Annotated in this window: 42 protein-coding genes and 1 pseudogene (1 of these 43 running past the window's edge); 25 read left to right on the top strand and 18 right to left on the bottom strand. The window is 72.5% G+C overall.

The window, feature by feature from the left end; genetic code table 11:
- Positions 1 to 495, top strand: the 3' portion of a protein-coding gene (locus ACGFSC_RS23215; protein WP_359901457.1) for a hypothetical protein. It extends 201 nt beyond the left edge of the window; the window shows 495 of its 696 coding nt (coding positions 202-696); its start codon lies beyond the left edge, outside the window; it ends in the stop codon at positions 493 to 495.
- A 94-nt stretch (positions 496 to 589) separates the two neighbouring features.
- Complete coding sequence (locus ACGFSC_RS23210; RefSeq protein ID WP_359901454.1) at positions 590 to 763, top strand: hypothetical protein; 174 nt, start codon at positions 590 to 592, stop codon at positions 761 to 763.
- Positions 764 to 828: 65 nt separating this feature from the next.
- Here ACGFSC_RS23210 and ACGFSC_RS23205 read toward each other — a convergent pair whose 3' ends face one another.
- Positions 829 to 1,359 (bottom strand): GNAT family N-acetyltransferase, encoded by a 531-nt coding sequence (locus ACGFSC_RS23205; RefSeq protein WP_359901451.1) that lies wholly within the window; start codon positions 1,357 to 1,359, stop codon positions 829 to 831.
- A 98-nt stretch (positions 1,360 to 1,457) separates the two neighbouring features.
- A complete protein-coding gene (locus ACGFSC_RS23200) occupies positions 1,458 to 1,892 on the bottom strand; it encodes an ATP-binding protein (RefSeq protein WP_359901449.1) in 435 nt (144 codons plus the stop codon).
- Between the two features lie 164 nt (positions 1,893 to 2,056).
- Between ACGFSC_RS23200 and ACGFSC_RS23195 the strand changes: the two genes are divergently transcribed.
- The 3 genes from ACGFSC_RS23195 to ACGFSC_RS23185 all read left to right on the top strand — a co-directional run bounded on the left by ACGFSC_RS23195 (position 2,057) and on the right by ACGFSC_RS23185 (position 4,122).
- A complete protein-coding gene (locus tag ACGFSC_RS23195) occupies positions 2,057 to 2,869 on the top strand; it encodes a helix-turn-helix transcriptional regulator (protein WP_359901446.1) in 813 nt (270 codons plus the stop codon).
- Positions 2,866 to 3,063: a DUF397 domain-containing protein gene (locus ACGFSC_RS23190; RefSeq protein WP_359901443.1), complete on the top strand. Its 198-nt coding sequence runs from the start codon at positions 2,866 to 2,868 to the stop codon at positions 3,061 to 3,063. The genes ACGFSC_RS23195 and ACGFSC_RS23190 overlap by 4 nt, the downstream gene beginning before the upstream one ends.
- 210 nt (positions 3,064 to 3,273) lie before the next feature.
- Positions 3,274 to 4,122 (top strand): hypothetical protein, encoded by an 849-nt coding sequence (locus tag ACGFSC_RS23185; protein ID WP_359901440.1) that lies wholly within the window; start codon positions 3,274 to 3,276, stop codon positions 4,120 to 4,122.
- 371 nt (positions 4,123 to 4,493) lie between these two features.
- Here ACGFSC_RS23185 and ACGFSC_RS23180 read toward each other — a convergent pair whose 3' ends face one another.
- The 4 genes from ACGFSC_RS23180 to ACGFSC_RS23165 all read right to left on the bottom strand — a co-directional run bounded on the left by ACGFSC_RS23180 (position 4,494) and on the right by ACGFSC_RS23165 (position 9,509).
- Positions 4,494 to 4,991: an ATP-binding protein gene (locus ACGFSC_RS23180; protein WP_359901437.1), complete on the bottom strand. Its 498-nt coding sequence runs from the start codon at positions 4,989 to 4,991 to the stop codon at positions 4,494 to 4,496.
- Between the two features lie 199 nt (positions 4,992 to 5,190).
- Entirely contained in the window at positions 5,191 to 6,432 is a 1,242-nt protein-coding gene (locus tag ACGFSC_RS23175; protein ID WP_359901434.1) for an Ig-like domain-containing protein, read from the bottom strand.
- A gap of 214 nt (positions 6,433 to 6,646) precedes the next feature.
- Positions 6,647 to 7,906 carry an Ig-like domain-containing protein gene (locus ACGFSC_RS23170; protein WP_359901431.1) on the bottom strand — a complete coding sequence of 420 codons (1,260 nt, stop codon included), beginning with the start codon at positions 7,904 to 7,906 and terminating at the stop codon, positions 6,647 to 6,649.
- Between the two features lie 217 nt (positions 7,907 to 8,123).
- Complete coding sequence (locus ACGFSC_RS23165) at positions 8,124 to 9,509, bottom strand: Ig-like domain-containing protein (protein ID WP_359901429.1); 1,386 nt, start codon at positions 9,507 to 9,509, stop codon at positions 8,124 to 8,126.
- Positions 9,510 to 9,725: 216 nt separating this feature from the next.
- On the opposite strand from ACGFSC_RS23165, the gene glgX reads away from it, so the two are divergent.
- Positions 9,726 to 11,996 (top strand): glycogen debranching protein GlgX, encoded by a 2,271-nt coding sequence (gene glgX / locus ACGFSC_RS23160; protein ID WP_359901426.1) that lies wholly within the window; start codon positions 9,726 to 9,728, stop codon positions 11,994 to 11,996.
- A gap of 10 nt (positions 11,997 to 12,006) precedes the next feature.
- Here the strand turns inward: glgX and ACGFSC_RS23155 are convergent, their stop codons facing one another.
- A complete protein-coding gene (locus ACGFSC_RS23155) occupies positions 12,007 to 13,434 on the bottom strand; it encodes a family 2B encapsulin nanocompartment shell protein (protein ID WP_359901423.1) in 1,428 nt (475 codons plus the stop codon).
- Positions 13,435 to 13,670: 236 nt separating this feature from the next.
- Here ACGFSC_RS23155 and ACGFSC_RS23150 point away from each other — a divergent pair, with 236 nt between their 5' ends.
- Together ACGFSC_RS23150 and ACGFSC_RS23145 are read left to right on the top strand one after the other, a co-directional pair.
- A complete protein-coding gene (locus ACGFSC_RS23150; RefSeq protein ID WP_359901421.1) occupies positions 13,671 to 15,566 on the top strand; it encodes an ABC transporter ATP-binding protein in 1,896 nt (631 codons plus the stop codon).
- On the top strand, positions 15,563 to 17,410 hold the full coding sequence (locus tag ACGFSC_RS23145; RefSeq protein WP_359901418.1) for an ABC transporter ATP-binding protein: 1,848 nt from the start codon (positions 15,563 to 15,565) through the stop codon (positions 17,408 to 17,410). Before ACGFSC_RS23150 ends, ACGFSC_RS23145 begins: the two co-directional genes overlap by 4 nt.
- Before the next feature lie 167 nt (positions 17,411 to 17,577).
- Here ACGFSC_RS23145 and glgP read toward each other — a convergent pair whose 3' ends face one another.
- Positions 17,578 to 20,256, bottom strand: coding sequence for an alpha-glucan family phosphorylase (gene glgP / locus ACGFSC_RS23140; RefSeq protein ID WP_359901415.1), 2,679 nt, complete (start codon positions 20,254 to 20,256; stop codon positions 17,578 to 17,580).
- Between the two features lie 1,115 nt (positions 20,257 to 21,371).
- On the opposite strand from glgP, the gene ACGFSC_RS23135 reads away from it, so the two are divergent.
- From ACGFSC_RS23135 to pyk, 7 genes are all read left to right on the top strand, one after another.
- A complete protein-coding gene (locus ACGFSC_RS23135) occupies positions 21,372 to 23,327 on the top strand; it encodes an alpha-1,4-glucan--maltose-1-phosphate maltosyltransferase (RefSeq protein ID WP_359901567.1) in 1,956 nt (651 codons plus the stop codon).
- On the top strand, positions 23,324 to 25,048 hold the full coding sequence (gene treS / locus ACGFSC_RS23130; RefSeq protein ID WP_359901412.1) for a maltose alpha-D-glucosyltransferase: 1,725 nt from the start codon (positions 23,324 to 23,326) through the stop codon (positions 25,046 to 25,048). Before ACGFSC_RS23135 ends, treS begins: the two co-directional genes overlap by 4 nt.
- A 250-nt stretch (positions 25,049 to 25,298) precedes the next feature.
- A complete protein-coding gene (locus ACGFSC_RS23125; RefSeq protein WP_359901409.1) occupies positions 25,299 to 26,789 on the top strand; it encodes a maltokinase in 1,491 nt (496 codons plus the stop codon).
- Positions 26,790 to 26,850: 61 nt separating this feature from the next.
- Complete coding sequence (glgB, locus tag ACGFSC_RS23120; protein WP_392863835.1) at positions 26,851 to 29,289, top strand: 1,4-alpha-glucan branching protein GlgB; 2,439 nt, start codon at positions 26,851 to 26,853, stop codon at positions 29,287 to 29,289.
- 182 nt (positions 29,290 to 29,471) lie between these two features.
- On the top strand, positions 29,472 to 31,631 hold the full coding sequence (gene pta, locus ACGFSC_RS23115) for a phosphate acetyltransferase (protein WP_359899888.1): 2,160 nt from the start codon (positions 29,472 to 29,474) through the stop codon (positions 31,629 to 31,631).
- Between the two features lie 73 nt (positions 31,632 to 31,704).
- Positions 31,705 to 32,928, top strand: coding sequence for an acetate kinase (locus ACGFSC_RS23110; RefSeq protein WP_359899890.1), 1,224 nt, complete (start codon positions 31,705 to 31,707; stop codon positions 32,926 to 32,928).
- 94 nt (positions 32,929 to 33,022) lie between these two features.
- On the top strand, positions 33,023 to 34,450 hold the full coding sequence (gene pyk / locus ACGFSC_RS23105; RefSeq protein WP_359899892.1) for a pyruvate kinase: 1,428 nt from the start codon (positions 33,023 to 33,025) through the stop codon (positions 34,448 to 34,450).
- A gap of 103 nt (positions 34,451 to 34,553) precedes the next feature.
- On the opposite strand, the gene ACGFSC_RS23100 is transcribed toward pyk, so the two are convergent.
- The 4 genes from ACGFSC_RS23100 to ACGFSC_RS23085 all read right to left on the bottom strand — a co-directional run bounded on the left by ACGFSC_RS23100 (position 34,554) and on the right by ACGFSC_RS23085 (position 39,162).
- The gene (locus ACGFSC_RS23100) at positions 34,554 to 35,990 is read right to left on the bottom strand and encodes a hypothetical protein (RefSeq protein ID WP_359899894.1); all 1,437 of its coding nucleotides are present in this window, start codon (positions 35,988 to 35,990) and stop codon (positions 34,554 to 34,556) included.
- Positions 35,987 to 36,676, bottom strand: coding sequence for a DUF6114 domain-containing protein (locus tag ACGFSC_RS23095; protein WP_359899895.1), 690 nt, complete (start codon positions 36,674 to 36,676; stop codon positions 35,987 to 35,989). Before ACGFSC_RS23095 ends, ACGFSC_RS23100 begins: the two co-directional genes overlap by 4 nt.
- Positions 36,677 to 36,806: 130 nt before the next feature.
- Complete coding sequence (locus tag ACGFSC_RS23090; protein ID WP_359899897.1) at positions 36,807 to 37,469, bottom strand: DUF6230 family protein; 663 nt, start codon at positions 37,467 to 37,469, stop codon at positions 36,807 to 36,809.
- A 700-nt stretch (positions 37,470 to 38,169) separates the two neighbouring features.
- Entirely contained in the window at positions 38,170 to 39,162 is a 993-nt protein-coding gene (locus ACGFSC_RS23085; protein ID WP_359899899.1) for a tetratricopeptide repeat protein, read from the bottom strand.
- Between the two features lie 539 nt (positions 39,163 to 39,701).
- Here ACGFSC_RS23085 and ACGFSC_RS23080 point away from each other — a divergent pair.
- Positions 39,702 to 40,253: a TetR/AcrR family transcriptional regulator gene (locus tag ACGFSC_RS23080; protein WP_359900018.1), complete on the top strand. Its 552-nt coding sequence runs from the start codon at positions 39,702 to 39,704 to the stop codon at positions 40,251 to 40,253.
- Positions 40,254 to 40,323: 70 nt separating this feature from the next.
- Here ACGFSC_RS23080 and ACGFSC_RS23075 read toward each other — a convergent pair whose 3' ends face one another.
- From ACGFSC_RS23075 to ACGFSC_RS23065, 3 genes are all read right to left on the bottom strand, one after another.
- Positions 40,324 to 42,009 carry a methylmalonyl-CoA mutase family protein gene (locus ACGFSC_RS23075; protein WP_359899901.1) on the bottom strand — a complete coding sequence of 562 codons (1,686 nt, stop codon included), beginning with the start codon at positions 42,007 to 42,009 and terminating at the stop codon, positions 40,324 to 40,326.
- Positions 42,010 to 42,216: 207 nt separating this feature from the next.
- Complete coding sequence (locus tag ACGFSC_RS23070; protein ID WP_359899903.1) at positions 42,217 to 42,558, bottom strand: DUF3817 domain-containing protein; 342 nt, start codon at positions 42,556 to 42,558, stop codon at positions 42,217 to 42,219.
- Positions 42,559 to 42,634: 76 nt separating this feature from the next.
- Complete coding sequence (locus ACGFSC_RS23065; protein ID WP_359899905.1) at positions 42,635 to 43,171, bottom strand: MarR family transcriptional regulator; 537 nt, start codon at positions 43,169 to 43,171, stop codon at positions 42,635 to 42,637.
- 498 nt (positions 43,172 to 43,669) lie between these two features.
- Here ACGFSC_RS23065 and ACGFSC_RS23060 point away from each other — a divergent pair, with 498 nt between their 5' ends.
- Both ACGFSC_RS23060 and ACGFSC_RS23055 read left to right on the top strand, forming a co-directional pair.
- Positions 43,670 to 45,301 (top strand): M4 family metallopeptidase, encoded by a 1,632-nt coding sequence (locus ACGFSC_RS23060; RefSeq protein ID WP_359899907.1) that lies wholly within the window; start codon positions 43,670 to 43,672, stop codon positions 45,299 to 45,301.
- Between the two features lie 398 nt (positions 45,302 to 45,699).
- A complete protein-coding gene (locus tag ACGFSC_RS23055) occupies positions 45,700 to 47,325 on the top strand; it encodes a M4 family metallopeptidase (protein ID WP_359899909.1) in 1,626 nt (541 codons plus the stop codon).
- A 151-nt stretch (positions 47,326 to 47,476) separates the two neighbouring features.
- On the opposite strand, the gene ACGFSC_RS23050 is transcribed toward ACGFSC_RS23055, so the two are convergent.
- Positions 47,477 to 47,788 (bottom strand): DUF3817 domain-containing protein, encoded by a 312-nt coding sequence (locus tag ACGFSC_RS23050; RefSeq protein ID WP_380348672.1) that lies wholly within the window; start codon positions 47,786 to 47,788, stop codon positions 47,477 to 47,479.
- A gap of 266 nt (positions 47,789 to 48,054) precedes the next feature.
- Between ACGFSC_RS23050 and ACGFSC_RS23045 the strand changes: the two genes are divergently transcribed.
- The 5 genes from ACGFSC_RS23045 (at position 48,055) to ACGFSC_RS23025 (ending at position 51,852) form a co-directional block, all read left to right on the top strand.
- Positions 48,055 to 48,852, top strand: a complete 798-nt coding sequence (locus ACGFSC_RS23045; RefSeq protein WP_359899911.1) for a DUF2127 domain-containing protein — start codon at positions 48,055 to 48,057, stop codon at positions 48,850 to 48,852.
- Between the two features lie 103 nt (positions 48,853 to 48,955).
- Complete coding sequence (locus ACGFSC_RS23040) at positions 48,956 to 49,594, top strand: AIM24 family protein (RefSeq protein WP_359899913.1); 639 nt, start codon at positions 48,956 to 48,958, stop codon at positions 49,592 to 49,594.
- Entirely contained in the window at positions 49,594 to 50,244 is a 651-nt protein-coding gene (locus ACGFSC_RS23035) for an AIM24 family protein (protein ID WP_359899915.1), read from the top strand. Before ACGFSC_RS23040 ends, ACGFSC_RS23035 begins: the two co-directional genes overlap by 1 nt.
- A gap of 242 nt (positions 50,245 to 50,486) precedes the next feature.
- Positions 50,487 to 51,296 (top strand): AIM24 family protein, encoded by an 810-nt coding sequence (locus ACGFSC_RS23030; protein WP_359900022.1) that lies wholly within the window; start codon positions 50,487 to 50,489, stop codon positions 51,294 to 51,296.
- Between the two features lie 40 nt (positions 51,297 to 51,336).
- Positions 51,337 to 51,852, top strand: a complete 516-nt coding sequence (locus ACGFSC_RS23025) for a MarR family transcriptional regulator (protein ID WP_359899917.1) — start codon at positions 51,337 to 51,339, stop codon at positions 51,850 to 51,852.
- 59 nt (positions 51,853 to 51,911) lie between these two features.
- Here the strand turns inward: ACGFSC_RS23025 and meaB are convergent, their stop codons facing one another.
- Both meaB and ACGFSC_RS23015 read right to left on the bottom strand, forming a co-directional pair.
- Positions 51,912 to 52,868, bottom strand: coding sequence for a methylmalonyl Co-A mutase-associated GTPase MeaB (gene meaB, locus ACGFSC_RS23020; protein ID WP_359899919.1), 957 nt, complete (start codon positions 52,866 to 52,868; stop codon positions 51,912 to 51,914).
- An 86-nt stretch (positions 52,869 to 52,954) separates the two neighbouring features.
- Positions 52,955 to 54,148: an acetyl-CoA C-acetyltransferase gene (locus tag ACGFSC_RS23015; protein WP_359899921.1), complete on the bottom strand. Its 1,194-nt coding sequence runs from the start codon at positions 54,146 to 54,148 to the stop codon at positions 52,955 to 52,957.
- 251 nt (positions 54,149 to 54,399) lie between these two features.
- Here ACGFSC_RS23015 and mce point away from each other — a divergent pair, with 251 nt between their 5' ends.
- Positions 54,400 to 54,840, top strand: coding sequence for a methylmalonyl-CoA epimerase (gene mce / locus ACGFSC_RS23010; RefSeq protein WP_316526247.1), 441 nt, complete (start codon positions 54,400 to 54,402; stop codon positions 54,838 to 54,840).
- 509 nt (positions 54,841 to 55,349) lie between these two features.
- Positions 55,350 to 57,671 (top strand): annotated as a pseudogene (locus tag ACGFSC_RS23005) (hypothetical protein); the annotation flags it as partial.

Raw genomic sequence — 57,671 nt, 5'->3', positions numbered from 1 at the left:
GGCGCCCCGACACGGCACCGGATCGTGCTCGCGGACCGGATCGGCGACCAGGTGCGGCTCCCGGACGAGGGCAGCACCCTGGCCCTGCGCGCCGACTACGAGCGGCGGATGACGGCCCTGCGGCCGTACCGGGAGCTGACGGTGGCCGGCTACGGCGCCGCCGGGTCGACCAGGACCACGCTGATCGTGATCGGGCTGACCGGCAGCTACCCGGACGTCCGGCGGGAGCTGGACAAGTACTTCGGCAGGCTGACGATGAGCGACCCGTCGGGTGAGACGGTGGTCGACCGCCAGGACTACCCGGTCGGCCCTCTCGGCGGCGCGCTGGACTGCGCGGTGCTCGACCTCCCGGCCGCGTTCCAGACCACCTGCGCCTGGGCGGACGGCAACACCGTCGGCATCGTCGTCGACGAGACGGGCGCCAGTGAGCCCGAGGAACTGGCCCGGCGCACGCTGGACATCCGGGCCGCCGTCGAGGTCGAGGCGAAGAAATGACCGACGGCCCGGCCGGAACTGTCGGACACGCCTTGGGGTCGCCGGAATGAAACCCGACCTTGTGGACCCGGCAACGGTCACCACGGAGATGGCCGTGCAGATTCGCACGTGGCGAGTCGACGAGGAGTTCAGCTGGCGCGCCGTGGCCCGGGCCGCCACCGACCTGTGGGGCTCCGAGTACGGCAGCAACCAGATCTACGGCAGGGACCTCTGCGCGGCCGCCGCGAAGGTGCTGGGCGAAGACCCCGACGGGGAACCGTGGAACTGACCCGGGGGGGGTGAGCACAGAAAGTCGGGCGGGCCGACTTCCTGTGCGGGCGGCGAACCTTGTGGTCAGTCCCGGGCCGGCGGCGGGGACCACAGGCCCAACCACTGGTCGGCGCCGAAGGCCTCGAAGCGCTCCACCTCGGTGAAGCCCAGCTTCGCCGCGAGGCGCATCGAGGGGAGGTTCGCGGTCTGGGTGGCGAGCACCACCGGCTCGCCGGGGAGCACGCCGGCGAACCAGTCGAGTGCCGCCGCACATGCCTCGGCAGCGTAGCCGCGCCCCCACGCCCGCGGCAGGAACAGGTAGCCGAGTTCGGCCCTCTCGCCGACCCGGCCGACGCGCCCCGCCTCCTTGCGCAGCAGGACCTGGCCGATCGTCTCCCCGTCGAGATCGACCGCGAGGACGCCGGGGCTCCTGCTGGGAACCCCGGGCATCTCGCGCTCGATCTCGTCACGCGGCCGGGCCCCACCGAGGTAGGTGTTCACCTCCGGCGAGGCCAGCAGCTCGATGAACGCCGCACGGTCCCGGACCTCGGGCTCGCGGAGCACGAGCCGCTCGGTCCTGATCGGGGCGGACGGCGGCCAGGGAAGGGGGCGCACGGTGGTCTCCTGATCCTCTCGGGCGGCGACTTCCGGCGCCGTCGAAGATCAGGACGCGCTCCGGCGCGACGCCAGTTGCGTGCGCCCGGAGGACGGGCTCAGCCGTGCGGGTTGGCCGGGGTGGGGAGGGCCAGTTCGCACCAGACGGTCTTGCCGATGTAGCCCTCACCGCGCAGGTGGGCACCCCAGGAGGTGGAGAGGGAGGCGACGAGTCCGAGGCCACGGCCCGACTCGTCGTCGAGGGTCGCGTGGCGCAGGGTCGGGAGGTTGGCGTTCGCATCGGAGACCTCGATGCGGAGGAGGGAGTCGGTGGGGAGGAGGACGCGGACGCCGATCATCCGGTCGCGCTGGGAGCGGGCGTGACGGCAGGCGTTGGTGACGAGTTCGCTGAGGAGGACGAGCCCGGTCTCGGCGGAGTCGACGGGCACCTCCCACTCGAAGGCCTGCCGGATGAAACGGATCCGGGCACGGCCGGCGCTGCGAGGGAGGCGGGGGAACATCCACTCGACGACATCGACGGGGTGAGTGAGCATCAGAGTCCTTGGGGGGGCGTACGGACGGCTTCACTCGGGAGAGCTGAGTTCGGCCATTTCACCCTTCAAGCGTCGGCAGCCGGGCATAGCCTCAGCAGTAACGCGATATGTACAGCGACAGCTTGAACCGCCCTGTGACCAGGGCAGGAAGGAGCACGGGGGCCGTGAGCACGCCGAAGGAGAACCCGATGTCGTGGAAGTACTGCGGCGATCAGCTCAAGCGGTGGCGTGCGAAGGCGGGCGTGACCCGGGAGCAGCTGAGCAAGGCGGCCTGCTACGACATCGAGAGCGTGCGGTCGATGGAAGCGGGGAGGCGGCGGCCGTCGCTCAAGCTGCTTCAGGCGGCGGATGAACTCTGCGACGCGAAGGGGATGCTGCTGGGAGCGGCGGACTATCTGGCGCCGGAGAAGTTCCCCTCCTACTCGCAGGGCTACACGGATGCAGAGAGCGTGGCGATCGCGATCCAGTGGTTCGAAGGGCTACTCATCCCCGGACTGCTCCAGACCGAAGAGTACGCCCGAGAGCTACTGAGCCACAGTTGCCCTCCCCTGGACGACGAAACCGTCGATGCACGAGTGGCGGCGCGACTCCAGCGCCAGGAAAGGCTGAATCGCTCGATGACTGTGATGTTCAGCTTCGTCGTCTACGAAGCCGCACTACGGTCAATGGTCGGCGGACGAGCATGCATGAAGCGGCAGCTCCATCACCTGCTGGAGGTCGGCAAGTTGCGTAATGTGTCAGTACAGGTGCTTCCTGTCGGACGCGGCGCTTACCAGGGACTCGGCGGCTCTCTGATCCTGCTGGAGTCCCCCGAGCACGAACACTTCGCTTACATCGAGGGGCAAGAAACCGGGGTTCTGTACGCGGACCCGGACAAGGTAAGCGTCCTGAACCGCCGCCATGGCATGATCAGCCAGCAGGCACTCGGTGCCGAGGACTCAGCGGACTTCATCAGAAAGGTAGCGGAGGAGCTTTGAGCGACCACGAGTGGTTCAAGTCCAGCTACAGCAACGATCAAGGCGGCGCATGCGTCGAAGTCGCCCCCTCCCCCACCACCATCCACGTCCGCGACTCCAAGGACAAGGCCGGTCCGACCCTCGCCTTCTCCCCCGCCGCCTGGTCCGCCTTCGTTGCCTTCGCGGCCGAAGCTCAAGCGGCACGAGCCGAGTGACCCTTTAATGGAACGGTGAGGTAATAACCTCCCCAACCACCGTCGCACACAGCACATATGACTTATCGTCATCGCTTCGCCACAGCCGGTTCCCCCGTGTAGCGTGCGCACCAACGAAACAACCCCCGCCGGTGTTACCAGCACCGAACGGGGGTCTGACCGGCACGATCGATCGGACTCGATCCTGTGGCTACCCACGACTGTACCGCCATGGCCGCACCCGGGTACGGCAAGCAGTCCGCCCCCGAGCAACTTCCCCGCTCCGCGCGCGACTTCGCCGACCTTCCGGCGCGCGAGGCGTACCTCGCCTCGCTCATCGACCACCTCCCCGACGGCGCCGCCATGGACGCGAAGACCCTCGCCGTCCTCCAGCCCCACTACGGGCAGATGGCCTGCCGTTCGGCCCTCACCAGGCTCTCCGCCGCAGGTCACCTGCGTCGCGTCCGCGAGCGGGTCGGCGACCGGCAGTGCCGCTGGGTGTTCCGCACCTACTTCTCCCGCACTCCCCGCTCGGACGGCTGGTGGGCGCGCTTCCTCGCCACCGGGGAGACGTCAATGCCCGCCGCGCCCGATCCCCCTGTCGAGCGAACGCGCAACCGCACCTCCCCCGCCTCGGCCGCGTACGCCGCCCTCGCCGGCCTCGGCCTGGTCGACCACCGCCTCGCCCTCTCCGCCGCCGACTGCGCCGCGCTCGAACCGCTGGCCGCCGAGTGGCTGGACCGAGGGGCCACCATCCCGCTCTTCACCGCCGCGCTCACCGCGAGCCTGCCGCCGGACATCCACAGTCCGGCGGGCTTCACCCGGCGCCGCCTGATCGACAAGCTGCCCCCGGACCGCCAACCCGAGGAGCGGCCCCGCCAACCGGTCCGCGTCTCCGAGTGCACCGACTGCCGGACCCCCTGCCGACCGCAGGTCCTCCTCGGCGGCCTCTGCCGCGCCTGCCGCAGCGGCAGTGGAACCGCGACCCCACCGCCCCGCTCCGGCGGCCTCTCCCCGACCGCCGTCCGCGCGCACGCCGCGCGAGCCCGCCAAGCCATGGTCACATCGCCGCGATCGTGAATATTCACAGGCAATGGCGTTAACCTATGCAAAATCCAAAGGTGAACTAGGTAACAAGCCTTGCATTCCAAGACGCCTGGTTTGCCCGCATGCTGAGATCCGTGCGATAGTCGAAGCAGCCCAACGGCGGGCGACACCGCACGCCGCCCTGGGCCGATGACTTCGGCGGGCCCGACCTGGCACTGCCGACGCCCATCGCGCGGCACGCACCCCCTTGGCCGGCGCGATGACCTGCAAGGGCCCCCGCCCGCCGGACCACGGCGAATCCGGGGGCCTTGCGTGTTTTCCGGGGAAGCCATTCGCGCCACCCGGACCCCAGAGCCGCGCGGACCCCAGAGCCACCCGGGCCCCTGAGCGGCCCGCCCCGACCCTCAGGGCCGCTCGCGCACCTTCAGCTCGAACCAGACGCCCTTGCCCCGCGGCAGCAGGTCCGCCCCCCAGCGGTCGGCGAGGTCGTCGACGATCTTCAGCCCCCGCCCCCGCTCGTTCACCGGCCTGGCCTCGGCGAGGATCATGCAGGGCAGCGCCCGGGAGGAGTCCCGGACCTCGATCCGGAGCCAGCCGGGCTTGCGGCTGACGTGCAGGCCGATGGTGCGCCCGGCCGCGTGCCGCACCGCGTTGGCGACCAGCTCGCTGGTGAGCAACTCCCCGGCCTCCAGGTGCTGGTGGAGCTCCCAGGACTCCAGGACGGAGAGCACCAGTCTGCGGGCCACCGGGCCGGACTCCGGCCGGGACGGCAGCCGCACCTCGTTGGGCGCCGACTGGTCGCACAGTCTGCCGGAGTACAGCTCCTCCAGCTCCTCGGAGGTGAGCCGTTCCAGCGCCGAGAGCCCGCCGCCCTGGACGTCGATCCAGGAAACCTCGGCCACCGCGCCGACCCCGGGAACCGATGACTGATCTGCTTCGCCCCAACCCGCCATGCGGACCATCATTGCGGAACGCAAGCAGCCGCGTACGGACAATGAGCAAACGATCTCCGCGAGTCGGCATATGCCGGAAGCAAGAAGGGGTCACCCGGGCCGACTTCCGTCAATCCCGGGTTGACCCCTCACGCGCCTCAGCAGCCGGTCACCAGTTGCTCCACGGCATGTTCCAACCGCTCAGCCCGTTCGCCGGGTCGAGCGTCTCCTTCCGGATCGAGTTCTTCACGACCATCACGTCGCCGACCAGCGAGCCGTCGTAGAACTTGCCCATGGAGGTGTTGGCGCCGCCGCCCTCGACGTCCTTGAGGCCCACGCAGCCGTGGCTGACGTTGTCCTCGCCGAAGGTGCTGCTGCTGCTCCAGTAGTTGCCGTGCACGTACGTGCCGGAGTCGGTGAGCCGCATCGAGTGCGGGACCTGGAGGTCGTACGGCGCGCCGGTCATCCCGGGCAGGGTGCTGGACTGCATCCGCACCACGCCCTCCTTGGACATGACCACCATCGTGCCGTTCCAGGTGGGGTGTTCGGGTGCTCCGGCGCTGATGTCGATGTCGCTCGACGCACCGTCCCGTACGACCGTCATCTTGTGTGCCGCGGCGTCAACCGTCGAAACCTGGGACCGCCCGATCGTGAAGGGCTCGTCCCGGTCCGCGCCGTACACCCCCGGGGCGATCTCGACGCTCTTGAGCCGGTAGTGCACGACCACCTTGGTCCCGGGCGCCCAGTACTGCTCCGGGCGGAAGTCCAGCCGACGGTCGTTGAACCAGTGGCCCTTGACCACGGTGCCGTTGTCGGTCTGGAAGGTGATGCCCCGCAGGACCTCGTCCTTGTTCTTGACGTCCTTGCCGAAGTTCACCGAGACGATCATGCCGACGCCGTACGTGGCGTCGTTGTCCACGTTGTCGGAGGCCTTGACGAGCGCCGTCGGCGTCAGCGTGGTGAAGCTGCTGTCCGCCGTGGCGACCGCGCCGTTCGCGTCCGCGGCCATCGCGCTGACCTGGTAGGCGGTGCCCACCTCCAGGCCGGCCGTGGGCGTCCAGGAGGCGCCGTCGGCGGAGATGGTGCCGGGGACCTCCTTTCCGGCCTTGTCGCTCACCTTGACGGTGGTGAGCCTGCCCCCGGTCGCGCCGATCCTGAGCGCGTTCGGCGCCACGTCCACCGAACCGGCCTTGGGCTCGATGCTCACGGCGGCCGTGGAGACCTTCGGCACCGCGCTGGTGGGCGCCGCCGCGGGCGCCGTCGCCGCGGGCGTGGCAGCGGCCGCGCCGGCCCCCAGATCGGCCTTGGCCGCGCTGCCCCCCGTACCCCCGCCGCCCCCGCCGCAGGCCGCCGTCAGCGTCATCGCCCCGCCGACCAGACCGACCGCCACCACTCTGCGTATCGACCTCAACGTCGATTCCCTCCCTCAGAAGATCCGAGAAACTCCCCGTGGACCCGACGGACCCGACCGGTTGCACGCATCCGGCCACCGGAAAGGTTGCGCCACGCGTGGGGCTCGTCGCCCCGGAAACCGCGGCGGCCCGACCCCAACGGGTGAGGATCGGGCCGCGCGGCGAAGGACTCGCCGGAGGGCCCGGGTATCCGGGCCCTCCGGCGGGTAGGGCCTACCAGTTGGCCCAGTCCACGTTCCAGCCGCCCAGCCCGTTGGAGGGCGCGACGGTCTTCTCCTTGGTGTTCACGACCTTGATCGGGTCGCCGATCATCGAGTCGTTGAAGAACTTGCCCGCGACCGAGCTGTCGCTGCCGCCCTTCACGTCCTGCATCGACACGCAGCCGTGGCTCGCGTTGGTCTTGCCGAACGGGCTGGCCCAGTAGTTGCCGTGCACGAAGGTGCCGGAGGTGGTCAGCCGCATCGCGTGCGGCACGTCCTGGATGTCGTACTCGCCGCCGAGACCGACGGTCTGCGAGTTCATCCGGGTGACCTTCTCCTTGGACATGACCACCATCGTCCCGCCCCAGGACGGCGTGGCGTCCGCGCCCAGGGTGACCGGCAGGGTGGCGCTCTGGCCGTCCCGCTCGACGGTCATCTGGTGCGACTTGGCGTCCGCGGTGGAGATCATCGACCGGCCGATGGTGAACGGCTCGTCCTTGTCCACGTCGCCGTAGATGCCGGGCGCGACCTCGACGTTCTTCAGCCGGTACTTGACGGTCACCTTGGTGCCCGGCGCCCAGTACTGCTCCGGGCGGAAGTCCACCCGGCGGTCGCCGAACCAGTGGCCCTTGACCACGGTGCCGTTGCTGGACTCGATGCTGATGCCCTTGACGACGGCGTCCTTGTTCTTGACGTCCTTGTTGAAGTTCACCGAGACGATCATGCCGACGCCGTAGGTGGCGCCGTCGCTGATGTTGTCGTTGGTGGCGATCTTCTTGTCCGGCGTCAGGGTGGTGAACGAGGTGGTGGACGCGGCCACCAGGCCCTCGCCGTCCTTCGCCTGCGCGTTCACCTTGTACGCCATGCCGACCGCGAGCGCCCCCGCGGGCTTCCAGCCGGCACCGTCCGGGGTGATCGCCCCCTCGACCGGCTTGCCGTCCTTGTCGGTCACCTCGACCGTGGTGAGCTTGCCGTTGGAGACGGACACCTGGAGCCCGTTCGGCGGAACGTCCTGGGCACCGTCCTTCGGCTCGACGGCGAGCACCGCGGCCGAGGGCTTCGGCGTGGCCGACCCGCCCCCGTCCGCCGCGGCCGACGCCGAGGCCCCACCGCCGGCCGCCGAACCGCCCGAACCACCCGAACCGCTGCCCTTGTCGTCATTGCAGGCGGCGGTGAGCAGCAGCACCCCTCCCATGACCAGCGCCATCGCACTCCTGCGCCCGTAGCGGTTGGTGGTGCGTATCGCTGCGCCGGCCGTCTTACCCGTCTTCACGGTTTCTCCCCTCCCGGTATTCACTCACTTGACGCGCTGAGTGCCCCCATGAGTTGCACCGTCCGGCCGATCTTTCCGGCCGGACCCCGGACGCGCCGGAGCAGGATAACTAAGCCTTCCGAGTGAAAGCTGAGGGGAGTCGGGTTGACGGCGTGTGAAGCAGCCGTGAAGTCGGGACGGAACGGGACGGAAGCCCCCTCGGGCCCCTGGACGGCCCTTACGGCACGGACGCCACGGCCGGAACGGACGGCGTGAACGACGGCACGGCCGGAACGGACACCAGGGCCGACGGCCCGGCCGGCCCGGACACCGCGGCCGACGGAAGCCCGGCCGACGGAACCCCGGACTCGGCCGCCCCCACCGACGCCGCCTGCGGCAGCGCGCTCCCCGCCACCCACTGCTCCCACGGCACGTTCCAGCCGTTGAGCCCGTTCTGCGGCGGCACGAAGTCCCCGGACGAGGCCGTCACCTCCAGCACGTCCCCCGGGATGGTGTGCTCGAACAGCCAGCCCGCCGGGGAGTCCTTGCTCGCCCCGCCCTTGGCGTCGGCCAGCCCGATGCAGCCGTGGCTGGTGTTGGCGGCGCCGAACACCCTCTGGTCCGCCCAGTAGTTGCCGTGCACGAAGGTGCCGGAGGTGGTGAGCCGCATGGCGTGCGGGACGTCCTTGATGTCGTACTCGTCGCCCATGCCGACGGTCTGCGAGTCCATCCGGGTCACCTTGTACTTCTCCGACACCACCATCACGCCCCGGTAGGTGGAGTGGTCCCGGCTGCCGCCGGAGACCTTGAGCACCCGGACCACCGGGCCGCCCTGGCCGGCCCGGACGGTCAGGGTGTGGGCGTCCAGGTCGACGGTGGAGACCTGCGCCCGGCCGACGGTGAAGTGCAGGTCCCGGCTCTGGGTGCCGAACTCCCCCGGCGCTCCCTGCACGTCCTTGAGCCGCAGCGCCACCGTGACCCTGGTGCCGGCCGCCCAGTACTGCTGCGGGCGGAAGTCCAGCCGCTGGCCGCCGAACCAGTGCGCGGCCACCGGCACCGGCGGGTCGGCGGCGACCTGGACGGCCTTCTCCACCGCCGCCCGGTCGGTGATCGGACGGCTGAAGCGCAGCGAGACCGGCATGCCGACGCCGACCGTGGAGCCGTCCTCCGGGGTGAAGAAGGCCACGAAGGTGTGCGCCCGGGCGACGGTCGTGAACGCCGAGTGCTGGGCCGCCTTCTGGCCCTGGTCGTCCTCTGCGACGGAGTCCAGGGTGAACGCGGTGCCGAGCGGCAGCGGGCCGTCCGGCGCCCAGCCGGTGCCGTCCGGGGCGATCGTGCCGGGCACCTCGGTGCCCTTGGCGTCGGCCAGCCGGACGGAGACCAGCCGGCCCTGCGCGGCGTTCACCCGGACGGCGCCCTCCGGCTGCACGTCCTGCGCGCCGTCGGCCGGCGTCACGGTGAGCACCGCCCGGGACGGCGCCGCCGGCGCGGTGCGCCCACCGGCCGCGGCCGCGTCCCCGTCCGGCGCGGCCGTGGAGCCACCGCCGCCGCAACCCGTCAGGACGGCCAGGCAGCAGGCCACCGCCGCCGCGCCCCGCGCCCACACCCGTCCTCGGCGCCGCATCCCGGGGCCCTCCCACTGTTCGCGTCCGACGCCGGGAACAACGAGGCGCATCGACGCGGGGACACGCCGATCGCTCCGGAATCCCCCCGTTCCGTCAACCCGCCACCCTGGCCGCCATCCGCCGGTAAGCCCCCGTTCAACGGCTTCCGATCTGCGCAATCCGGGAAGGAGAAGGTGAACGGGGTCCGGGACACCCCGCCCAGGGAGGGTGCGGCCATGGCGTCAGGGCAGGAGCTGGAAGCCGGGGTACGGCCGGTCGGCGGTCCGCACCGCACCGCCGAACCGCCCTGGCCCGGCAGCTGGCAGCCGCTCGGCGCCCGCTGCCGCACCGACCGGCGCGGCCGCCGGGGCACCAACTTCGCGCTCTGGGCGGCCGGCGCCGAGGCCGTCGAGCTGTGCCTGTTCGACGAGGACGGCCGGGAGAGCCGGCACCACCTCACCGAGCAGGACGTCCAGGTCTGGCACGGCTTCCTCCCCGGCGTGCGCCCCGGCACCCGCTACGGCTTCCGCGTGCACGGCCGCTGGGACCCGTGGACCGGCGCCCGCTGGAACCCGGCCAAGCTGCTGCTCGACCCGTACGCCCGTGCCGTGGACGGCTGTTACACCTCGCACGACGCCGTCTGCTCCGCCGTCCGCAACTGGCCCGAGGCGGACGTCGCCGACACCGTCCGGGACAACCGCGACTCCGCGCCGTACGTGCCCAGATCCGTGGTCGTCCACGACGACGACGACTGGTCCGACGACCACCGCCCGAGGACCCCGTGGGCCGAGACGGTGCTCTACGAACTGCACGTGCGCGGCTTCACCATGCGCCACCCCGAGGTCCCGCCGCAGCTGCGCGGCACCTACGCCGGCCTCGCCCACCCCGCCGCCGTCGCCCACCTCACCCGCCTCGGGGTGACCGCCGTCGAGCTGCTGCCGGTGCACCAGCACGCCAGCGAGGACCACCTGCAGGCCCGCGGACTGGTCAACTACTGGGGCTACAACACGATCGGCTACTTCGCCCCGCACGCCGGCTACTCCGCCTCCGGCTCCCGCGGCGGCCAGGTCGGCGAGTTCAAGCGGATGGTCCGCGCCCTGCACGCCGCCGGGATCGAGGTGATCCTGGACGTGGTGTTCAACCACACCGCCGAGGGCGGCGCACTCGGCCCGGCGCTCTCGCTGCGCGGCATCGACAACGCCGCCTACTACCGCCTCCCGCCCAACCGCCCCCGCGGCTACGCCGACTACACCGGCTGCGGCAACACCCTGGACACCCGCCGCCCCCAGGTGATCCGGCTGATCACCGACTCGCTGCGCTACTGGGTCGCCGAGATGGGCGTGGACGGCTTCCGCTTCGACCTGGCCGCCGCGCTGGCCCGCGGCGGCCCGAACGGCGGCGACGCCGTCGACATGGACCACCCCTTCCTCGCCGCCGTCGCCCAGGACCCCCTGCTCAGCCGGGTGAAGCTGATCGCCGAGCCCTGGGACGTGGGCCCGGGCGGCTACCAGGTCGGCGGCTTCCCCTCGCTGTGGGCCGAGTGGAACGACAAGTACCGCGACACCGTCCGGGACTTCTGGCGCGGCGCCCGCCCGGACGTGCGCGAGCTCGGCTACCGCCTCTCCGGCTCCTCCGACCTCTACCAGCGGGCCGGCCGCCGCCCGGGCGCCTCGGTCAACTACGTGACGGCGCACGACGGTTTCACCCTGCGCGACCTGGTCTCCTACGACCGCAAGCACAACGAGGCCAACGGCGAGGACAACCGGGACGGCACCGAGGACAACCGCTCCTGGAACCACGGCGCCGAGGGCGAGACCGCCGACCCGGCGGTCAACTCCCTGCGCCTGCGCCAGCTGCGCAACCTGACGGCCACCCTGCTGCTCTCCGCCGGCGTCCCGATGATCACCGCCGGCGACGAGCTGGGCCGCACCCAGGGCGGCAACAACAACGCCTACTGCCAGGACAACGAGGTCGGCTGGCTGGACTGGTCGCTGCTGGAGCAGCCCGGCTGGCAGGAGCTGTGCGAACTCACCGCCCGGCTGGTCCGGCTGCGCCGGGCCCACCCGGTGCTGCGCCGCCGGGCGTTCTTCTCCGGCCGCGCCACCGCCCCCGGCGGCCGGCCCGACCTCGTCTGGTTCACCCCGCGGGGCACCGAGATGACCGAGGCCGACTGGTTCGCGCCGACCGCCTGCCTCGGCATGCTGCTCTGCGGCACCGCGCTGTCCGAACGGGACGAGGCCGGGCTGCCGCTCAGCGACGACAGCTTCCTGCTGCTGCTCAACGCGGGCCACGAACCGGTGGTGTTCACCCTGCCCGACGAGCCCCGCGCGGCGCCGGCCGCCGGGCGGGAGGCGATGACCGGTCGGGAGACGGCGGCCGGGCGGGAGACGGCGGCCGGCTGGGAGACGGTGGTCGACACCGCCGCGGGCCCGGACGGACCGTGCCCGCGCGGCGCCGTCGTGCTCGGCGGACGCTCGCTGCGGCTGCTGCGCGCGCCCGCCGTCTGAGGGCTTGGGCTCAGCCGCGGGCGTGCCCGAGCTCGACGTTCTCCAGCACCCCGATCGCGTCCGGCACCAGCACCGCCGCCGAGTAGTAGGTGCTGACCAGGTAGGAGGCGATCGCCTTCTCGTCGATGCCCATGAACCGCACGTTCAGGCCCGGCTCCAGCTCGTCCGGGATGCCGACCTGGGTGAGGCCGACCACGCCCTGGTTGTCCTCGCCGACGCGCATCGCGATGAACGCGGTGGTCTGCTGGTCGGACACCGGGATCTTGTTGCACGGGAAGATCGGCACCCCGCGCCAGGTCGGCCGCTGCTTGCCGAGGACGTCGACGGTGGACGGGTAGACGCCGGCCCGGTTGCACTCCCGCTCGAAGGCCGCGATCGCCCGCGGGTGGGCGAACAGGTAGTCGGTGTCACGGCGCATGCTCAGCAGCTCGTCCAGGTCGTCCGGGGTGGGCGCCCCGGCGCGGGTCTGGATCCGCTGGTCGAAGTCGGCGTTGCCGAGCAGGCCGAACTCCGGGTTGTTGATGATCTCGTGCTCCTGCCGCTCCCGCAGGGCCTCGACGGTCAGCCGCAGCTGCTCCTCGGTCTGGTTCATCGGCTGGTTGTAGAGGTCCGCGACCCGGGTGTGCACCTTGAGCACGGTCTGCGCGACGCTCAGCTCGTACTCGCGCGGCTTCAGCTCGTAGTCCACGAAGGCGCCGGGCAGCTCGTACTCGCCCCGGTGGCCGGCCGAGAGGTCGATCCTCGCCTCGCCGTGCTCGTTCTGCGCCTGCGCGACGTCGGCGGCGAAGCCCAGCAGCTGCTCGCGCAGCGGCTCGGAGCGGCCGATCAGCTCCTGGAGCACCGGCCAGGACAGCGTCATCGCGACCCCGGAGGTGTTCGCCCGCACGGTGTACGGCCAGGTGCCGCCGCCCTCGGTGATCGCCTCGTCGCCGAGGTGGTCGCCGTCCGCGAGCGAGCCGAGCACGGTCTGCTCGCCGTACTTGCCGGTGCCGATCCGGTCCACCTTGCCGTGCGCGATCAGGAACACCTCCTCGATCGGCTCCCCCTCCCGCACCAGCACGTCGCCCTGCGCGAAGTCCCGCTGCACGAACCGGCGGGCCATCTCGGCCAGCACCTCCTCGTCCTCGAAACCGCGCAGCGCCGGAACCTCGGCCAGCGAGGGGGCGATCACCGTCACCGCGGAGCCGGTCTTCGCGAAGCTCACCCGGCCCTGCCCGGGGGCGAAGCTCAGCCGCCGGTTGACCCGGTAGGTGCCCGCGCTGACCTGCACCCACGGCAGCATCCTCAGCAGCCAGCGGGAGGTGATCTCCTGCATCTGCGGCTTCGACTTGGTCGTCGTCGCCAGGTTCCGCGCCGCGGTCGTGCTGAGGCTGAGCTGGGCCCGTACCTGCACGATTGCGGAGCCGGGCCCCGGGGTGGGTTCGGTTTCGACCGTCATGTGTGCACTCCTGTCACTCGCGCATCAAAAGGCATCCGTCAGGAGGTGTCATCGGCCGATCAGCAGGGCGCTCGCAAGAGGCGCACGGCGCACTCCTCCCCGCACGAACGGCTGCGCGCGCCCCCCGTCCTTGGCGCCCAACCCGGCCATTCGGGTGGCCGGTTCTCGGCGGGCCGCACCGACAGGCGCGAAAAACCGGATGAGAAGTGACGGGCTCTGTGCCTACCCTCACCGCGATGGCCGAGAACAGGCAGGACCACGACAACCCGCCCCAGGGAAGCCCCCGAACCGACGGCCCCGGGGAGCCCGGCAGAACCGGCGAACCCGACGGAACCGGCCGGACCGGGACCGGGCCGCGGCACTCCGCGGTCCGCTCCCTGCTGCGCCTGTGGCCGTACGCCCGCGCCGTCCGCGGCCGGCTGGCCGTCTCGGTGACGGCCGCGACGCTCGCCATGCTGAGCACCCTCGCCGTCCCGGTGGTCCTCGGCCGGATCGTGGACGGCCCGGTCGCCGAGCGCGACCTCGCCGGCCTCTGGCCCCTGGTCGGCCTGCTGCTGATCCTCGGCCTGGTCGAGTCGGCGCTGTTCTACACCCGCCGGGTGGTGCTGGCCCGCCCGCTGGCCGGGCTGGAGACGGCGATGCGCGGGGACCTCTTCGCCAAGCTCCAGCGGCTGCCGGTCTCCTTCCACGACCGCTGGGGCTCCGGCCAGTTGCTCTCCCGGGCCACCGCCGACATGTACACCATGCGGCTGTTCCTGGCCTTCCCGCTGGTCTTCCTGATCGTCAACTCGGTGATGTTCCTGGCCGGCACGGTACTGATGTTCACCCAGGACTGGCGGCTCGCCCTGATCGCCCTGATCCCGGTCGTCCCGCTGTTCGTGGTCACCCGGCGGTTCGAGACCGGCTACTCCGGCGCCACCCGGCGCGCCCAGGACCAGAACGGGGACCTCGCCACCGTGGTCGAGGAGTCCGTCCTCGGCATCCGCATCCTCAAGGCCTTCGGCCGCCACCGCTCGATGGCCGAGCGCTTCCGCGCCCAGTCCCAGGAGCTGCGCCGCACCGAGCTGCGCAAGGCGCACCTGCTCGCCAACCTGTGGGCGATCACCGTCGGCCTGCCGGAGATCGCGCTGGGCTGCGCCCTCGCCGTCGGCGCCTACCTGGTGGCGAACGACGGCCTGAGCGCCGGCACCCTGGTCGCCTTCCTCTCCACCGCGCTCGCGCTGCGCTGGCCCGTCGAGTCGCTCGGCTGGCTGCTCGCCTACGGCAACGACGCGGCCACCGCCACCGACCGCTTCTTCGAAGTGATGGACGAGCCGGAGACCCCGGACCCGGGCACCGCCGCCGAACTCGCCGCCGCGGACGGCATCCGCTTCACCGGCGTCCGCTTCCGCTACCCCGACGCCCCCGGGGACAGCCCCGACCTGCTGGCCGGCATCGACCTGCACGTCCGCAGCGGCGAGACGATGGCCCTGGTCGGCGCCACCGGCAGCGGCAAGACCACGCTCACCGCCCTGCTCCCCCGGCTGTACGACGCCACCGCCGGCACCATCACGCTGGACGGCCGGGACGTCCGCGAGCTGCCCCGGCAGCGGCTGCGCGAACTCGTCGCGGTCGCCTTCGAGGAGCCCACCCTGTTCTCCGCCACCGTCCGGGAGAACGTCCTGATGGGCGCCCCGGGCGCCGGCGAGGAGCAGCTGCGCACCGCCCTCGCCACCGCCCAGGCCGGCTTCGTCGAGAAGCTCCCGCAGGGCCCGGACACCGAGGTCGGCGAGCAGGGGCTGAGCCTGTCCGGCGGCCAGCGCCAGCGCCTCGCGCTGGCCCGCGCGGTGGTCGGCGACCCGGCCTTCCTGGTGCTGGACGACCCGCTCTCCGCCCTGGACGTGCACACCGAGGCCCTGGTCGAGCGGGCGCTGCGCGAGGTCCTCGGCACCACCACCGCCCTGGTCGTCGCCCACCGCCCCAGCACCGTGCTGCTCGCCGACCGGGTCGCGGTGCTGGCCGACGGCCGGATCGCGGCCGTCGGCACCCACCAGGAGCTGCTGCGCGACTGCGCGCACTACCGAGAACTGATGTCGGGCGAGGCCGCCCCGGTGCCCGAGGGCTCCCTCGCGTCGAATGGAGGGCACGCATGACCACCACCGCCGAACCCGTCCGGACCGGGCCCGCCGAGCCGGCCGAGGAGGAGCTGCCCGCGCCTCCCGCCGACGAGGAGGACATCCCCGTCCCGCCGGGTGCTCCCCGGGCGCTGCTGCGCTCGCTGCTCGGCCCGCACCGGGCCCGGATCACCATCGCGATGGTGATCATCCTGGTCCAGCAGGCCGCGCTCCAGTCCGGGCCGCTGCTGGTCGCGGTGGCGATGGACCGCGGCATCCCGGCGCTGCGCGAGCACGACTCCGGCCCGCTGATCGCGGTGGTCGCGGCCTACCTGTTCTGCGCGCTGCTCAGCCCGGTGCTGCAGTGGGCCTTCATCAAGATCAGCGCCCGGGTCAACCAGGACATCGTGCTGGAGCTGCGCGGCCGGATCTTCCGGCACGCCCAGCGGCTCAGCCTGGACTTCCACGAGCGCTACACCTCGGGCCGGATCATCTCCCGCGCCACCAGCGACATCGACGCGCTGCGCGAGCTGCTCTCCGAGGGCCTGCAGGAACTGCTGACGGTCTTCCTGTCGGTCTGCTACATCTCGGTGCTGCTGCTGGTGCTGGACTGGCGGCTCGGCCTGGTCTCGCTGGCGGCCTTCCTGCCGCTGGCCCTGATCGCCCGCTCCTTCCGTCACCGCTCGCGCCGGGTCTACCGGCGCTCGCGCACCTCGGCGGCCTCGCTGATCGTCCGCTTCACCGAGACCATGAACGGCATCCGTCCGGTGCAGGCCTTCCGCCGCGAGAAGGCCAACGACGCCGCCTTCGCCGTGGTCAACCAGCAGTCCGCCACCGCGACGGCGGACGGCCTGCTGGAGATCGCCCGCTACGTCGGCCTCTCCCGCGCCACCGCCAACCTGTGGACCACCGGCGTGGTGCTGCTCGGCGCCTACCTGGTCGTGGACGACGCGCTGGAGCTGGGCGTGCTCACCGCCTTCGCGCTCTACCTGCGCCGGCTCTTCGACCCGATCGACCAGCTGGCGATGTTCCTGAACAGCTACCAGTCGGCCGCCGCCGCCCTGGAGAAGATCTCCGGCCTGCTCGCCCACGAGCCGACCGTCGCCGAGCCGGCCGAGCCCGTCGAGCTGCCCCGGGCCGACGGCAAGGGCCGGGCGGTGGCCTTCGAGGGCACCCGCTTCGCCTACCGGACCGGCAAGGAGGTGCTGCCGCCCTTCGACCTGTCGATCCCGGCCGGGCAGACGGTGGCGGTGGTCGGCGCGACCGGCGCGGGCAAGTCGACGGTCGCCAAGCTGCTGGCCCGCTTCTACGACCCGACCGACGGCCGGATCCGGCTGGACGGCGTGGAGCTGCGCGACCTGGCCACCCCCGAGCTGCGGCGCGGGGTGGTGATGGTCACCCAGGAGTCCTTCCTGTTCTCCGGCACCGTCGCCGAGAACATCGCGATCGGCCGCCCCGGCGCCACCCGCGCGGAGGTCGAGCAGGCCGCCCGCGACATCGGCGCGTACGGGTTCATCGCCGCCCTGCCGGACGGCTTCGACACCGACGTGCGCAAGCGCGGCGGCCGGATCTCGGCCGGCCAGCGCCAGCTGGTGGCCTTCGCCCGCGCCCTGCTGGCCGACCCGGCGGTGCTGATCCTGGACGAGGCGACCAGCTCGCTGGACGTCCCCGGGGAGCAGGCCGTGCAGCGGGCGATGCGCACCGTGCTGGCCGGCCGGACGGCGGTGATCATCGCCCACCGGCTCTCCACCGTGGAGATCGCCGACCGTGTCCTGGTGATGGATCAGGGCCGGATCGTGGAAGATGGCTCCCCACAGGAGCTGATCGACGGCTCCGGCCGTTTCGCCGCCCTCCACCGGGCCTGGCGGGACAGCCTGGTCTAGGGCCCTCCGGGCCCCCATGAATGTGCCCGCCCGGGTGCGCCGTCACGCACCCGGCCGGGCCTCCCCACTTCCCGACCGGACCTACGGGCCCGGCCGCGGCCGCGGTTCACGGCCGCCCCGCGGGCCGCCGCCGTCCCCGCCGGGACGCACGGCAGCCGCCCGCGGGGTCAGCGCAGCAGTCCGGCGTCCATCCCGGCCGACTCGGCCGGCAGGGCGACCAGCCCCAGCTCGGCCGGCGAGGCCAGCCGGGGGTGCGCGGGCAGCACCCGGACGGTGTAGCCGAACGGGCCGGTCCGGCACAGCTCCAACGAGCCCTCGTACCGGGTGCGGCCGTCCAGGTCCGGACCGCCGACCGGCTTGAGGGCGAGCAGGCAGGCGTCCGAGATCCGGTCCCGTTCGTCCACCCGGCCGGAGACCGCCTGCACCTCGACGTCGCCCGGTTCCAGCGTCCCGAGCGCGACCTGCACCCGCAGCGCCAGCGAGCTGCCCAGCTCCTGCGCCTCGGCCGGGCAGTCCGCCTCGACGTGCTCGACCCGGACGGCCGGCCACGCCTCCCGGACCTTCGCCTTCCAGACCGCCAGCTCGCGCGCGCCCGTGAACCGCCCGGTCGCGTGCTGCCCCGCCAGCTCCCGCTGGGCCTGCGCCGCCGGGGCGTACAGCCGTTCGACGTACTCCCGGACCATCCGCCCGGCCAGCACCTTGGGCCCGAGGGTGACCAGGGTGTGCCGGACCATGGCGATCCACTGCTGCGGCAGCCCGTCGGCGTCCCGGTCGTAGAACCGGGCGGCGACCTGGTTCTCGATCAGGTCGTAGAGCGCGGCCGCCTCGATGTCGTCGCGCCGCTCGGCCTCGCCGCTGTCCGGGTCGAGCGCCCCGCCGCTCTCGTCGGCGGTGGGGATCGCCCAGCCGTTGCGGCCGTCGAACCACTCGTCCCACCAGCCGTCCAGGACGGACAGGTTGAGGCAGCCGTTGAGCGCGGCCTTCATCCCGGAGGTGCCGCAGGCCTCCAGCGGGCGCAGCGGGTTGTTCAGCCAGACGTCGCAGCCCGGGTAGAGGCGCTGGGCCATCGCCATGTCGTAGTCCGGCAGGAAGACGATCCGGTGCCGCACCGCCGGGTCGTCGGCGAAGGCGACCATCTGCTGGATCAGCCGCTTGCCGCCGTCGTCGGCCGGGTGGGCCTTGCCGGCGACGACGATCTGCACCGGCCGGGTGGGGTGCAGCAGCAGTCCGCGCAGCCGCTCCGGGTCGCGCAGCATCAGGGTGAGCCGCTTGTACGAGGGCACCCGGCGGGCGAAGCCGATGGTGAGCACGTCGGGGTCGAGCACCGAGGAGACCCAGCCGAGCTCGGCCGCGCCGGCCCCGCGCCGGCGCCAGGAGTCGTGCAGCCGGCGGCGGGCCTCCTCCACCAGCTGGGCCCGCAGGGTGCGCCGCAGCTCCCAGACCTCGGTGTTGCCGATGCGTTCCAGTCCGCTCCAGCGCCGGGTCTCGCCGGTGGTCATCGCCTCCTCGGCGCGCTCGGCGCCGAGTTCGGCGGCGCCGAGCCGGACCACCGCCGGGTCGATCCAGGTGGCGGCGTGCACGCCGTTGGTGACCGAGGTGATCGGCACCTCCGCGGGGTCGAAGCCGGGCCACAGGCCGTTGAACATCGAGCGGCTGACCTCGCCGTGCAGGGTGGAGACCCCGTTGGCGCGCTGGGCGAGCCGCAGGCCCATGGCGGCCATGTTGAAGAGCTTCGGGTCCCCGTCGGGCCAGCTCTCGGCGCCGAGCGCGAGCACCTGGTCGACCGGTACGCCCGGCAGCGTGGCGTCGCCGCCGAAGTGGCGGGCGACCAGCTCGCGGTCGAAGCGGTCGATGCCGGCCGGGACGGGCGTGTGGGTGGTGAAGAGGGTGCCGGCCCGGACGGCCTCCAGGGCGGCGGCGAAGTCGAGGCCGGCCCGGCCGTCGGCGATCAGTTCGCGGATGCGTTCGACGCCGAGGAAGCCGGCGTGGCCCTCGTTGGTGTGGAAGACGTCGGGGGCGGGGTGCCCGGTGAGCCGGCAGTAGGTGCGCACGGCCCGGACGCCGCCGATGCCGAGCAGCATCTCCTGGAGCAGCCGGTGCTCGCTGCCGCCGCCGTACAGCCGGTCGGTGACGTCCCGCTCGGCCGGCGAGTTGGCCTCGATGTCGGAGTCGAGCAGCAGCAGCGGGACCCGCCCGACCTGGGCCTTCCAGATGTGGGCGGCCAGGGTGCGGCCGCCGGGCAGGGCGAGGTCGACCCGGCCGGGGGTGCCGTCGGCCTCCCGCAGCAGGCTGACCGCGAGTTCGTCCGGATCGAGCAGCGGATAGCGCTCCTGCTGCCAGCCGTCCCGGCTCAGGGACTGCCGGAAGTAGCCGTGCCGGTAGAACAGGCCGACGCCGACGACCGGCACGCCGAGGTCGCTGGCGGCCTTGAGGTGGTCGCCGGCCAGGATGCCGAGTCCGCCGGAGTACTGGGGCAGCGCGGCGGCGATGCCGTACTCGGGCGAGAAGTAGGCGATCGCGGCGGGCAGCGGGGCGGCGTCGGACTGCTGTTGGTTCTGGTACCAGCGGGGGCCGGTGAGGTACTCGCGCAGGTCGTCGGCGAGGTCGCCGAGTCTGCGCAGGAAGCGCCGGTCCGTGGCGAGTGCGGCCAGTCGGGCGGCCGGGACGTCCCCGAGCAGCCGTACCGGGTCCTCGCCGGTCGCGGCCCAGACCTCCGGGTCCACGGACCGGAAGAGGTCCCTGGTCTCGGGGTGCCAGGACCAGCGCAGGTTGAGGGCCAGCTCGTGCAACGGCTGGAGTTGTTCGGGCAGGACGGTGCGGACGGTGAATCTGCGGATTGCCTTCACGGCGTGAAGCGTAGCCTCGGCGGTCGGCCCGACAGTGCGTCAAGTGGGCTATTGGGCATCCGTTCGGGCTATTGATGAGATCGCATTCGGCGCATTGGTCTGCACGAGGGGCGCGCGAGGCGCACATTTCGGGGGCCCGCGCTACCAATACGTGAACTCTTCGGTACGACTCCATTTCCGGGGGCCCGTCCACCCGGGAGAAGGCCCGAAACTACTGTCGTACCGCTGCAAAAACCTTGTCGCCGGTGCGAGGATGACCGAAGGTCGTTGGTGCTGTGGGGAGAGCGACGACGGGTGGCGTCCCCCGCGAAGCAGCACGTCCGAATCCTTTTCGCGTTGGCCGTTCCCGTCCTTCTTAGCCCATTCGGCGCTCACCGCGCACGGACGCGTGTCCTGACGCCCGGCCCGCTCGTTCACGGGTGGACCGGGTCGGCCGGGGCGTGGCCCGCGCAGGCGTGCGCCGGGACGTACACGGGCTCCGGGGCGTCCCACCACCGGCTCGGCGGGCGCCGGGCAGGTTGCCGGGAACAGCGGCGCGGGCAGGCTCCGGTGGCACGTCCTCCCCACCCAGCAGTCCTCCGGTACTCCCCCGGCCCGACCCCGGCCCGCGGGGAGCTGCCGCCGATCTCGGGCAGGAGCTTGGCATGCACGGCGACACGCGGGACCAGTCCACACCGGTGGCCGAAGGCCTCGACGCAGCGGTCGCGGAATCCGCCGGACGGATGGATTCTGACACTCGGACAGATCCGGCGATGCCGGCGCCGAGGGCGTCCGGGGCGGTCGGTGGCGGATCCTCCGAAGCCCAGCCCCCCGCGGCACAGCCCTCCGCGACCCGACACCCCGGGAGCGAGGAGGACCGGACCGCGGCGCCCCGCCGGCGCACCACCACGCGCCGCACCACCGCCACCGCGTCGGCCACCACCCCGAAGGCCGGCACCGGGGCCGATCCCGCGCCGCGCCGCCGGACGGCCGCGGCCAAGGCGCCCGCCGAACCGGCGACCGCCCGCCGGACCGCGGCCGAACCCGCCGGGAGGACCGTCGGCAAGGCCGCCGCCAAGCCCTCCACCAAGCCCTCCGCCAAGCCCTCCGCCCGCAAGACGACAGAGAGCGACACCGTGATCGGCCGCATCCCCGTCCTGGACGTCAGTCCCCTCGTCGACGCCGGCCGCCGCCCGGCCAAGGCCGTCGTCGGCGAGACCTTCCCGGTCACCGCGACCGTCTTCCGCGAGGGCCACGACGCCGTCAACGCCAACGTGGTGCTGCGCGACCCGCGCGGCCGCAGCGGCCCGTGGACGCCGATGCGCGAACTGGCCGAGGGCACCGACCGCTGGGGCGCGTACGTCACCCCGACCGCGCCCGGGCGCTGGTCGTACCTGGTGGAGGCGTGGAGCGACCCGGTCGCCACCTGGCGCAGGACCGCCGCGGTGAAGCTGCCCGCCGGGATCGACACCGCGCTGGTCCTGGAGGAGGGCGCCCGGCTGCTGGAGCGGGCCGCGGCCGGGGTGCCCAAGAAGGAGGGCCGCGCCGACGTGCTGGCCGCCGCCGACGCGCTGCGCGACCCGACCCTGCCGCCGCTGTCCCGGCTGGCCGCCGCGCTCGCCCCCGAGGTGCTCGACGTGCTGGTCCGCCACCCGCTGCGCGAGCTGCTCAGCGCCTCCCGCCCGCTGCCGCTCCAGGTGGACCGCGAACGCGCGCTGTTCGGCTCCTGGTACGAGTTCTTCCCCCGCTCGGAGGGCGCCGTGGTGGACCCGGCCGGCGTCGAGCCGCCGCGCCCGGGCAACCTGCGCACCGCCGCCGAGCGGCTGCCGGCCGTCGCCGCGATGGGCTTCGACGTGGTCTACCTGCCGCCGGTCCACCCGATCGGCCGAGCCTTCCGCAAGGGGCCGGAGAACACCCTGACGGCCGGTCCGCACGACGTCGGCTCGCCCTGGGCGATCGGCTCCCCCGAGGGCGGCCACGACGCGGTCCACCCGGACCTCGGCACCATCGAGGACTTCGACCACTTCGTCGCCGAGGCCCGGGCGCTGCACCTGGAGGTGGCGCTGGACTTCGCCCTCCAGTGCTCCCCCGACCACCCCTGGGTGAACAAGCACCCGGAATGGTTCAGCCACCGCGCGGACGGCACCATCGCGTACGCCGAGAATCCGCCGAAGAAGTACCAGGACATCTTTCCGGTCAACTTCGACCAGGACATGGACGGAATCGTCAAGGAAACCATCCGGATCCTCCGGTTCTGGATGTCCCACGGCATCCGGATCTTCCGGGTCGACAACCCGCACACCAAACCGGTGGCGTTCTGGGAGAACGTGCTCGCCGACGTCGCCCGGACCGACCCCGACGTCGTGTTCCTGGCGGAGGCCTTCACCCGCCCGGCGATGATGCACACCCTGGCGAAGATCGGATTCCACCAGTCGTACACGTACTTCACCTGGCGCACCACCAAACCGGAACTCACCGAGTACCTCACCGAACTCACCGGTGACGCCGCCGCCTACATGCGGCCCAACTTCTTCGCCAACACCCCGGACATCCTGCACGCGTACCTCCAGCACGGCGGCCGGGCCGCCTTCGCGGTCCGCGCGGTGCTCGCCGCCACCCTCTCCCCCAGCTACGGCGTCTACGCCGGCTACGAGCTGTACGAGGACGAGCCGGCCCACCCGGGCTCCGAGGAGTACCTGCACTCGGAGAAGTACGAACTGCGCCCGCGCGACTGGAGCCGCACCGACACCCTGGCCCCGCTGCTGACCGTGCTGAACCGGCTGCGCCGCCGCCACCCCGCCCTCCAGCAGCTGCGCGACCTGCGCTTCCACCCCACCGACAACGACCAGGTGCTCGCCTACTCCAAGACCGCGACCACCCCCGAGGGGCTCACCGACCAGGTCATCACCGTGGTGAACCTCGACCCGCACCACGTCCAGGAGGCCACCGTCACGCTGGACGGCGACGGCCCGTACGCGGTGCACGACGAGCTCACCGGCGCCGTCTTCACCTGGGGCCGGCACAACTACGTCCGGCTCGATCCCTCAGCCGAGCCGGCTCACCTCCTCACGGTTCGGAGGAACCCAGCGTGACAGTGAACGAGCCCGTCCCCGACACCTTCCCCGAGACCTCGAAGAAGACGCTCGACCCCGACTGGTTCAAGCGTGCGGTCTTCTACGAGGTGCTGGTGCGGTCCTTCCAGGACAGCAACGGCGACGGGGTCGGGGACCTCAAGGGGCTCACGGCCAAGCTCGACTACCTCCAGTGGCTCGGGATCGACTGCCTCTGGCTCCCCCCGTTCTTCGCCTCGCCCCTGCGCGACGGCGGGTACGACGTGTCCGACTACACCTCGGTGCTGCCGGAGTTCGGCGACCTCGCCGACTTCATGGAGTTCGTCGACGCCGCCCACGCCCGCGGCATGCGCATCGTCATCGACTTCGTCATGAACCACACCAGCGACCAGCACCCGTGGTTCCAGGCCTCCCGGACGGACCCGGACGGGCCGTACGGCGACTTCTACATGTGGGCCGACGACGACAAGCAGTACCCGGACGCCCGGATCATCTTCGTCGACACCGAGACGTCCAACTGGACCTACGACCCCGTCCGCAAGCAGTACTTCTGGCACCGCTTCTTCTCGCACCAGCCGGATCTCAACTACGACAACCCCCGGGTCCAGGACGAGATGATCGCCGGGCTGCGGTTCTGGCTCGACCTCGGCATCGACGGCTTCCGGCTGGACGCGGTGCCGTACCTGTTCGCCCGCGAGGGCACCAACTGCGAGAACCTGCCGGAGACCCACGAGTTCCTCCAACGGGTCCGCAAGGAGATCGACGCCAACTACCCGGACACCGTGCTGCTCGCCGAGGCGAACCAGTGGCCGGAGGACGTCGTCGACTACTTCGGCGACTTCGCCTCCGGCGGCGACGAGTGCCACATGGCGTTCCACTTCCCGGTGATGCCGCGGATCTTCATGGCGGTGCGCCGGGAGTCCCGCTACCCGGTGTCGGAGATCCTCGCCAAGACCCCGCAGATCCCCGGCGGCTGCCAGTGGGGGATCTTCCTGCGCAACCACGACGAGCTGACCCTGGAGATGGTCACCGACGAGGAGCGCGACTACATGTACGCGGAGTACGCCAAGGACCCGCGGATGCGCGCCAACGTGGGCATCCGCCGCCGGCTCGCCCCGCTGCTGGAGAACGACCGCAACCAGATCGAGCTGTTCACCGCCCTGCTGCTCTCCCTGCCCGGCTCCCCGGTGCTCTACTACGGGGACGAGATCGGCATGGGCGACAACATCTGGCTCGGCGACCGGGACGGCGTGCGCACCCCGATGCAGTGGACCCCGGACCGCAACGCGGGTTTCTCCTCCGCCGACCCGGGCAGGCTCAGTCTGCCGCCCATCATGGACCCGGTGTACGGCTATCAGGTGACCAACGTCGAGGCGCAGCAGAGCAGTTCGAGTTCGCTGCTGCACTGGACGCGTCGCATGATCGAGATCCGCAAGCTCAATCCGGCGTTCGGCCTCGGCAGCTACGCCGAACTGCCCTCCAGCAACCCCGCCGTACTGGCCTTCGTGCGCGAGCACGAGGGGGACCTGGTCATGTGCGTGAACAACTTCTCGCGGTTCGCGCAGCCGACCGAGCTGGACCTGCGGCAGTACGGCGGGCGGTATCCGGTCGAGCTGATCGGCGGGGTGCGCTTCCCGTCGATCGGCGAGTGGCCCTACCTGCTCACCCTGGCCGGGCACGGCTTCTACTGGTTCCAGCTCCGGCAGCCCCCGCGCCTGAGCGGGACCAGGCGATCGAAGTAACGATCCGCCGCACGCCGCACACCAGCGTGAACAGCACCATCAGACCCTCCGGGGGCGCGAGTTGAACCCCGCGCCCCCGGAGTTCTCTGCACCACCGCGTACGGAGAACAGCCCAACGGCCACCCACACGAAGGCGTGACACCCGAGCCGTGCTCGCGTGCCGCGACCGCCGCGCCGCCGCAATCCGGAAGACTGACGGACCCGGCCACGACCCGTCGGGCAGTCCGCGTGCTTCCGGGGAAAGGGAGCCATGTCCGAAACCTCCCGTTCTCAAGCCCACCTCCAGGACGGCGCCCCCGCCGGTTCCGCCGCCGCGGCGGGCACCCGGGGCGCCGGGGTCCGGAGAACCGCCCTGGGCGTCAGCGAACTCGTCCAGGCGGCCCTGCCGCTGATCGCGGCGTGGCTGCCCACCCAGCGCTGGTACGCCGGCAAGGGGCGGCCCATCACCGGCCTCACCCCGGTGGTCGGCACCCCGCTGCAGGTCGGCGACCCGGCCCTGCTCCACCTGTTGCTACGGGTCGAGCACGCCACCACGGCCGGCGCCCCGCACGGCGACATCTACCAACTGCTGCTCGGCATCCGCTCCGGCGGGCTCGGGGACATCGGGCCCGGCGCCGTGCTCGGCCGGCTCAGCCAGGGCCCGTACGACGGCGCGACCCTCTACGACGCGGTGCACGACCCGGAACTCACCGGGCGGCTGCTGGAACACCTGGCCACCGGCGACCGCTTCGGCGCGCTGTCCTTCCGCCGCACCCCCGGCTCGGGGCTGCCCGCCAACCTCCCCGGCCGCGCCTCCACCGCCGAGCAGTCCAACAGCTCGGTCATCTACGGCACCTCGTACATCCTCAAGCTGTTCCGCCGCATCCACCCCGGCACCAACCCCGACCTCGAACTCTCGCTCGCGCTCTCCCGGGCCGGGTCCACCCGCATCCCCCGGGTCGCCGCCTGGTTCGAGAGCCGGATGGAACGCGCCGAGCCCGCCACCCTCGGACTGCTGCAGCGCTACCTGCCGGACGCCGAGGACGGCTGGGAACTGGCCCTCGACCAGGTCGGCCGGCTCAAGGGCGACCGGTCCCCGGGCAACTTCGCCATCGAGGCGCACCGGCTCGGCCGGGCCACCGCCGAGGTGCACCGGGTGCTGGCCCGCTCGATGCCGGTCGCCCGGCTCGACCGCACCCAGACCGGACGCCTGGCCGGCGCGATGGCCGACCGGCTGGACAGCGCCGTGGCCGCCGTCCCCGGGCTGCTGCGCTTCCGGGCCGCGCTGCGCGCCGCCTTCCAGCAGCTCGCCGACGCCCACCCGGACGGTCTGCCGGTCCAGCGCATCCACGGCGACCTGCACCTCGGACAGGCGATGCGCACCCCGCACGGCTGGGTGCTGCTGGACTTCGAGGGCGAGCCGGCCAAGTCCGTCAACGAGCGCCGCGAACCGCAGCCGGCCCTGCGCGACGTCGCCGCGATGCTGCGCTCCTTCGACTACGCGGCCGCCCACCTGCTGGCCGGCGGCCCGGTCGACCCGGAGCTGGCCCACCTGGCCGCCGCCTGGGCCCAGCGCAACCGCACCGCCTACTGCGCCGGCTACACCGCCGGCGGCGGCGCCGACCCGGCCGCCTCGCCGGAGCTGATGCGCGCGCTGGAGATCGACAAGGCGGTGTACGAGGTGGTGTACGAGGCCCGGCACCGGCCGAGCTGGCTGCCGATCCCGCTGGCCGCGATCAACCGGCTGGCCCTGTCCGTCTGACCCCTCGCTTCCTGTACCGCCCGCAGGAGTTCGCCCACCCCCGTCGCAGGAGGACCCCGCCGTGACGCCGATCGACCCGACCGGCCGCCCCACCCGCACCGTACCGGCCACCTTCCTGGCCGGACCGCTCCCAGCCGAAGGGCGGGCGGCCGAAGGGCGCGCCGGCCACGACCGCGAAGCGCGCCGGGCGACCGAGGAGGAGGACGCCGGGACCGCCTCCGAGCCTCCGCCCACCCCCCGGCCCGCCCCCCGGTCCGGCGCCGGAGAACCCCGGGAGGCCGGACGCCCGGCCCCCTCCGGGGCGCTGCGGCTGCCCGAGGCACCGTTGCCGCCGTCCGAGGTGGACCGGCTGGTCGGCGGGCAGCACCACGACCCGCACGCCCTGCTCGGCGCACACCCGGTGCTCGGCGGCACGGCGATCCGGGTGCTGCGCCCGTTCGCCGAACGGGTGGTCGTGGAGACCACCCAGGGCCCGGCCGAACTCACCCACCAGCAGGGCGGACTGTTCACCGGCCTGGTGGCCGGCGGCGATCCGCCGGACTACACCCTGCTGGTGACGTACCCCGACGGCGAGCCGCTGCGCCAGCACGACGGCTACCGCACCCCGCCCACCCTCGGCGAACTCGACCTGCACCTGATCTCCGAGGGCCGGCACGAACAGCTGTGGCGGGCGCTCGGCTCGCACGTGCGCACCGTCGACGGGGTGGCCGGCACCGCCTTCGCGGTCTGGGCGCCGAACGCCGCCGGGGTGCGGCTGATCGGCGACTTCAACCACTGGAACGGCACCGGGCACCCGATGCGCTCGCTCGGCTCGTCCGGGATCTGGGAGCTGTTCGTCCCCGGCCTGGCCGAGGGCGCCACCTACAAGTACGAGGTGCACACCCGGCAGGGCTGGGTGCTGGACAAGGCCGACCCGCTCGCCCGGGCCGCCCAGTGCCCGCCCGGCACCGCCTCGGTGGTCACCTCCTCCGACCACACGTGGCAGGACGGCGAGTGGATGGCCCGCCGGGCCCGCTCCGCGCACCACCGGGCACCGATGTCGGTGTACGAGCTGCACCTGCCGTCCTGGCGCCCGGACCTCACCACCTACCGCGCCATCGCCGAGGAACTGCCGCGCTACCTCAAGGAGTTGAACTTCACCCACGTGGAGTTCATGCCGGTGATGGAGCACCCCTTCGGCGGCTCCTGGGGCTACCAGGTGTCCGGCTACTACGCCCCCACCGCCCGGCTCGGCGGCCCCGACGACTTCCGCCACCTGGTGGACACCCTGCACCGGCACGGCATCGGCGTGATCGTCGACTGGGTGCCCGCGCACTTCCCCAAGGACGACTTCGCGCTCGCCCGCTTCGACGGCGAGCCGCTGTACGAGCCGGCCGACCCGCTGCGCGCCGAGCACCCGGACTGGGGGACGCTGGAGTTCGACTACGGCCGCAAGGAGGTGCGCAACTTCCTGGTCGCCAACGCGGTGTACTGGTGCGAGGAGTTCCACATCGACGGCCTGCGGGTGGACGCCGTCGCCTCGATGCTCTACCTCGACTACTCCCGGGAGGGCGGCGACTGGACGCCCAACCAGTACGGCGGCCGGGAGAACCTCGACGCGGCCTCCTTCCTCCAGGAGATGAACGCCACCGTCTACCGCCGCTGCCCGGGCGTGATCACCATCGCCGAGGAGTCCACCGCCTGGGACGGGGTCACCCGGCCCACCGACGCCGGCGGCCTCGGCTTCGGGCTGAAGTGGAACATGGGCTGGATGCACGACTCGCTGGTCTACATCTCCAAGGAGCCGGTGCACCGCAAGTACCACCACAACGAGATCACCTTCTCGATGGTGTACGCCTACTCGGAGAACTACGTCCTGCCGATCTCCCACGACGAGGTGGTGCACGGCAAGCAGGCGCTGGTCTCCAAGATGCCCGGTGACTGGTGGCAGCAGCGCGCCAACCACCGCGCCTACCTCGGCTTCATGTGGTCCCACCCGGGCAAGCAACTGCTGTTCATGGGGCAGGAGTTCGCCCAGGGCGCGGAGTGGGACCACGAGCAGGGCCCGCAGTGGTGGGTGCTCGACGAGCAGTGGCCGGCCCACCGGGACCACCTCGGGGTGCGCCGGCTGGTCGGCGACCTCAACCGGTGCTACCTCGACACCCCGGCGCTGTGGGAGCTGGACACCGTCCCGGACGGCTTCCGCTGGCTCGACGGCGGCGCCGCCGAGGACAACCTGCTCTCCTTCGTCCGGTACGCGGCCGACGGCACGCCGCTGGTCGCGGTCTGCAACTTCTCGCCGGTCGTCCGGCACGGGCACCGGGTCGGCCTGCCCCGGCTGGCGGGCCGCGAGCAGCTCTGGGAGGAGGCACTGAACACCGACGCCGAGGAGTACGGCGGCAGCGGCGTCGGCAACTCCCACCCGGTCAAGGCCGAGCCGGTGGAGTGGGACGGCCAGCCCCGCTCCGCCGAACTGGTCCTCCCCCCGCTCTCCACCGTCTGGCTCCGCCCCGCCCGCTGAGCGCCGCGCGGCCGGGGGCCGCGCACGACGAGGCCCCGGGTGCCCGCCCCACCGGGCGGGCACCCGGGAGGGACCTCCGCCCCTTGCCCGAACCCCGCCGTTCTGCTCGCGGACGGCCGTTCGGGGTGCGAAGGTATGGTCGATATGACCACTTTCCGAGACGACGGGACGGAGACACCCACGTGGCGCGCAGCGTGTACGTGACCGGTATCGACCGGGGGGACGGCCGCCAGGCGGTCGAACTCGGGGTCATGGAACTGCTCACCCGCCAGGTGGACCGGGTCGGGGTGTTCCGCCCACTGGTGCACGCCGCCGCGCCCGGGCGGCCGGGCTCCGACCACGTGGTCGAGCTGCTGCACGGCCGCTACCGGATCGACCTGCCGAGCACCGAGCTGTACGGCCTCACCTACGAGGAGGCCGCCGCGCTCCAGGCCGCCATGGGACAGGACGAGCTGGTCTCCGTCCTGGTCGACCGCTTCCACGCGCTGGAGCGGCGCTGCCAGGCCGTGCTGGTGCTCGGCACCGACTTCTCCGACACCAGCATCCCGGACGAACTGGCCTTCAACGCCCGCCTGGCCAACGAGTTCGGCGCCGCCGTGCTGCCCGTGGTCGGCGGGCACGGCGCGGACGCCGAGACGGTCATCGCCGAGGTCCGCAACGCCCACCGGGCGTACACCGACCTCGGCTGCCAGACCCTCGCGATGATCGCCAACCGGGTCTCCCCCGGCGCCGAGCAGCGGATCCGGAGCACCCTCACCGAGAAGCTGCCGATCCCCGCCTACGTCATCCCGGAGGAGCCGGCCCTGGCCGCGCCCACCGTCGCCCAGCTGGTCGAGGCGACCGGCGCCGAGGTGCTGATCGGGGACGCCGCCGGCCTCGCCCGGGACGTGCGCGGCTACGTCTTCGGCGGCGCCATGCTGCCGACCTTCCTGGAAGCGCTGACCGAAGGCGCGCTGGTGGTCACCCCCGGGGACCGCGCCGACCTGGTGATCGGCTCGCTGGCCGCGCACGCCGCCGGCGCCCCGCCGATCGCCGGCGTACTGCTGACGCTCGGCCAGCACCCCGGCCCCAACGTGATGGCACTGGCCGCCCGGCTCGCCCCCGGCACCCCGGTCGCCGTCGTCCCCGAGGGCAGCTGGCCCACCGCCGCCCATCTGACCCACCTGGAGGGCAAGCTCACCCCGGCCAGCCCCCGGAAGGCCGAGATCGCCCTCGGCCTCTTCGAACTGCACGTCGACACCGCCGAGTTGACCAACCTGATCGAGGTCGGCCGGTCCGACCGGGTCACCCCGATGATGTTCGAGCACGAGCTGCTGGAGCGCGCCCGCGGCGCCCGCCGGCACGTCGTCCTGCCCGAGGGCACCGAGGAGCGGGTGCTGCGCGCCGCCGAGATCCTGCTGCGCCGCAACATCTGCGACCTCACCCTGCTCGGCGACGTGGACGCCGTCCGCCGCAAGGCCTCGGCCCTGAGCATCGCCCTCCCCGACGCGGGCACGGCTCCCGGTCACCAGGCCGGGGGGAACCCGGCCGCCGACCGGGCCCAGGTGCGGATCGTCGACCCGGCCACCAGCCCGCTGCGCCGCCAGTTCGCCGAGCTGTACGCGAAGCTGCGCGCCCACAAGGGGATGACCGTCGAGCTGGCGCTGGACGTCGTCACCGACGTCTCGTACTTCGGCACCCTGATGGTCCAGGAGGGCATCGCGGACGGCATGGTCTCCGGCGCGGCGCACTCCACCGCCGCCACCATCCGGCCCGCCTTCGAGGTGATCAAGACCTCGCCGGGCGCCTCGATCGTCTCCTCGGTCTTCTTCATGTGCCTGGCCGACCGGGTGCTGGTGTACGGCGACTGCGCCGTCAACCCGGACCCGGACGCCCAGCAGCTGGCCGACATCGCCATCCAATCGGCCGCCACCGCCGCCCAGTTCGGGGTGGAGCCGCGGGTCGCGATGCTCTCGTACTCGACCGGCACCTCCGGCTCCGGCGCCGACGTCGACAAGGTCCGCAAGGCCACCGAGCTGGTCCGCGAGCTGCGGCCGGACATCCTGGTCGAGGGCCCGATCCAGTACGACGCGGCGGTGGACGCCCACGTCGCGGCCACCAAGCTGCCGGGCTCCCCGGTCGCCGGGCGGGCCACCGTGCTGATCTTCCCGGACCTCAACACGGGCAACAACACGTACAAGGCGGTCCAGCGTTCGGCCGGCGCGGTCGCGGTCGGGCCGGTGCTCCAGGGGCTGCGCAAGCCCGTCAACGACCTCTCCCGCGGGGCGCTGGTGCAGGACATCGTCAACACCGTCGCGATCACCGCCATCCAGTCCCAGGACAGCAAGGAGCCCGTCGCATGAGCGAGCGCAGCGAGCGAGTCATCGGTAGGTGCGTGTTTCGCGAAGCGACCGCCGAGCGCTGCGAGGTGGCCGCATGAGTGGAGGCACCCGCGTTCTCGTGCTGAACGCCGGCTCCTCGTCGGTGAAGTACCAGCTGATCGACATGCTGGACGGGGCCAAGCTGGCCGCCGGGCTGGTCGAGCGGATCGGTGAGACCGGCGGGCGGCTGGTGCACACCCCGCGCGGCGGCGAGGCGCGCGAGACCGTCCAGGTCTTCCCGGACCACGCCGGCGCGCTCAAGGCCGTCGCCGAGGAGCTGTCCGCCGACGGCCTCGGGCTGGACTCCCCCGAGCTGGCCGCGATCGGCCACCGGGTGGTGCACGGCGGCCTGCGGTTCACCGAGCCGACCGTGATCACCGACGACGTGCTCCGGGAGATCCGCCGGCTGATCCCGGTCGCCCCGCTGCACAACCCGGCCAACATCACCGGCATCGAGGTGGCCCGCGCGCTGCGCCCCGACCTCCCCCAGGTGGCCGTCTTCGACACCGCCTTCCACGCCTCGATGCCCGAGTACTCGGCCCGGTACGCGATCGACAAGGCCGTCGCCGACCGGCACCGGGTGCGCCGCTACGGCTTCCACGGCACCTCGCACCAGTACGTCTCGCGGGCCACCGCGCGGCTGCTCGGCAAGGACCCGGCCGAGGTCAACGTGATCGTGCTGCACCTGGGCAACGGCGCCTCCGCCTCGGCGGTCGCCGGCGGCCGCTGCGTGGACACCTCGATGGGCCTGACCCCGCTGGAGGGCCTGGTCATGGGCACCCGCTCGGGCGACATCGACGCCGGCGTGGTGTTCCACCTGCACCGGGTCGGCGGCCTCTCGGTGGACGAGATCGACGACCTGCTCAACCGCCGCAGCGGCCTGCGCGGGCTGTGCGGCGAGAACGACATGCGCGGGATCATGCGCCGGGCCGACGAGGGGGACGCGGACGCGAAGCTGGCCTTCGACTCGTACGTCCACCGGCTGCGCAAGTACATCGGCGGCTACTACGCGGTGCTCGGCCGGGTGGACGCGATCGCGTTCACCGCCGGCGTCGGGGAGAACGCGGCGCCGGTGCGCGCGGCGGCCACCGCGGGACTGGAGGAACTGGGCATCGCCGTCGACCCGGAGCTGAACTCGGTGCGGTCCGGCGAGGCCCGGATCATCTCGCCCGAGTACGGCCGGGTGGCGGTCGCCGTGGTGCCCACCGACGAGGAGCTGGAGATCGCCCGACAGGCCTTCGCCCTGGTGCACCGGGAACGCCGGGAGTCCGAGGACTGACACGGAACCGTCTCACTCCTCGGAACTTTTCGTCGGCGATTCCTCCCGGTGCGTGCCGAATGCACCTATAACACGAACGGATAGACTGATCCATATGCGCCGAGCGAAAATTGTCTGCACCCTGGGTCCGGCGACGGACTCCTACGAACAGCTGAAGGCCATCGTCGAGGCGGGCATGAACGTCGCCCGACTGAACATGAGCCACGGCAACCACGCGGACCACGAGGAGCGGTACCGCAAGGTCCGCCAGGTCTCGGAGGACACCGGCAAGGCCATCGGCGTCCTGGCCGACCTCCAGGGTCCGAAGATCCGTCTGGCGACCTTCGCCAACGGCCCGGTGACCGTCGACAACGGCGACGAGTTCACCATCACCACCGAGGACGTCCCCGGTGACCAGCACATCTGCGGCACCACCTACAAGGGCCTGCCCGGCGACGTGAAGCCCGGCGACCCGATCCTGATCAACGACGGCGTCATCGCCCTGGAGGTCGTCAGCGTCGACGGCCCGCGGGTGAGGACCGTGGTGGTCGAGGGCGGCGTGCTCTCGAACAACAAGGGCATCAACCTGCCCGGCGCGGCCGTGAACGTGCCCGCCCTGTCCGAGAAGGACAAGGACGACCTGCGCTTCGCGCTGCGCCTGGGCGTCGACATGATCGCCCTGTCCTTCGTCCGCAACGCGGACGACGTCAAGGACGTCCACGAGGTCATGGACGAGGTCGGCATCCGGGTGCCGGTCATCGCCAAGATCGAGAAGCCGCAGGCCGTCGAGGCCATGGAGGAGATCGTCCTCGCCTTCGACGCCATCATGGTCGCCCGCGGCGACCTGGCCGTGGAGTACCCGCTGGAGCGGGTGCCGCTGGTCCAGAAGCAGCTGGTCACCCTGGCCCGCCGCAACGCCAAGCCGGTCATCGTCGCCACCCAGATGATGGAGTCGATGATCCACGCCTCGCGCCCGACCCGCGCCGAGGTCTCCGACGTCGCCAACGCCATCCTGGACGGCGCCGACGCGGTCATGCTGTCCGCCGAGTCGAGCGTCGGCAAGTACCCGGTCGAGACCGTCCGCACCATGAGCCGGATCTGCGAGAAGGCCGAGGAGGAGCTGCTCTCCCAGGGCCTCCAGCCGCTCAACCCGGGCCGCAAGCCGCGCACCCAGGGCGGCTCGGTCGCCCGCGCCGCGTGCGAGCTGGGCGACTTCCTGGACGGCAGGGCGCTGGTCGCCTTCACCAAGTCCGGTGACACCGCCCGCCGGCTGTCCCGCTACCGCTCGCCGATCCCGGTGATCGCCTTCACCCCGGACACCGCCACCCGCAACCAGCTCTCGCTGAGCTGGGGCGTCGAGGCGTACGTGACGGAGCAGGTGGCCACCACGGACGCGATGGTCGCGCAGGTCGACCGGGAGCTGCTGAAGCTGGGCCGGCTCGGCGAGGGCGACACCGTCATCGTCACCGCCGGTGTCCCGGTCGGCATCCCCGGCACCACCAACATGGTGCAGGTGCACCACCTCGGCACCCGGAGCGAGTGACCGCCCGCCCGACCCGAACGCCCGTGGGGCGGTCCTCCTTCCGGAGGGCCGCCCCACGGGCCTTGCGGCGCACGCCGCTCGTCGCCCTCGCCGCCCGTCGCCGCTACTTGTCGCTGTAGGGGGCGTCGTCGTTGAACATGCGCATCCCGGGGATCCGCAGGGTGCCGCCGAACTGACCGGCCTGCTTGGCGGTGACGCCGGTCAGCTCCAGGTCCAGCGGGATCGGGATGGCGCCGATCAGGTCGTACAGCCAGCGCGGCAGGGTGTCCGGGGTGAGGGTGATCTCGCCCAGGTCGATCAGGATCGGCAGGCCGAGCACCTTGGAGAGGTGGCCGGACAGCCGCTCCACGTACATGGTGACCGGGCCCTTGCGCATCGTCGAGGTGGACCCCGGGGCGCCCTGGACGTGGAAGGTGACGCCGTTGCCCTCCAGGGTGGACATGTCGAGGTTGTCGATGTCCACGCTGTCGACCACGAACTTCAGGACGCGCTTGCTGCCGGTCGGGGTCTTCACGTCGTAGACGCCGTGGAAGGCCGCGCCGTGCAGGGCGAGCCGGCTGGTCTTCAGGGTCCAGTTCTGCTCCGGGACGACGTGCCCGGGGGCGGGCGCGCCGGCGGTCAGGGACCGGGCGTCCACATCGCAGTTGGGGTTCTCGGTGGGCGCGGCGGACGGGCTGCCGGAGGCGCCGGCGGAGGGCGTCGCCGAGGCGTCCGCGGACGGCGTCGTGGAGGGCTTCGGCCTGCCGCTCGCCTTGCCGCTCGGCGCGGCGGTGGGCGTGGCGGTGGGCGAGGGCTCGTCGTCGGCCGGCCGGGTCGCGGGCGGCTCGGCCTGCGGGGCGGCGGCCCGGGCCTGCGGCTGGGCGGGCTGGGCCGGGGCGCCCGTGCTCGGGGCGGGTGCGGTCGGGGCCGTCGGAGCGGTCGGGGCGGTCGGCGCCGTGGTGGCCGCCGGTGTGGTGGCCGGCGTCGGGCCCGGCGCGGAGTTCGGGTTCAGCAGGTGGCTGATGCCGCCGACCAGGTCGTCGATCAGGCCGGTCCGGACCGCCGTGCCGGTGTCGGCGGAACCGGCGACGGCGGAACCGGCGACGGCGGAACCGGCGACGGACGGCTGGGCGGTGGCGGCCGACGGCTTGACCGGCGAGGTGGGCTGCTGGGCGGGCACGGTGGTCGGCACCTGGGTCGGCACCGAGCCGGGGTCGGTCGAGGGACCGGCCGGGGGCGCCGTGGTCGGGGCCTGGCTCGGCGCGGTGGACGGGCCCGGCGGCGGCTCCGGCAGCTCGCTCTTGGGCACCGGCGTCTCGATCGGCGCGACGTCCGGCACGGTGGCCGGAGCGGTGCCGCAGGGCTTGCCCGCCGCGGACTCGGCGACCGCCGGGCTGGGCGTGTAGGCCGCGGCCATCAGCAGCGCGGTCGGCACCGCCGCCATCGCCAGCGCCCGGCCTCTCAGCCGGACCCGTGCGGGCGTGCGCGGGGCCGCGTGCCGGCCGGAGCGCTGCGCGGGAACGGTCGTACCGTTGTCGGCTTGCTCGGCCGGCCCGGTCACCGCGCCTCCTCCTGGTCCACGGCACCGGCCTGCTTCGGGACGGCGGTTCCGGCGACGGGTTCGGCGGCCGCGGGAACGGCCGCGGGGACAGCCGCGGCAGCGGTCCGGGTCTCGGCGATCGGCTCGGCGTTCGACTCGGCGTTCGGCTCGGCGTTCGGCTCGGCGTCCGGCTCGGTGGCGACGCTCTGCGCGACGGCGCTCCCGGCCGCCGCGTCCCCGGCGCCGCTCTCGGCCCGGCGCCGGCGCCGGCCCTTGGCGGCCTTTCCGGCCTCGGCCTCCGGCAGCGGGGCCCAGGAGACCATCAGCCCGCCGCCGATCAGGCCCGGCAGCAGGGCCAGCCCGAAGCCCCCCAGGTTGGAGACCGGGATCGAGACCAGCGTCAGCAGGGTGGTGGCGATACCGGCGAAGACCCGCACGGCCGGCTGGAACCACGCGGTCAGTCCGAGCACCACCAGCAGCACGCCGATGATCAGTGACCCGGCACCCGCCGTGGTGGCCATGGCCACCGTCATGCCGCCCAGCGAGAGCTTGGCGTACGGGAAGTACATGATCGGGACGCCGGCGATCATGGCCAGCAGACCGCCGTAGTACGGCCGCGTCCGGCGGAACGTACGGAACACCCGGCGCAGCCACTGGGCGGGGTTCTCGTGCTCGGCGGGCCGGTAGGAGGCAAGGGCGCTGGACACGGTGCAGCTCCTCGATGGTGTGAACGAGGGGATGGACGAGACACGGGATCCGGGGACGGCGCACGCACCGTCCCCGGTCCCGCAGGTGCCGTGGCGGGCGGACCGGGCCCGGTCCGCCGCCGTCAGCGGCTTAGTAGCACTCGCCGGAACCGTCGGTGTGCAGCGCGAGCTTCAGGCCCTGGAGCTTGAAGGTGCCGGCCGAGGTGGCCCAGGCGGTCTGCTGCACGTTGTACAGGTCGGCCTTCTCGGCGGCCTGGGCGAAGCCGGTCTGCCCGGACGGCAGGCCGCCGAGCTTGGACTGCCAGCCCTGGGTGGCCGAGCCCTTGAGGGTCGAGGCGTCCTGGCCGATGTTGATGTTGGTGAACTCGGCGTCGGCGTTCAGCTGGTCGAGGTCGATCAGCAGGTTCTTGGCGTAGACCTGCTTGTTGACGTCGTCGCTGTTGCCGGCCTCCAGGCGCAGGACGATCTTGGGCAGCTTCCACGGCAGGTGGGGGATGACGTTGGGGTCGGTCACCACCGACTGGCAGAGGCCCTTGATGGTGGCCTCGTCGAAGGCCGAGACGGCGACCGGGTGCGGAGTGCCGTTCGTCTCCGCGTCGATCGAGCCGAACTGGGCGAAGTTCTTGCCGTGCAGCTCCGGCGTGGTGACCTTGAAGCTCTGGCCGGACACGCTGAACGAAGCCGCCAGCGCGTTGTTGGCGATCGAGATGCCGACCATCGCGGTGGCCGCGACGCTCGGCACCATCACCAGGGCGAAGCGCTTCCAGCGGGTCTTGCCGTAGGTCTGGGACATGCGAGTCCTCCTTCTAGGACGTACATCTCCGGCTCCCCGGCGGTGCGTCCCGCACCGGTGGGGGCCTGGGATGGGAGAGAGCTACGTCCTCGGTAGCGGAGAGCGCCTTGGGCGTCGTCGGACGCGGGAGCGACCCGCGTGCAGCGGGCGTCCCGTCCGAGCACCGGCCGACCTTGCGGGGCGGCGGGCAGGACCGACGACATCGGCGATCACCCCCGAGCGACAACCAGCGACCGCGCAGGGCCGCGCGGCCGGTCGAAGGACAGGAACCGCCGTGGGACCGCGGATACCCCCCTGCCCTCCCTCCCGCCGGCCGGGGCCGGCGGATCACCCGGTGGGGATCCCGCGCTCCGCGTGGCCGACCGGGGTCGGCGGAGGTGGAGTCTGGGACCGGGCGTGGCCGATCGTGCTTGAATCCAGGGCGAAGCACAAGAGGTTCCTTACTGACGGGTAATGCAACATCAGGTGACGTTGATCATGAAATCGACCCGAGCCGCACCCTGTGTGACGCCTTGAAGGAATCGTGATGGCGAAATCCGCCGGAAACACCAGCGAAACACCCGCGGGTGGTCACACATGGTGACCACCCGCGGGTGAAATCAAGATTTGGTAAACCTCTGTTCGGTTGACCGGATTGTCGCCAAATCCCCAGCGACACCGCAGGTCATCCGCCGTGCCAGACGGCGGGCCTGATCCGGACTCAGAACAGCACGCGCGCCAGCGCCGTACGGGCCGCGACGACCCGCGGGTCCTCCACGCCGATCACCTCGAACAGCTCCAGCAGGCGCAGCCGGGCGGCGTCCCGGTCCTCACCGGCCGTCCGCCCGACGGTGGTCACCAAACGCCCGAAGGCGTCCTCGACGTGACCGCCGACCAGGTCCAGGTCGGCCGCCTTGAGCTGGGCCTCGACGTCCTTCGGGTCGGCGGCGGCGGCCGCCCGGACGGCCTGGAGGTCCAGGCCCTCGATCCGCTTCAGCAGCTCGGCCTGGGCCAGGCCCAGCTTGGCCTCGGTGTTGCCCGGCTGCTCGATCAGCACGTTCTGGTACGCCCGGATGGCACCGCCCAGGTCACCGGAGTCCAGCGCGTCGTGCGCGGCGGACAGCGCCGGGTCCTCGGGACGCTGCGGCGCGGCGGCCTCGGCCCCGCCCGGGACGGCCGCGCCGCCGGCCACGCCGAAGCGCTGCTCGGCGACCAGGATCAGCTGGTCCAGGATCTTGCGGATGTTGGCGGCGCTCTCCGCGCCCTGGAACAGCGGCACCAGCTGGCCGGCCACCACGGCCATCACGGCCGGGATGCCCTGGATGCCGAACTGCTGGGAGAGCAGCTGGTTGGCGTCCACGTCGATCTTGGCGAGCACGAAGCGGCCGGCGTACTCCTCGGCCAGGTCCTCCAGGATCGGGCTCAGCTGCTTGCAGGGCCCGCACCACTCGGCCCAGAAGTCGATGACGACCGGCACCTCGGTGGAGCGCTGGACGACCTCGGTCTCGAAGGTGTCCTCGGTGACGTCGATGACGAGCTGGTGGGCGGACTGGGCGGGGGCGGCTCCGGCCGAATCGGCGGCGGCCGCCTGTCGGGCCCGCTCGGCCCGGGCCTGCTCGGCCTTCTGGGCGGCTTCGCCGGCCGCCTTCACTGCGGCGAGGTCGACCGCGCCGCGCAGGGCGGAGCTGTTGAGACGCGAATTCCGTGGCTGCATGGCACCATCCTCCCCCGTCCGCGCTGCTCGCGGGCACCATCCTCCGGAAAGTCGCCCCGCGCGGACCGCGCGGCGCGGAATTCCGGGCGCGGTGCCGCTCCCCCGGTAGCCTGGACCGTTCGGCGCGGATCCCCACCCGCGCCCGCGCCGCTCCCGTCCCACGGGACGCGGCGCCTGGTTGTCACTGCTTTCGCTACGAGTCGTAGCGTAACTGGAGCCGGTGCCCCGCCCGCAAGCCCCACCGGCGGTTCGGGGACGTGACCTGCCCCACTTTCCCGGGCCGCCCCGCTGCCCGAACGGGCGAACAGTCGCTACCGTTACCAACCCCACCCAAGTTACTTACCAGTAAAGCGCGAGGAGGCCCGGTGCCGGCCGCCCAGCCCCCAGCGAGCCCGGACAGCGTGGAGCGCGCCGAGCCCACGGCCCGGACCTGCCCCGACCCGGCCGGCGCGGCCCCCCACCGGGCCGCCGCCACCCCGGAACCCGCGGGCGCCGCCCGGGCCAAGGGCCGCCCCCGCAGCGCCGCCGCCGACCGCGCGATCCTCGACGCCACCCGCGAGGCGCTGGCCGAACTCGGCTGGGGCGGACTGACCATGGGCCACGTGGCGAGCCGCGCCGGGGTCGCCAAGACCACCCTCTACCGCCGCTGGCCGTCCAAGAACGAGCTCGTGGTGGACGCCGTCGCCACCCTCTTCGACGACCTGGTGATGCCCGACCTCGGCAGCCTGCGGGCCGACATCGAGGCCGTGGTGGCCCAGTTCGCCGATCTGCTGGCCCGCCCGGAGACCCAGGCCGCGCTGCTCGCGCTGTTCGCCGAGGGGACCCGCGACCGCCAGCTGCGGCGCCGGATCCGCGAGTCCATCGTGGATCCGCAGAAGCGGCTGGTCCGCCAGGGCCGGGCGGCCGCCCAGGCACGCGGAGAACTCGGGGCGGACTGCGACGCCGACTCGGCCCGCGAGGAGGTCGACATCATCTTCGACACCATCGCCGGCACCGTCGAGCACCGCGTCCTGGTCAGCGGCGAGCCGATCACCCCGGAGTGGACCCGCCGCTTCACCGACCTGCTGCTCGGACCGCTGCTCGCCGGCTGAGCGCACGGCGGAGCCGCCGTACGGGATCCCGGTCCCGTACGGCGGCTCCGCTCCGGCCGCGGCCTCGGCCTCAGAACATCGCGTTCTCCTGGTACGTCCCCCACTCCTGCCGCAGCGCGTTGCAGATCTCGCCCAGCGTCGCCTCGGCGCGCACCGCGTCCAGCATCGGCGGGATCATCGACTCGCCCGAGCGGGCCGCCGCCAGCATGGCGTCCAGCCCGGCGCGGACGGCCGCCTCGTCCCGGGCCGCCTTGCGCTCGCCCAGCGCCCGGACCTGCTCGCGCTCGACCTCGTGGCTGACCCGCAGGATCTCCAGCTCGGGGGTGACGCTGCGCGGGTGGCAGTTGACGCCGACCACGCGCTTGTCGCCCTTCTCCACCGACTGCTGGTACTGGAAGGCCGCCTCGGCGATCTCCCCGGTGAACCAGCCCTCCTCGATGCCGCGCAGGATGCCGGAGGTGATCGGGCCGATCTCGTGGTCCTCGCGGCCCTTGTCGAGGATCCGCTGGAAGATCGCCTCGGCCTGTTGCTCGATCCGGTCGGTCAGCGCCTCGACGTACCAGGAACCGCCCAGCGGGTCGGCCACGTTGGCGACGCCGGTCTCCTCCATCAGCACCTGCTGGGTGCGCAGGGCGATCTCGGCGGCCTGCTCGGAGGGCAGCGCCAGGGTCTCGTCCAGGGCGTTGGTGTGCAGCGAGTTGGTGCCGCCGAGCACCGCGGCCAGTGCCTCCACGGCGGTGCGGACCACGTTGTTGTACGGCTGCTGCGCGGTCAGCGAGACGCCGGCGGTCTGGGTGTGGAAGCGCAGCCACTGCGCCTTGTCGGTCTTGGCACCGAAGCGGTCGCGCATCCAGCGGGCCCAGATCCGGCGCGCGGCGCGGAACTTGGCGATCTCCTCGAAGAAGTCCAGGTGCGCGTCGAAGAAGAAGGACAGGCCGGGCGCGAAGACGTCCACGTCCAGGCCGCGGGACAGGCCCAGCTCGACGTAGCCGAAGCCGTCCGCGAGGGTGTACGCCAGCTCCTGCGCGGCCGTCGCCCCGGCCTCGCGGATGTGGTAGCCGGAGACCGACAGCGGCTTGTACGCGGGGATGCCCTCGGCGCAGTAGGCCATCAGGTCGCCGATCAGGCGCAGGTGCGGCTCGGGGGCGAAGAGCCACTCCTTCTGCGCGATGTACTCCTTGAAGATGTCCGTCTGGAGGGTGCCGTTGAGCACCGCCGGGTCCACGCCCTGGCGCTCGGCGGCGACCAGGTACATGCAGAAGACCGGCACGGCCGGGCCGCTGATCGTCATCGAGGTGGTGACCTCGCCGAGCGGGATGCCGTCGAACAGCACCTCCATGTCGGCGGCCGAGTCGATGGCCACGCCGCAGTGGCCGACCTCGCCGAGCGACTTCGGGTCGTCCGAGTCGTAGCCCATCAGGGTGGGCATGTCGAAGGCGACCGAGAGGCCGCCGCCGCCGGCGTCCAGGATCATCCGGTAGCGCTCGTTGGTCTGCTGGGCGTTGCCGAAGCCGGCGAACTGGCGGATGGTCCAGGTGCGGCCCCGGTAGCCGGTCGGGTGCAGGCCGCGGGTGTACGGATACTCGCCCGGCCAGCCGATCCGCTCGAAGCCCTCGTGGGCCTGCCCGGCGGGCGGGCCGTAGACCGGCTCGACCTCGTCACCGGAGAGGGTGGTGAAGTCCGCGTCCCGCTTGCGGGCCTTGTCGTACCGCTGCTGCCAACGCTGCCGGCCGCGCTCGATCTCCTCGGCGTCCATGACCCCGAACTCCGCTCCGTACGGCCGCCACGGCGACGGGCGGCACAACTAGTAGGACGTCCTAACAATTTACTCGGACGTCCTAGTACTTGTCGATGGACGACCGCCCGCACGGCCCGGAATCCACTCCGAAGGCCCACGAAACGCCGAGAGCGCCCCTCCCCCTTGATCGGGGAGGGGCGCTCTCGGCGGCGCGGGCGGCGGGGCTCAGACCCCGGCCGGCTGGCGGGCGGCGCCGCCCGCCGGGAGCTTCTCGGCGGCCTCGCGGGCCACCTTGCGCTCGAAGACGAAGGAGAGGAAGGGGATGCAGCCCGCCGCCAGGGTCAGCACCAGCCGGCCCATCGGCCACTTCAGCTTCTGCCCGAGCAGGAAGGTCACCACGAAGTACCCGATGTAGAGGTAGCCGTGCAGCATCGCGACGTACGTGGTCACGTCCTCGGCCGCGCCGAAGCCGTACTTCGCGACCATGAAGCCGCAGAACACCAGCAGCGCCACACCGGTCGCAACGGCCAGGGCCCGGTACCAGCCCAGCAGGGGGGTCGCCTTCATGATCTTCCTCGCGTCGCTCGGCGGCATCGGCCGGTACGCCCGGATCCGCGCACCGCTCCAACGAGGGTAGCCGCCCTCACGCCGTCCCCTTCGCAGCCCCCTCGCCCGGATCGGTGAAGTCGCCGGCGGCCACCCTCAGCGGCCTGAGCAGATCGAAGACCTGGCGGCACTGCTCCTCGCCGTACTCCTCCAGCCCGAACTCCATCGCCATCAGCCGCCCGGTCGCCTCCTCGACCACCTCGCGGCCGCGCCCGGTGATCGTGGCCAGCACGCCGCGGCCGTCCAGCGGATTGGGCCGGCGGGCGACCAGACCGGCCCGCTCCAGGCGGTCGACGGTGTTGGTGACGCTGGTCGGGTGGACCATGAGCCGCTCGCCGATCTTGGAGAGCGAGAGCTCGCCGGTCCGGCTGAAGGTCAGCAGCACCAGGGCCTCGTAGCGGGCGAAGGTCAGCCCGTACGGCTTGAGCACCGCGTCCACCCGGGAGAGCAGGATCTGGTGGGCGCGCATGACCGAGGTGATCGCCGCCATCGAGGGGACTGCGCCCCAGCGGCGGGTCCACAGCTCGTCGGCGCGGGCGATCGGGTCGAAGTCGAGAGCGAGGGGCTTGGCCACCTCCTTACCGTACCGGCGGACGGGACGCGTGTTACCAGGCGTCCTGATGGTGGACAAGCGCAACACGTGGCGGGAACCCGCCAATCGGACGGCCAGGTCCATACCAGGACATTGCGTCGATGTGAACGCGCGACAACGGGCTCCCGGCGCACCGGGGTTGACCCCCGATCGGCCCGGCGCCGTGCCACCAGGCCTCGGTTCGGACAGCAACCCGCTGCGAGGCCGGGCGATTCACCCCTTTCGTCCGCCCGTTCACATTCCCCGGCCGTGGCGGGACTTGGCCAATTCATGAGCAAGACCTGTCATTTGATTTGCTCGATTGTCATGCTTTCGGCCAACCCCGTTCGGTAGCCACCACCCCCACCCACCGGTGGCACAGCCGCTCCGACCGCACGGGGACCTGCACGTCAGCGCTCGTTCCGCCCCTCAGGTGCCGGCCCGGCCCCCCGGAACGCCGCGCGACCGCGTCCGTTCGCGGTTTCCCGGAAGGACTCGTTCGTGAAGCGAAAGCTCGCCGCAGTCGCCGTACTCTCCGCCACCGCCCTGATCACCGGCGTCGTCCAGGTGAGCGCCGTGGCCGTCGCGGACCCCGCCCCGCAGTCCCAGGGCGCGCAGCAGCGTGCCGACCTGATCGCCCTGGCGAACGGCCAGGCCGGCAAGGTGGCGCACGCCCTGGCCCTGGGCGGCCAGGAGCAACTGGTGGCCAAGGACGCCGTGGTGGACGCCGACGGCACCCGCCACCTGCGCTACGAGCGCACCCTGGCCGGCCTCCCGGTCCTGGGCGGGGACCTGGTGGTGCACCAGAAGGCCGACGGCTCGACCACCTCCGTGGACAAGGCGACCGGCGCGACCCTCGCGGTGCCGAGCCTCACCCCGCAGATCCCCGCCGACCAGGCCGCCGCCCAGGCGACCGGCGCCGTGCAGTCCACCGTGGGCATCGCCGCCGACGAGGACGAGTCCCCGCTGACCGAGGTCCACCAGGCCGGCAAGGCCGAACTGGTCGTCTGGGCCGCCGACGGCAGCCCGCGCCTGGCCTACCGCACCACGGTCGAGGGCCTGCGTGCCGACGGCACCCCGAGCCGCCAGCTGCTGGTCACCGACGCGGCGAGCGGCCAGGTGCTCTCCAGCCACGAGCAGGTCCGGACCGCCTCCGGCACCGGCAAGGGCGTCTTCGTCGGCACCGTCCCGCTGACCACCACCCAGAGCGGTTCGAGCTACCAGCTCAAGGACGCGAGCCGCGGCGGGCAGGCCACCTACACCCTGAAGGGCAAGACCTCCGGCTCCGGCACCCTGGTCGCCAAGACCACCAACAGCTTCGGCAACGGCCTGGCCTCCAACGCGGAGTCCGCCGCGGTCGACGCCCAGTACGGCGCCGCGGCGACCTGGGACTTCTACAAGAACACCTTCGGCCGCAACGGCATCAAGAACAACGGCGTCGGCGCCGCGAGCCGGGTCCACTACGGCTCCAACTACGTCAACGCGTTCTGGGACGACTCCTGCTTCTGCATGACCTACGGCGACGGCACGAGCAACACCCACCCGCTGACCGAGCTGGACGTGGCCGGCCACGAGATGAGCCACGGCGTCACCTCCGCCACCGCCAACCTCAACTACTCGGGCGAGTCCGGCGGCCTCAACGAGGCCACCTCGGACATCTTCGGCACCATGGTCGAGTTCTACGCCAACCTGCCCGCCGACAAGCCGGACTACCTCATCGGCGAGCTGATCAACATCAACGGCGACGGCACCCCGCTGCGCTACATGGACAAGCCGTCCAAGGACGGTGCCTCGGCCGACTACTGGTCCTCCACCGTCGGCAACAAGGACGTCCACTACTCGTCCGGCGTCGCCAACCACTTCTTCTACCTGCTGTCCGAGGGCAGCGGCGCCAAGACGATCAACGGCGTCAGCTACAACAGCCCGACCTCCAACGGCTCGACCCTCGCCGGCATCGGCCGGGACAAGGCCGCGCAGATCTGGTACCGCGCGCTGACCACCTACTTCACCTCCACCACCAACTACGCGGGCGCCCGCACCGGCACCCTCAAGGCCGCCGCCGACCTGTACGGCGCGAGCAGCGCCGAGTACAGCGCCGTCGCCGCCACCTGGAGCGCCGTCAACGTCAACTGACGCACCGCACAGGCGCACCGGACGCCCGGGACCTCCATGGGGAGGGCCCGGGCGTCCGGCCGTTGCGGAGGGCTGTCAAGGCCGGGCGGCTGGCGGAGTCCCGCCAGGGGGACGAACCGCCGAAACCGGGCAGCGGGCGGCAACCGAACCATCCGTACCGGGATTGGCGGTTCCTGGCCAATCCCCGGAGGCACCCTGTCCATCCCTGCCAACGATTGTCATGCTTCTGACCAAGTCCCGTCCGACCCTCCGCCGCCCCCACCCACACCCGGCGGAGCGTCAGGAACCGCACGGGACCGGCACGTCCGCGCCCTACCGCCCCAAGGCGCCAACCCCGGCGCCCCGGTACGCGGCGCACCCGCACGCACCCGCGGGTCTCGTGGAAGGAACCCCCGCACGTGAAGCGAAAGCTGACTGTCGGAGCCGTACTCTCCGCCACCGCCCTGCTGGCCGGCGTCATCCAGATCGCCGCCGCCCCCGCCCAGGCCGCCGCCCCCTCGCCGGCCCAGCAGCAGTCCGCGCTGCTGGCGCTGGCCTCCGGGCAGAGCGCCCCGGTCGCCCAGGCCCTCGCCCTCGGCGGCCAGGAGAAGCTGGTGCCCAAGGACGTCGTGGTGGACAAGGACGGCACCCGCCACCTGCGGTACGACCGGACCTACGCGGGCCTGCCGGTCATCGGCGGCGACCTGGTCGTCCACCAGAAGGCCGACGGCTCGGTGAAGTCCGTCGACCAGGCCTTCGCCGGCCGGCTGTCGGTGCCCAGCCTCACCCCGGGCCTCGCCGCGCCGCAGGCCGCCGAGGCGGCCACCGCCGCGGTGCGGGCGACCGTCGGCATCACCGCCGACGCGGACGAGGCGGCGCTCAGCCGGGTCGACGGCGCCGGCGCTCCCGAGCTGATCGTCTGGGCCGCCGACGGCACCCCGCGCCTGGCCCACCGCACGGTGGTCTCGGGCCAGCGCTCGGACGGCACCCCGAGCCGCCAGGAAGTGATCACCGACGCCGCCACCGGCCAGGTGCTCGCCAGCGACGAGAAGGTGCAGACCGCCACCGGCACCGGCAAGGGCGTCAACGTCGGCACCGTCACGCTGACCACCACCCAGAGCGGTTCGAACTACCAGCTCAAGGACGCCTCCCGGGGCAACCAGTCCACCACCGACCTGAAGGGCGGCACCTCGGGCAGCGGAACGCTCTTCAGCAACACCACCAACAGCTTCGGCAACGGCACGCCCTCCAACCGCGAGTCCGCCGCGGTCGACGCCCAGTACGGCGCCGCGGCGACCTGGGACTACTACAAGAACACCTTCGGCCGCAACGGCATCAAGAACAACGGCGTCGGCGCCGCGAGCCGCGTCCACTACAGCACCAACTACGTCAACGCGTTCTGGGACGACTCCTGCTTCTGCATGACCTACGGCGACGGCGCGAGCAACACCCACCCGCTGACCGCCATCGACGTCTCCGGCCACGAGATGAGCCACGGCGTCACCTCCGCCACCGCCGGCCTGATCTACTCCGGCGAGTCCGGCGGCCTCAACGAGGCCACCTCGGACATCTTCGGCACCATGGTCGAGTGGTCCGCCAACCTCCCGGCCGACCCGCCGGACTACCTCATCGGCGAGAAGCTCAACATCAACGGCAACGGCACCCCGCTGCGCTACATGGACAAGCCCTCCAAGGACGGCGCCTCGGCCGACAACTGGTCCTCCACCGTCGGCAACAAGGACGTCCACTACTCCTCGGGCGTCGCCAACCACTTCTTCTTCCTGCTCGCCGAGGGCAGCGGGGCGAAGGTCATCAACGGGGTCAGCTACAACAGCCCGACGTCCAACGGCTCGACGGTGACCGGCATCGGCCGGACCAAGGCGGCCGCGATCTGGTACCGCGCCCTGACCGTCTACATGACCTCCACCACCAACTACAAGGCCGCCCGCACCGCGACCCTGAAGGCCGCCACCGACCTGTACGGCGCGAGCAGCACCGAGTACAACACGGTCGCCGCGGCCTGGAGCGCGGTGAACGTCAACTAGGGCGTGCCCGGCACGCCCCGACCGGCCCCGGCGCGAACCGCCGGCAGGACCGGCCCGAGCCACCCCCGGTAAGAAGCGGCGACAGGCTGCCGCGGCCCTTTGGGAGAGGAGGCCGCGGCAGCCTGTCGACCGTCCACGATGACGCCGGGGCTCAGGCGGTGGCGGGCTTCGGCTCGCCCCGCTCCTCGCGGGCGAGCATCCGCTCGGCGAAGAAGCCGCCGGTGGGCAGCACCGCGAGCACGAACATCAGGACGCCGCGCTTGGCGTCCCACTTCTGCGCCTGCCAGGCCTGGATCCAGAAGACCGCGTAGAGGATGAACAGGACGCCGTGGACCATGCCCATCACCGGGACGGCGTCGAACGAGGTGGTCCGCTTCAGCACCGAGCAGATCAGCAGCAGGATGAAGGAGACCCCTTCGGGGCCGGAGACCAGGCGCAGGCGGTGGACGGCGCTGCTGTTCACGATGGATACCTCAATACGGGGGTCGGCGGCGCGGGCGCGCTTGTGAAGCAACTCACAAGCATTCCGGCCATTATCGCCGAGCACACGTACGGACCCCCGGCCGGGGGTGGCCACCGTGCCCGATCTCACAGCGCCCGCCCGCCCTGTCACAGCTGTGTGCCGGAACGCCTCCGGGCGCGACCGCCCGTCACCGGGAACCCCTATCCTGCTGCCCGCGCGCCCACCGATCCGGGCGCCGACGCATCGCACACGGGGGTAGTCGCCACATGCTCAAGCTCGACTGGGACCGCAGGACCTGCGCCAGGCGCGGTCACACCACCTACGCGCCGACGGAACCCGAACTGGCCTCCCGGCTGCACGCCTCCACCGCCCTCGGCGACGCCTGGCGCTGCCTGCGCTGCGGCGACTTCGCGCTGGGCGACCCGCACGGCTCCGGCCCGGCCGAGGACGCGCCGCTGGTGCCGCGCGGCAAGGCGCTGCGGGACCTGTTCATCCTGCGCTTCCTGGCCGTCGAACGGGTGCTGCGCGGGCTGCTGATCATCGTCGTCGCCTGGGCCGTGTGGAAGTTCTCCAACAGCCAGGACGCGGTGCACCGGGTGTTCGACGAGAACCTCACGGTCTTCAGGCCGGTCACCGACCACTTCCACTGGGACCTCGAACACGCCCCGATCGTCGAGACCATCCGCAAGACCTTCGACTTCAAGAAGAGCACCCTGCTGATCGTCGCGGGCGCCCTGATCGCCTACGCGGTGATCGAGATCGTCGAAGCGGTCGGCCTGTGGCTGAACAAGCGCTGGGCCGAGTACCTGACGGTGGTCGCCACCGCGGCCTTCCTCCCCCTGGAGGGCTACGAGCTGAGCCACCACGTCAGCGCGCTCAAGGTCTGCACCCTGGTGCTGAACATCGCGGCGGTCCTCTGGATCATGCTCTCCAAGCGCCTGTTCGGACTGCGCGGCGGCGTGGTGGCCTTCGAGGCGGAGCGCCACTCGGCCTCGCTGCTGGAGGTCGAGCAGGCGGCCGGCACCGTTCCGCGCCCCGGACAGGGGGCGCACGCCCGAGCCTGAGCGGGGCGCGCGCCCCGGCCTGACCGGCGCGTTTGTCGCAGGCCGGTACCAGTTGGCCCGCGCACCCTCCCCGGACCACGGCCGCAGCGGCTAGATTGCGGCCGTGGCACAGTTCAGACTCCAGGGATCGCGCGTGCTCGCCGTCGAATTGGGCGGGGACGCCGTCAAGGCGCGAAACGGTTCGATGGTCGCCTACACCGGGCAGATGGCCTTCAAGAAACTGACCGGCGGCGGGGACGGCCTGCGCGGCATGGTCACCCGCCGGCTGACCGGCGAGAAGATGACGGTCATGGAGGTGAAGGGACAGGGCACCTGCTACTTCGCCGACAAGGCCACCGAGATCAATCTGGTCCGGCTGAACGGCGAGACGCTGTACGTCGAATCGGACAACCTGCTCTGCACCGAGTCGACCCTGCACACCGGCACCAGCTTCACCGGGCTCAACGGCATGTCCTCCGGCAACGGCCTGTTCACCACCAAGGTGGAGGGCCACGGCTGGGCGGCGGTCACCTCCAACGGGCCGGCCGTCATCCTGCGGGTCGACAAGAGCATGCCGCTGCGGGTGGACCCGGGCGCGTACGTCGCGCACACCGGCACCCTGCAGCGCAGCCTGAAGTCGGGCGCGGGCTGGACGACGATCATCGGCGAGGGCGGCGGCGAGGCCGTCCAGATCGAGTTCACCGGCGAGGGCCTGGTGTACGTCCAGCCCTCCGAGAAGGTCACCATCGGGGGCGACGTCTGATGGGCTTCACGAAGATCAACGGCAAGATGGTCGAGGCCCAGGTCCTACCCGGGCAGCGGCTGTTCAGCCAGCGCGGCGCGATGCTCGCGTACAGCGGCGACGTCCGCTTCACGCCGAACATCACCGGCGGGCAGGGCGGCGTGATGTCAATGATCGGCCGCCGGGTGGCCAACGAGGACACCCCGCTGATGACCGTCGAGGGCCAGGGCCGGGTGATGTTCGGCCACGGCGGCCACCACGTCCACGTGATCGACCTGTTCGGCGACACCCTCTACGTCGAGGCGGACCGGCTGCTCGCCTTCGAGGGCACGCTGCGGCAGTCCACCATGTTCATGGGCTCGCAGGGCGGGGTGATGGGCATGGTCCGCGGCCAGGTCACCGGGCAGGGCCTGTTCACCACCAAGCTGGAGGGCCAGGGCGCGGTCGCGGTGATGGCCCACGGCGGCGTCTTCGAGCTGCCGATCGTCCCCGGCCAGTCGGTGCACGTCGACCCCCAGGCGTACGTGGCGCACCGCGGCGACGTGCGCAACAAGCTGTCCACGGCGCTGGGCTGGCGCGACATGATCGGCCGCGGCTCGGGCGAGGCGTTCCAGCTGGAACTGTCCGGGCAGGGCGCGGTGTACGTCCAGGCGAGCGAGGAGAAGCTCTGATGTCCCACCCGCCGCAGCCCCCGTACGGCTCCCCGCACAACCAGCCGACCCAGCCCGGCTTCGCGGTCCCGCCGCCCCCGCCGAACTACGGCCCGTCGCAGGGCTACCCGCCGCCCCCGCCCGGCGGCTACCCCCCGCCGCCGCAGCAGCCGTACGGCCAGCAGGCCCCGCCGCCGTACCAGCAGCCGCACCAGCAGCAACAGCCGTACGCCCAGGAGCAGTTCGGCGGACCGGTGGCCCCGCTGCCGACCGGCCACGGCGGCACCGGACCGGTGGTGTGGGACGCCCACAGCCTGCCGGCCGGCGACAACGTCAACCCGTACGCCTTCTCGGTCGACCTGAACGGCTCGTACTTCCTCCAGAAGGGCAAGATGGTCGCCTACTACGGCGACATCACCTTCAAGGGCGTCGGCGCCGGGGCGATCGACCGGATGCTCGGGCAGCACTTCAACTCGCCGATGCACGCGGCGGACTGGGTGGTCGCCGAGGGCCGGGGCAAGCTGCTGCTGGCCGACCGGGCGTTCGACCTCAACTCGTACGACCTGGACGAGGGCAACCTGACCGTCCGCTCCGGCAACCTGCTGGCCTTCGACCCGACGCTGCGGCTCAAGCAGTCGATCATCCCGGGCTTCCTGACCCTGATCGGCACCGGCCGCTTCGTCGCCGCCTCCAACGGGCCGGTGCACTTCGTCGAGCCGCCGATCCGGGTCGACCCGCAGGCGCTGGTCGGCTGGGCGGACTGCCCGGCGCCGTGCCACCACTACGACCACGACTACATGCACGGGCTGATCGGCGGCCTGCGCCGGCTGACCGGCTTCGGCGGGGCCTCCGGCGAGGAGCACCAGTTCGAGTTCATCGGCGCCGGCCAGGTGCTGCTGCAATCGAGTGAAAAACTCCTGGCCGAGCGGTCGGTCGGCGCGGTCGGTGCCGAGGCGGGCGTGCCGATGGGCGGCGTGCCGTCCCAGCCGGGCACGGCCGGGCACGGCGGCGGGAATCCCAACATCCCCGGGCTCGGTAACCTGGGCGACCTCGGCCGACGTTTCGGTCTGTAAACTTGTACAAGATTGAACTAAATCGGCTATGCTGGGGAGCATGGATACGCACACGATCGACACTGCGGACACCCCTCCGCCGCAGCCCGAGGAGGAGACTCCCTGGCTGACCGCCAGGGAGCAGCGGATGTGGCGCGCCCATCTGGAGGTCGCCAAGCTGCTGGACTACCAGCTCAGCCGCGAACTCCAGCCGCACAACCTCGCGATCAACGACTACGAGATCCTGGTGGTGCTCTCGGAGGCGCCGGACCGCCGGATGCGGATGACCGACCTCGCGACCGCCACCCTCCAGTCGAAGAGCCGTCTCTCCCACCAGATCACCCGGATGGAGAACGCCGGCCTGGTCCTGCGCCAGGAGTGCCCCGGCGACCGCCGCGGCCTCTACGCCCACCTCACCGAACACGGCTGGGAGACCATGCAGCGGGTCGCCCCGGACCACGTGCGCAGCGTCCGCGCCCACTTCATCGACCGCTTCACCCCGGAGCAGCTCGACGACATGTACCAGGCCCTCGCCCCCATCGCCGAACACCTCCGCGGCCTGCGCGGCAAGCCGTAGCGCCGCCCCGCACCACCCCGCCCCGCCACGACCACCGTCGCGGCGGGGCGGACCGCGTCTCAGCTCGCGGTCAGGCCGGCGACCAGTTCGTCGGCCGCGCCGTACGGGTCCAGCGCGCCCTCGGCCACCCGTTCGGCCAGGACGGCCAGCCGCCGGTCCCCGCGCAGGTCGCCGATCCGGGCGCGCAGTTCGGCCAGGGCGATCGCCTCGATCTCCTCGGCGGCCCGGCGGCGGCGCCGCGCGGCGAGCTCGCCGTGCTCCTCCAGCCAGGCCCGGTGCTTCTCCAGCGCCTCGACCACCTCGTCCACGCCCTCGCCGCGGGCCGCGACGGTCTTGACGATCGGCGGACGCCAGTCCCCCGGCTCCCGGGCCTCGCCGAGGCCCAGCATGTGGTTGAGCTCCCGGGCGGTGGCGTCGGCGCCGTCCCGGTCGGCCTTGTTGACCACGAAGACGTCGCCGATCTCCAGGATCCCGGCCTTGGCGGCCTGGATGCCGTCACCCATCCCGGGGGCCAGCAGCACCACGGTGGTGTCGGCCTGGGCGGCGACCTCGACCTCGGACTGGCCCACCCCGACGGTCTCCACCAGGATCACCTCGCAGCCGGCCGCGTCCAGCACCCGCAGCGCCTGCGGCGCCGCCCAGGAGAGCCCGCCGAGGTGGCCGCGGGTGGCCATCGAGCGGATGAACACCTCCGGGTCGGTGGCGTGGTCCTGCATCCGGACCCGGTCGCCCAGCAGCGCGCCGCCGGAGAACGGCGAGGACGGGTCGACGGCCAGCACCCCGACCCGCTTGCCGAGCCGCCGGTAGGCGGAGACCAGCGCCGAGGTGGAGGTGGACTTGCCGACCCCCGGCGAGCCGGTCAGGCCCACCGTGTACGCCCGCCCGGTGTGCGGCGCGAGCGCGGCCATCGCCTCCCGCAGCTGCGGCGCGGCGTTCTCGACCAGCGTGATCAGCCGGGCGACCGCCCGCGGCCGGCCCTCCCGGGCCTGCTCGACCAGCGTGGCGACATCGATCATCAGGAGCTCCTAGCGCAATGCCGTCGAATGCCGAAAGGGGCTGCGGACCGCCACTCGCGGTCCGCAGCCCTGGAGCGATCGGCCGGTCAGGCCTTCGGGACGCGCACGATCAGCGCGTCGCCCTGGCCGCCGCCACCGCACAGCGCGGCCGCGCCGACCCCGCCGCCGCGGCGCTGCAGCTCCAGCGCCAGGGTCAGCACCACGCGGGCGCCGGACATCCCGATCGGGTGGCCGAGCGCGATGGCGCCGCCGTTGACGTTGACGATGTCGGAGGAGACGCCCAGGTCCTTCATGGACTGGTGGGCGACGGCCGCGAAGGCCTCGTTGATCTCGATCAGGTCGAGGTCGGCGACCTCCAGGCCCTCCTTGGCCAGCGCGTGCTTGATCGCGTTGGACGGCTGCGACTGGAGCGAGTTGTCCGGGCCGGCCACGTTGCCGTGGGCGCCGATCTCGGCGATCCAGGTCAGGCCCAGCTCCTCGGCCTTGGCCTTGCTCATCACGACCACGGCGGCGGCGCCGTCGGAGATCTGCGAGGAGGTGCCGGCGGTGATCGTGCCGTCCTTGGCGAAGGCCGGGCGCAGCTTGGCCAGGCCCTCGACGGTGGTGTCCGCGCGGATGCCCTCGTCCTGGCTGAACAGCACCGGCTCGCCCTTGCGCTGCGGGATGGCGACCGGGGTGATCTCGGCGTCGAAGACCCCGTCGGCCTGCGCCTTGGCGGCCCGCTGGTGGGAGGCGGCGGCGATCTCGTCCTGCACCTCGCGCGGGATGCCCAGGCGGGTGTTGTGCTTCTCGGTGGACTCGCCCATCGGGATGTTCTCGTAGGCGTCGGTGAGGCCGTCGTGGGCCATCGCGTCGAGCATCGCGATCGCGCCGTACTTGAAGCCCTCGCGGGACTTCGGCAGCAGGTGCGGGGCGTTGGTCATCGACTCCTGGCCGCCGGCCACCACGATGTCGAACTCCCCGGCGCGGATCAGCTGGTCGGCCAGCGCGATGGCGTCGAGGCCGGAGAGGCAGACCTTGTTGATGGTCAGCGCCGGGACGTTCATCGGGATGCCGGCCTTGACGGCGGCCTGGCGGGCCGGGATCTGGCCCGCGCCGGCCTGGAGCACCTGGCCCATGATCACGTACTGGACCTGCTCGCCGGTGATCCCGGCCCGCTCCAGAGCGGCCTTGATCGCGACGCCGCCGAGGTCGGCGCCGGAGAAGCCCTTGAGGGAGCCCAGCAGGCGGCCCATCGGGGTCCGCGCACCGGCAACGATCACAGAGGTGGTGTTGGTCATGGGACGGGCCCCTTCGCACGTCGTGGCCAGGTGAGGATGCGCTCAATGTACTGACCTGTTACCCGCCCGTCACCGGAGCGACGGTGTGATCGAGCGCACTGGCACCCTCCAGTCAACACCGTGCCGACCCGCTCCGGGTGAACCGCCCGCCGTGTGAGCAGGCTCGCACGCCCGGTACTGGCGTACGGCGCGGGCCATGCGCTGCACTTGATGCACCTTTCCCACCGCCCTTCCCCACCCCGGAGGCCGTCGTGCTGACCCGCATCGACCACATCGGCATCGCCTGCCGAGACCTCGACAAGACGGTCGAGTTCTACCGCGCCACCTACGGCTTCGAGGTCTTCCACTCCGAGGTCAACGAGGAGCAGGGCGTCCGCGAGGCCATGCTCAGGATCAACGGCACCGACGACGGCGGCGCCTCCTACCTCCAGCTGCTGGAGCCCACCCGGCCCGACTCCACCGTGGCCAAGTGGCTGGAGAAGAACGGCGAGGGCGTGCACCACATCGCCTTCGGCACCGCCGACGTGGACGGCGACTCCGAGGCCATCCGGGACAAGGGCGTCCGGGTCCTCTACGACCAGCCGCGGATCGGCTCGATGGGGTCGCGGATCACCTTCCTCCACCCCAAGGACTGCGGGGGCGTCCTGACCGAGCTGGTGACCTCCGCGCAGCAGGGCCACGACGAGCACTGATCCCCTCCCGGCCGGCCCCGGGGCGGGCCCCGCCCCGGCGGCGACCGACGGCCCGTCGGTCATGACCCGTCAGTAACCTGGCGGGAAGAGCCGGAAAACACCCCTGCGGCCATTCCCCCGCAGTGCGCTCCCACTACAATGCCCAGGTGCGCGACGGCTCCGGGGGACGGAGGCGACGGGCACGGCCGAAGACAGGCCCGTCCGCCCTCCGGTGGTCGGCCCGTCGCAAGGGGAGTCCATTACGCGGGCACGGCTGAACAGTCGCAAGACGGATCTGTCACCATTCTCCACAAGGCAAGAGTTCGCCCAGGAGTCCACTCGGACGGGGGAACGCGGCATCCCCGCGCTCCCGCGCCCCGGACTCCGACGACCGCGGCGGGCGGCCCCGACATGGCGGGGAGCCGTCCACCGGCTGCGGATGCAAGGACCAGTCGGACCGGCGCCCGGGATACCGGAGCCCGGCCCCGGCCCGGTCGAGGACGCGACCAGGAGATGGATGGGACCGCGGAGTGCGGGGCAACGACCGCTACGAGGCTGACGATCACCTCTCCCAGTTCGAGGCCGAGATGGGTCGGACTCGGAAGGAGCGGGACAAGGCAGTCGAGCATGCCGAGGACCTCGCCTACCAGGTGGAGGTACTGCGGGCGAAACTGCACGAGTCCCGCCGCATGCTCGCCCAGCCGCGCGCCTTCGACGCCGTCTCCGGCCAGGCCGAGCAGATGCTCCGCACCGCCGAGATGCAGGCCCAGCAGCTGCGCGCCGACGCCGAGCGCCAGCTGCGCGACTCCCAGGCCGCCACCCAGCGGATCATGGCCGAGGCCGCCGAGCGCACCGCCCGGCTGGAGGCCGACCTGGCCGCTCGCCGCCGCCAGCTGGAGGACGAGCTCACCGAACTGCGCCGCTCCGCCGAGCAGCACGTCAACGGCTGGGCCGAGCAGACCCGGGCCGGCTCCGAGCAGGAGGCCCAGCGGCTGCTCCAGGAGGCCCGCGCCGAGGCCGAGCGGATGGTCGCCGCCGCCCGTGCGGAGGCCGTCGCCCTCTCCGATCACGCCCGCGCCCGGACCGCCGCCGACGTGGACGCCGCCCGCGGTGAGGCCCAGGCCGCCGCCGAGGCCGCCCTGCAGCGGGCCCAGAACGACGCCGAGCGCCTGCTGCGCGCCGCCTCCGAGCAGGCCCAGCAGGCCGGCGCCCAGGCCGCCGCCGACGTGGACGCCGCCCGGGGCGAGGCCCAGCAGCAGCTGGCCGCCGCACACGCCGCCGCCGAGGGCCAGCTGGCCGGCGCCCAGGCCGAGATCGGCCGGCTCAAGGCGCAGGCCGCCGCCGAGCAGGCCCGGGCCGAGCAGCAGCTCGCCGCGGCCAAGGCCGAGATAGAGCGGCTGCGCGCCGAGGTGATCGCCGAGGCGGAGCGCACCCGCTACGAGGTCACCGAGCTGCGCGCCCAGGCCGAGCAGGCCGCCGAACAGCTCCAGGCCGACGCCGAGGCCGCCGCCGAACGCAGGGTCGCCGACGGCGAGGCCGCGAACGAGCAGCGCTCGCAGACCGCCCGGGCCGAGGTGGCCCGGATGGTCGCCCAGGCCACCAAGGAGGCCTCGGCGATCCGCGCCGAGGCCGAGGCCGTCCGCGACGAGGCCGCCACCAAGCAGGCCGAGGCCGACGCCGCCAAGGCCGCCGCGGCGGAGGAGAGCGAGCGGCTGCGCGCCACCGCCGAGTCGGTGGCCACCGAGCTGAAGGCCGAGGCCGAGGCGGCGATCGCCGAACTGCGGGCCCAGGCCGAACGGGACGTCGCCGAGCTGCGGGCCCAGGCCGAGGCCGACGCCCAGCGGCTGCGCGGCGAGGCCGAGGAGGCGGGCCGGGCGGCCGGCGCCAAGGACGCCACCGTCCACCTCGCCAAGGCCGCCAAGACCGCCGAGGAGGTGCTCGGCCGGGCCGACCAGGACGCCGAGAACGCCCGCGGCGAGGCCGCTGCCGAGGCCGAGCGGATCCGCGCGGAGGCCGCCGCCGAGGCGCAGCGGCTGCGCGAGCAGGCCCAGGCCGCCGTCGAGCAGGCCCAGAACGCCGCTCTGGACGACGCCGCCGCGATCCGCGAGCGGATCGAGCAGATGCAGGACGAGGCGGCCCGGCTGCGGGCCGAGGCCGAGGAGCTGCGCGCCCAGGCCGCCGCCGAGGCCGACCGGGTGCGCGGCGAGGCCCGCCGCCAGGCCGTGGTCCAGATCGAGGAGTCGGCGAAGAACGCCGAGGAGCTGCTCAGCAAGGCCAAGGCCGACGCGGACGAGCTGCGCGCGGGTGCCGCCGGGGAGATCGAGCGGCTGCGCGAGCAGGCCCAGGAGCAGGCCGCCGAGACCCAGGGCCGGGCCGAGCAGACCCTGACCCGGGCCCGCGCCGAGGCCGGGAAGATCACCGAGGCGGCCGAGCAGCAGGGCCAGGACGCGCTCGCCGCCGCCAAGGCCGCGGCCGCCGAGAACCGGGCCGCGGCCGAGCGCGAGACCGCCGAACTCCGCCGCGAGGCAACCGAGTTCGACCAGCAGGTGCGCGCCGGGGCGACGGCCGCGGCACAGGCCCTGACCACCGAGGCGCAGGCCGAGGCGGCCTCCGTCCGGGACGCCGCGGTGGCCGACGCCGAGCGGGTGCGCACGGAGGCCGACACCGAGGCCGCCCGGGCCCGGGCCGAGGCCGAGGCCGCCGCCGACGCGCTGCGCGAGGAGAGCCGGCGCGAGCGGGAGGAGGCGGCCGAGGGGCTGCGGCGCGAGCGCGAGGAGACCTCCGAGCACCTGGACGCCGCCGAGGCCGCCCGCGAACAGGCCGAGCAGGCCGCCGCGGAACTGCGGGCCCTG

The sequence above is a fragment of the Kitasatospora sp. NPDC048715 genome (genome assembly GCF_043198905.1).
In the GTDB taxonomy this organism is placed as follows: domain Bacteria; phylum Actinomycetota; class Actinomycetes; order Streptomycetales; family Streptomycetaceae; genus Kitasatospora; species Kitasatospora lactacystinica.
This window is presented reverse-complemented; position numbering and strand designations above follow the sequence as displayed.

Bases quoted from the DNA above. Each gene is read 5' to 3' on its own strand.
- ACGFSC_RS23200 (WP_359901449.1), bottom strand. From the start codon at position 1,892: ATGCTCACTCACCCCGTCGATGTCGTCGAGTGGATGTTCCCCCGCCTC.
- ACGFSC_RS23185 (WP_359901440.1), top strand. From the start codon at position 3,274: ATGGCCGCACCCGGGTACGGCAAGCAGTCCGCCCCCGAGCAACTTCCC.
- ACGFSC_RS23165 (WP_359901429.1), bottom strand. From the start codon at position 9,509: ATGCGGCGCCGAGGACGGGTGTGGGCGCGGGGCGCGGCGGCGGTGGCC.
- glgX (WP_359901426.1), top strand. From the start codon at position 9,726: ATGGCGTCAGGGCAGGAGCTGGAAGCCGGGGTACGGCCGGTCGGCGGT.
- ACGFSC_RS23155 (WP_359901423.1), bottom strand. From the start codon at position 13,434: ATGACGGTCGAAACCGAACCCACCCCGGGGCCCGGCTCCGCAATCGTG.
- ACGFSC_RS23150 (WP_359901421.1), top strand. From the start codon at position 13,671: ATGGCCGAGAACAGGCAGGACCACGACAACCCGCCCCAGGGAAGCCCC.
- ACGFSC_RS23145 (WP_359901418.1), top strand. From the start codon at position 15,563: ATGACCACCACCGCCGAACCCGTCCGGACCGGGCCCGCCGAGCCGGCC.
- ACGFSC_RS23125 (WP_359901409.1), top strand. From the start codon at position 25,299: ATGTCCGAAACCTCCCGTTCTCAAGCCCACCTCCAGGACGGCGCCCCC.
- ACGFSC_RS23110 (WP_359899890.1), top strand. From the start codon at position 31,705: ATGAGTGGAGGCACCCGCGTTCTCGTGCTGAACGCCGGCTCCTCGTCG.
- pyk (WP_359899892.1), top strand. From the start codon at position 33,023: ATGCGCCGAGCGAAAATTGTCTGCACCCTGGGTCCGGCGACGGACTCC.
- ACGFSC_RS23090 (WP_359899897.1), bottom strand. From the start codon at position 37,469: ATGTCCCAGACCTACGGCAAGACCCGCTGGAAGCGCTTCGCCCTGGTG.
- ACGFSC_RS23085 (WP_359899899.1), bottom strand. From the start codon at position 39,162: ATGCAGCCACGGAATTCGCGTCTCAACAGCTCCGCCCTGCGCGGCGCG.
- ACGFSC_RS23075 (WP_359899901.1), bottom strand. From the start codon at position 42,009: ATGGACGCCGAGGAGATCGAGCGCGGCCGGCAGCGTTGGCAGCAGCGG.
- ACGFSC_RS23070 (WP_359899903.1), bottom strand. From the start codon at position 42,558: ATGAAGGCGACCCCCCTGCTGGGCTGGTACCGGGCCCTGGCCGTTGCG.
- ACGFSC_RS23045 (WP_359899911.1), top strand. From the start codon at position 48,055: ATGCTCAAGCTCGACTGGGACCGCAGGACCTGCGCCAGGCGCGGTCAC.
- ACGFSC_RS23035 (WP_359899915.1), top strand. From the start codon at position 49,594: ATGGGCTTCACGAAGATCAACGGCAAGATGGTCGAGGCCCAGGTCCTA.
- ACGFSC_RS23025 (WP_359899917.1), top strand. From the start codon at position 51,337: ATGGATACGCACACGATCGACACTGCGGACACCCCTCCGCCGCAGCCC.
- meaB (WP_359899919.1), bottom strand. From the start codon at position 52,868: ATGATCGATGTCGCCACGCTGGTCGAGCAGGCCCGGGAGGGCCGGCCG.
- ACGFSC_RS23015 (WP_359899921.1), bottom strand. From the start codon at position 54,148: ATGACCAACACCACCTCTGTGATCGTTGCCGGTGCGCGGACCCCGATG.